Origin of the sequence: Proteus terrae, assembly GCF_003144325.1 — a bacterium.
GTDB lineage: Bacteria > Pseudomonadota > Gammaproteobacteria > Enterobacterales > Enterobacteriaceae > Proteus > Proteus terrae.
This window is the reverse complement of the sequence record NZ_PENS01000009.1, coordinates 57,672-115,342: the sequence shown is the minus strand read 5'-3', so window position 1 is coordinate 115,342 and position 57,671 is coordinate 57,672. Positions and strand designations below refer to the sequence as shown.

Below are 57,671 nucleotides of genomic sequence, written 5' to 3'. Positions count from 1 at the left end.
AGATTTTTTGGATCAGCAGAAAAAGAGCCACAAGACCATTCGTATTTTCCTTCATACTGATACCCTCGTGTAGATGGCACTACACAGTTCCTTCCAAATTGTCTATCTACTATCTTCAAGGCCTTTTCTGGTAAGTCATTACGTATGAGCTGTTTACTCATTGCCTTGGCAAGCGCCATTTTTATCGCTGACTTGCCACTTCCGTTGACCGAAATCCCGCTTGATATTTCATCCAGCGTTGCTTCTGCTACAAGTCCGTAGACTGCCCAGCAAACCCCTTCTTTTTTCAGTCGTTCAGATGGAACTCTTATGGATGAAGGCATGCCAGTGGTCGCCCAGTTGAAAGCTGCCTGCTGCAACTCAACTTGGCATTGTCCCAGTGTTTTTTCTTTGTTCCAGGCCATGCAGGCCTGCACGCTTGTAACTAGGGGTTTGGGTTCTAGCTCTGGAAATTGTGGCGCTTGTGGGTTTGTAATGAGCGAACAATTTCTGATGAGGTTTGCTGTTTTCCCTCTTATAGATTTGCCTTTTTCGACATAGGCAAATAGCTCTATGAGAATAGAAAGTGGTGCTGTTTTTACTGAAAGACGGCGAGCATTTTGATATTGCTGCCTAGATGATGCTTCGCTTGCATGTCGAGCTGACGTGGAAGTCGTGTCTCTTTTTTCCTCACCTTTTCTTGTTTCCTCTCCCTTTTGGCGTTGTAACTCCATGCTTGTCTCATCGTTCAACGTGGTTTCTTTTTGGGTGCGCTTTTCCTGTGAGGATTTTTGGCCCACAGTGGCGCTTTCTTGAGCAAGTGTAATGTTTGAGTATGCAATTAATGTAAAGGCCAGCAAACTCAATGACTTTTTAATCATGTTGAAAAGCCTCCTTGAGCAAGGTGATTTGTGAGATGCTATTGATGCTCGGCTCTACCAGCCAAGCGTATCTGTACCTTTGAATGCTTTTACAGAGCGCAACTATGTACTGATCTGCGTCCTGGGGTTCTGAATGGATTTCCCCATCTTCTTCTGCGGCCATAAAATCAGAAAAATCATCAAAGGCTGCTTTGCTTAAATACTCAGCCAAATGAGTAGCATCGTCAGAACTTTTGCACAGCAAAACCTCCGGCCAGAGCAGGTCACCATCTGGCCCCCGATTGCCGGGCTGATCGGGCGGATCTAACCTGACGACCCAAACTTCTTTTAACTCATGTGCTACAGCTAGGTTGAGTAGTTCAATACCATTTAGCTTCATAAAAATAACTCCGTGCTTAGTGAACGGAGTCATTATCCCGCTGATAATTGCCGAGATTGGCACGTCAAACTGCCCGATTTGGACAAATGTGTTGTCTGTAGAGTCAGAAGAAAATTTCCAAGTTTTGACCTAGATTGGTGTTGCTGGTTGAACGTATATAAATGAATTTAAAAAGATATTTATGTTTCGTTACATGTCACGAATGTAAAGTGTGACATGTAACACCGCTGCCAGTTGTGGGAGAGGAATAAAGTTTCACACTAAACAGCCAAGTAACCCGGATTGAACTGTTTGTGATTAAACGTGATCAAAAATAAAAATTCATACTACTTACTTCTACCCATTTCGAATCGAGCAACCACGAAGTATTAAAGTATCATACTCGTTGTACCTCACTTCGGGACATAAATGAGCTACGCTGACCTCCCTAATAATCGGAATTGACATGAGGAAATGTATGGCAAACCTTAGTTGTAGTTGGGGCGCTGAATATTTATCTAAGGCTGTTGGTGGAACGTTTTTCTCCATCGGTTAGGTGTCACCTCATAACGCTCTTTAAATTTATCTCTGAAAATGAGAACTGAGCTAAACCCTGTTTTTGCGACAATCTGTTCGATAGATAAGTCTGTAGACTCAAGTAGATCCTGAGCCAAGTTTAGTCGTTCAGCCGTCAGCCATTCTACAAATGACATACCTGTAGCTCTATTAAATTTTCTCGTAAAGGTTCGGCGGGTCATCATCACCGAATCTGCTAGCTCATCCAGTGAATATTTTTGATTGATATTACGCCTGATATCGTCCATTAATGCATTGATACGTGAATCAGATGTCGTCACGGGTATAGGTTGATCTATAAACTGAGCTTGTCCGCCATCTCTGTATGGAGGCACAACCATTCTTCTTGCTACTCGGTTCGCAATCGTGCTGCTGTAGTATTTTCGGAAAACATACAGACAGCAATCTATACCAGCGGCAGTACCTGCTGAGGTGATCACCCCACTATCTTCAACATATAAGGCATTCGTATCGAGCGAAACTTCTGGAAAGCGTCGACTAAAATCCTGTTCTAATTCCCAGTGTGTCGCAGCTCGTTTTCCCGCTAATAAGCCAGCATAAGCGAGAACATAACCACCAAGACATAAACCGACAACCAATGCGCCTCGGGCATGAGCGCGACAGAGAGCATTGAGCAGGTTTTCATTAGGGCGTTCATCAATTGTTCTCCAATAAGGGACAACGATAATGTCGCAAGACTCTAAGAAATCCAACTGTGTCTCGGTATGAATTTCCATACCGATATCAGATAAAATCGGTCCTTGCTCTCCTGCGACAAATTTAAGTTCGAAAAAAGTTTCATTTAGGGTATCTCGCCCAAACACAATGCTCGGAACAGAAATATGAAACGGACTAAAGTGATTAAAGACGACAACTGCAACTGAGGGAATTGTATGGTTTTCAGCGAGGTTCATTGGGCGTTTCCAAAGTAAAATGCACAGAGCAATATCAATCACTCTGTGCCGTTATCAACTCTAACTCTGTAGTTGCTTCATAATATCAACTTCATTGAAGTGCGCTCGTTTTTCGATTATTTTGCCGTCTTTAATCGTTAGCTGCATCATCAATGAAAAGCGAACCTTCTTACCTGTTGGCTGCAAATTATGCATAGGTGCCGAATGAACGCCTTCAAATATCATATAACAAGCAACTTTATCATCATGAGCGAAGATGTCATGTATACGGAAAATAAAACCAGGAAAGCCGTCCATATTTCCCTTTTCTTGAGCAAGGAACCCGTCGATATCTAATGGCGTATCTACCTGTGAGTAAAACGTGAATTGCTCATGGCACATTGAAGCCACAGCATCGTAATCATTATCCTCTATAGCCCTATAGAAAGACTTCACTAACTCAATATTTGTCTCAGACGTCATTACCAGCCTACTCCTAACATCTGACTAAAGTGTTACTGTTTCACCATCTTCTGGAACAAACACAAAATCGCTAATCATATTTGAAGCTGCGTATTCGCGCATTTCTTGAGTAGTCACCAATACATGGTTAACCGCGCCCATATGAGTCGCAACGATTTTCGCTGTGGGTAGTACTTGGTGTGTTTTTAGTACATCTTCTTTACCCATAATAATAGGACCAAAGCCCAGTACATGCGCCCAGCCCGTATTGAGAATAACGACACCAGGTTGTTCTTTTTTCATGGTTTCTTCTACACTTGGAATCCAAATCGTATCACCAACCACATATAACTTTTCTTCATCGGCATGGGAAAAAATCACGCCTGTCACTTCACCCAAAATTTCAGCCATTTGATCATGTTGGAACGCTGCATCAGAGCCATGCTGGCAGACGGTACGTGTAAATGAAATACCATGATAATCAGTTTCTTCAGAGAAGATTTTAACGTTGGTAAAACCTTGTGATAGAAGAATAGCTTCATCACCTTCGTGCTGTACAAAAATCAATTTATCTTTAGGGATCGCATTCACTGCTGTTTCATCCCAGTGGTCTGGATGAGTATGAGTTAGCAGAACTGCGTCCACATTGATGATGCTTTCAAGAGGCAGAGGCAATTCAACGGTTGGATTGCGTAAGTGTGAATTTGCGGTTCCTTCAAATCCTGGGTAAGTGCCTTTTGGCGCTAACATTGGGTCAATAAGGAATGTTTTACCTGCATAGTCAATGATTTGTGTTGCATTGCGAATTTGTGTGATTTTCATAATTGTGCTCCAGTATTGCTGTGTTTTGCTGTAATGGAGTCATTTTATGCAATAGCATAGACGCTCAAAAGTGGCTTAAAGGACATATAAGGATGCTATTGGGACAAAAATTATCCTTGGTATTCGTTGCTATTAGATAAATTGAGGGAAACTAATAGAAACCACTTTAATGATCGTTAACTTACTTAGCACACAAAGGGGCATTTTCGATTTAGGAATGGCAGCGAATCGACTGAGTACGCTGCCATTTTAGTATGAGACTCTATTACTCTCCCACACCAGTGACATATGTGGGAACGTTGCACGTTTAAGCCTTGGGTATATTGGTTGGCTGCACGATTAACGCTTAAACCTATGGGGCGGTTACAAGGATGAGCTATTTTTAACCGCTGTTTTCGGCTATTAGTGCGATTTTGATGGTGCTTTTCGGTTCGTTAGAACCTGTTCAACGTGATCTTTTAGTTATGTGGGATTGTTGCACGGATATTTCTCGAATATGTGGGGCGGCTGCACGTTTAGTCTGCGTAGAGCATTTTTGAAGTTTCCCAGCTAAAATCGGATGAAAATACTTGGAGATAATAAAAATATGCGTGATGTTCAAACCATCGAAGACCTCGAAATATTGGCATTTAGGCTTCTGCTGGAACAAGCTGAGCGAGATATAGCTTGTTCCAGGACTGTTTCTTCAAAGGAACTCAGGAAAAGTTTGTCCCAATTAGCCATAAATGATGGAGGGCCTATCAATCCAGTTGAATGAGAGGTGTAACTAGATCGGCAACTTTCTGGTGAGCAACTTTTCGTTCTTTGAAGTACTCATACCGATCGTATATACCGTCAACTCCTCCCTGCCTGTGATTGATGCACAACCGAGCGACGTGATTTGGTGTTCCTACTGATGCAGCGAGACTCCTGAATGTTCGCCGTAAGTCATGTACTGTAAAATGCTCGATATCACCCATTACGTTGGGGGGCTGAATCTTCCTCCCAGCTTCTCGTCCAAATAACTTTGAGATTGCGCTATTCAGGGTATCAGGTCCCATATGTAACAGATTGCTTCGGCGTCTGGCAGGAAAAACGTAATCAGAGCCCATCGATCTTACTTTGAGCTCACTAAGCCATGCCATTGCCTGAGTTGGTAAAGGGATAGAAATAGCTATTCCAGTTTTCACCCGCGATTCGGGGATGTGCCACACAGATTCTGTCATGTCAAATTCCCACCAAGGAGCTTCACATAGTTCACTCTTCCTGTTACCTAGTACCAAAAAGAGGCAGCACAGCAAATAGTTATCTCTACCAAAGCTATTTAGATGGCTTCGAAATACTTTAAAGACTTTCTCGATTTCATCCAGATCTAATGCCCGTTTACAACTGTTTTCAAGGCCTCCAGCATCGTTTATTGTGAAAGGTGCAGCGGGATTATTGGCGGTTAATCCAAGCTTTAAAGCGTGCTTGAAAAGCTGCTTCATATAACCCAGAGTGTCATTGGCAATGGTTAGACGGCCGCTATCCCTAACTCTTTGAATTATCTCTCGAACATCCAGAGCTGTGACGTCCTGAATTTTGAATTCGCCAATGACTGGCTTAATTTCCTTTCTATATATTCGAGCTGGAATGTTGGGATGCTTTAGCCTTGGCGCTAAATCGTTTTTATACCAATCCTCAAATAAATCATCGACCGATATGATACCAGTCCACTTTTGACGCTGTTTTGCAATGAGGGGATCTACGCCTTGCCTTAAGTCACGTTTAAACACTTCGGCTTCTGATCTTGCATCGGCCAACGACATATCAGGGTACTGACCCAGAGTCATTTGTTTTCGTTTGCCATTTCCACTATATCGAAGGGCCCAATAGGGCGCTCCCGAGTCTGGAACGACAAAGTAGAGTCCTTTTCCGTCGGATTTTCTTGTCGGCTCTCCTGATTTTGCAAGTGACGCCACCTGCTTTGCGGTCATTGATGCCATTGTGTCTCCTAATACTCACCATTTGATGCAAGTATAGCGAGGCATTACTCACCAGTTAACTCACCACTTAGATGAAACAGATTGAAACGTACAAGAACAGAGTGAAAATAAAAAGCCCTGATAAATCAGGGCTTTGATTAATATCGGAAAGCTTTGGAAAACAAGAGAAAATTATTCAATGTTCTGAATTTGCTCACGCATTTGTTCAATTAAAACTTTTAATTCAATGGCTGAATTAGTGACTTCAGTATTAATTGATTTCGATGCTAATGTGTTGGATTCACGGTTAAATTCTTGCATCATAAAATCAAGACGACGACCTACGGCTTCTTTTTTTACAAGAATTTTTCGTGTTTCTTTAACATGAGCTTCTAATCTATCAAGCTCTTCAGCAACATCTAAACGTTGTGCTAACATCACTAACTCTTGTTCTAAACGATTATTATCAATTTGAACTTGAGCTTCTTCTAATTTGCTTGTTAAACGTTCACGTTGCCATTGTAAAACTTCTGGCATCTGTGCTCTCACCTTAACAACTTCTTCGCAAACAGCATCTAAACGCTGTTCGATAAGAACTTTCAGTGATTGCCCTTCTGCTTCACGGCTTGCGATGAAGGCGTCGATCGCTAAATCTAATTCAGCTAAAAGCTCAGTACCAATGGCATCTAAATCTTGCTCTTGTGCGGAAATAACACCCGGCCAACGTAAAATATCAAATGGGCTGATAGTCCCTTCATGGCTGTGGCTTTTTACCCAGTTGGCAGAAACAATCAGTTGTTTTGCTAAATTCTCATCAATATTAAGTTCGCCTTGAAAGCGAGCATTAAGATCAAAACGTAAGTTACATTCAATTTTACCGCGCGTTAAGCGATTACGTAGACGTTCACGAATAACAGGCTCTAAACTACGTAATTGCTCAGGTAAACGAATATAAGTTTCAAGATAGCGTTGGTTGACGGAACGTAGTTCCCATGCAGCGCTACCCCAGTCTTTTTTGATGTCTCGGCGAGCAAAAGCGGTCATGCTACGGATCATAATAGGGTCTCAATAGTGTAAAAGATGATACGATTATAACCCCAGGTATCGATACAGGATAGGCATAAGCCATTTTAGGTCGTATAATGCGCCCCCAATATGTCAGAGAAAGCGGAGATAACACCATGCGTCCAGCAGACAGACAAGCAGACCAAGTACGTCCTATTACCATCACTCGCCATTATACAAAACACGCTGAGGGTTCTGTATTAGTCGAATTTGGTGATACTAAAGTCTTGTGTAACGCCACTGTAGAAGAGGGTGTACCACGTTTTCTTAAAGGGCAAGGGCAAGGTTGGGTAACCGCAGAATACGGTATGCTTCCTCGCGCAACAAATAGTCGTAATGCACGTGAAGCGGCTCGTGGTAAACAAACCGGCCGTACTATGGAAATTCAACGCTTAATTGCACGCTCATTACGTGCTGCTGTTGATTTAAAAGCGTTAGGTGAATTCACTATCACTGTTGATTGTGATGTTATTCAAGCTGATGGTGGTACACGTACGGCCTCTATCTCTGGTGCTTGCGTCGCATTAGTTGATGCTTTAAATAAAATGGTTGAAGAAGGTAAACTGAAAAAGAGCCCTCTTAAATCTATGGTCGCCGCTGTATCTGTGGGGATCGTTGATGGTGAACCATTATGCGATCTTGAATATGTTGAAGATTCTGCCGCAGAAACAGATATGAATGTGGTGATGATTGATGATGGTCGTATGATTGAAGTTCAAGGTACGGCAGAAGGCGCACCATTTAGTCACGAAGAATTACTTGCTTTACTCGCCCTTGCAAAGGGGGGATTAGAGAAAATATTTGAAGCGCAAAAAGAGGCGCTTAAGCAATAAATTATATTTTTAAGGCGACTGAGAAGTCGCCTTTTTTATGTCTAAAATTTGTCATCAAGTAACGTAGAGAGGAGAAAGAAATGAAAGCCTACCAACGCCGCTTTATAGAACTAGCATTAGCAAAAAATGTCCTGAAATTTGGTGAGTTCACACTGAAGTCAGGAAGGGTGAGTCCTTACTTTTTTAATGCCGGTTTATTTAATACAGGGCGTGATTTGGCTTTACTGGGGCAGTTCTATGCGCAAACATTATTAGATAATAATGTGTCTTGTGATGTGTTGTTTGGACCCGCTTATAAAGGGATACCTATTGCAACCACAACGGCAGTCGCATTGGTTGAGCATCATGATATCGATATCCCTTACTGTTTTAATCGCAAAGAGGCTAAAGATCATGGTGAAGGAGGAACATTAGTAGGAAGCCCATTGAAAGGTAATGTTGTGATTGTCGATGATGTCATTACAGCAGGTACTGCAATTCGTGAATCAATGGAAATTATAAAACAACATGATGCAATGCTTTCTGCCGTGTTATTAAGTTTGGATAGACAAGAGAAAGGGCGAGAAGAACTTTCTGCAATACAAGAGTTAAAACGTGATTATCAATGCCAAGTGTATTCGATTATTACCTTAGATGATTTAATTAGTTACCTAAGTGAGAATGAAACACTGTCTGAGCATTTACCTGCGGTTAAAGCTTATCGTGAGCGCTATGGCGTGAATTAATAAAGTCAATACGCGATAAACGAGTTGGTCGATTAGAGATAAAAAAAAGCCCTCGCCCAATTATGGGCGGGGTGAGTAGTACAATGAATCTTCTGTGGCAATTATCACAGATATTGAAATATAAAAAGGACTTTTACAGCAGGGGCAAAGCGAGTCGCTAATGCCACAATGTAGGAACTGCACGAGTGCCATTCCTGATAAATACATTAGGTAATTGTGTACCAGAGGACGCATGTTAACACAAATAAGAAAAAAACGGCATATCTGTAAATTTCAAATTGTTGAGTTAAATCACGAGTCCATCATTTCATTGTAACTGTGCCAAAATTAATGGCCAGCGAGCTTCAAATTCTTGAGTGGGTTGATAGCGAAATTCTGTGCGTACAAAGCGTGCTAACATACCCTCACAAAAAGCGAGTAGTTGTGAAGCAAGTAATGCTTCATCATGCAAGAAAGCACTACCTTCACGAATTTTACGCTCTTTAATGACTTGTCGTAATTGAACCTCAATACGCTCATAAAGCTGGTTTATTCGCCCTTGCAATCTGTCTTGTTCAAACATCAATGCATGACCAGTCAAAATACGAGATAGCCCCGGGTTTTTCTCAGCAAAACCGAGGATCAAGATAAGAATTAAGCGAATTCTTGCAACAGCCTCTTTTTCATCTTTTAAAATCAAATTAATACGGGAGACTAAGCTATCTTCGATAAACTCAATCAAGCTATCAAACATTTTGGTTTTACTGGGAAAATGTCGATAGAGCGCGGCTTCAGATACACCAACAGTGGCGGCAAGCTTTGCCGTTGTGATGCGCTGACTACCATCACTTGATTCCAACATTTGGGCAAGTGATTGTAAGATTTCATCCCGTCTATTTCTTTTCTTTTTGGTTTCTTTTTCTTCTGCCATGACTGATAAGGCCCCTGCTAAAAGCAAAACAAATCAGTAAACCTTTGCACTAAGGTTTTTAGTGCAAAGGGAGTGATATCGTCATTGATATAATTAATGCAAGACGTCGTTATTATTGGCGGCCGGAGTGACCAAAGCCACCGCTACCACGTTCCGTTGCGGTAAAATCTTCAACAATATTAAATTCAGCTTGAACTACGGGCACTATAATCATTTGAGCAATACGCTCACCCGGTTCGATGGTAAACGCTGTTTGACCACGATTCCAAACAGATACCATCAGTTGACCTTGGTAATCGGAATCAATCAGTCCAACTAAGTTACCTAATACAACACCGTGTTTATGGCCTAAACCTGAACGAGGAAGTACCATTGCTGCTAATCCTTCATCGGCAATATGTACAGCAAGACCTGTAGGTAATAATTCGGTTTGCCCTGGTTCAAGAACTAATGGTGCATCAAGGCAAGCGCGTAAATCTAAACCAGCAGAGCCTGTCGTGGCATAAGCAGGAAGTGGATATTCTTGACCAATACGTGCATCAAGGATTTTAACATCAATTTTTTTCATCATAATGTTTGGCTATCTCGTCAAGTAGGCGATGGCTAAGTTGTGCTTTACTACTGTGTGGTAAGCGCGCTTCTCCATTAGCCCAAATAAGGTGTAATGCATTGTTATCACTGTTAAAGCCTTGATTTTCTACTGAAACATCATTGGCACAGATTAAATCGAGTTGCTTTTGTTCTCGTTTTTTGCGGGCATATTCTTCCACATTCTGGGTTTCGGCTGCAAATCCAACAACAAAAGGACGGTGTTCAACCATTTTTCCGACACTCGCGACAATGTCGGGGTTTTTTACCATAGTGATGGTGACTTCATCACCTTGTTTTTTTATTTTTTCAGCCGCGATAAGTTTAGCGCGGTAATCTGCAACCGCCGCACAACCAATAAAAATATCTTGTGAAGGTGCGATTAGCATCACTTGTTCATACATTTCTTGTGCGCTTTCAACGTCAATACGTTTAACACAAGCGGGTGTCGGTAATGTGACAGGCCCTGCGATAAGTGTGACATCAGCTCCACGTAATGCGGCTGCTTGTGCAATCGCAAATCCCATTTTCCCGGAGCTATGATTACTGATAAAACGCACTGGATCTAAGGCTTCACGAGTCGGACCTGCGGTTATCGTAATTTTTTTACCTGCAAAATCTTGTGGCTGCAAAGCAAGTTGTTTTTCAGCTAATGCGACAAGTGTTAAAGGATCTAACATTCGTCCCGGCCCTACATCACCACAAGCTTGGCTACCAGAGTCAGGCCCCCAAATTAAGCAGCCACGTTGCTCTAAAGCTGATAAATTTTCTTGTGTAATCGTGGCTCTGTACATTTGCTGATTCATTGCTGGCGCAATAGCGATAGGTGCACTACTCGCTAAACAGAGTGTGGTAAGTAAATCATTTGCCATACCCACTCGTAAACGTGCAATAAGATCGGCAGTAGCAGGTACAAGTAGAATTAAATCAGCCCATTTACCTAATTCAATATGCCCCATAGCGGCTTCTGCTGCTGGATCAAGTAAATCATCCGCAACAGGAAAACCAGAAACAGCTTGTAGTGATAAAGGTGTCACAAATGCATGAGCTGCGGGTGTCATTACAACTCGCACAATTGCACCTTTCTCACGTAAACGGCGTACAAGTTCAGGTGCTTTATAGGCCGCAATACCACCACTGATACCAAGAATAATCTTTTTGTCGTGAAGTGTAGTCATGATGAAATGCCTAAGTACATAAATAATTGCCCGTAATTTTACCACAAGGTCATCGTGAATTCGGAATTCTATGTAACTTCATGTTTTATAGATTAAATTTTTGCGATTCATCTCGCATAAATTTGATGTGTGTCTTTTTTATACAAGATTAGTAGTTTATAGTAAATTAACTGTATAAAACAACAGTTGTTTTGCGAGTAGCATTTAATGATGTGTGATGCTTCATCTAAATCCTAATGCTTATATGAATAGATAAAATAGATCATTAATACCACTGCCTTTACTTATTAAGGAGTCCATGGATGGAAAATCAATCGGTTAGTGAACTTTTACCTAGAGAAAAATTATTACTTTATGGCGTTGAATCACTCACCGATATTGAGTTATTGGCGCTCTTTTTACGCACCGGTACTTATGAAAAATCTGTATTAGAATTGGCTGCTTTTTTACTTAAAGAGTGTGGTTCTCTTTATCATGTTATTAATGCTGATTATGAAACTTTAGGGCGTTTTAAAGGCGTTGGTGTGGGAAAGTTTACTCAGCTACAAGCGATTAATGAAATGGCACAGCGCTTTTCTGCAACACAATTTATGTATAAAAATGTATTATCTTCTTCAGAAGATACAAAGCATTACTTACAAAAATTATTGCATTGGCGAGACAGAGAAGTGTTTGTGGTACTGTTTCTCGATAATCAAAATCAATTGATTGCATTTGAAGAAATGTTTAAAGGAACAATTAACAGAGTAGAGGTTCATCCTAGAGAAATTGTCCGTCAATCAATAAAAAAGAATGCAACATCCATCATTCTTGCTCATAATCACCCTTCTGGTGTTTGCGAACCAAGTCTCGCAGATAAAGTAATAACAGAAAAAATTTTTACTGCTTGCCAATTAGTGGGTGTAAATGTACTCGATCACCTTGTGATAGGGCATGATAATTGTGTTTCTTTCGCAGAACGAGGTTGGTTGTAGCAAATATTTTTGTAATTATTGTCAATCTTTATTTGTACGGGTCTTGAGCGTTGAGGCCATTGGGCGTATACTACGCCACCTTTGAGGATCTTGGGTTTGGCGAGAAGAGCCTATCTCAGCAAGTTTTTTCTGAGGTGTTTACACAGTTTTTCAATCGTTAAAAGTTGCTGAGATGGGCTCCAAAGCCTGACGAGGCGGTCAAACCTGATATTAAAGCTCGAGCTGATTAGATTTTTGGAGAATAGACATGTCCCGAGTCTGCCAAGTTACCGGCAAGCGTCCTGTGAGTGGAAACAACCGCTCTCACGCATTAAACGCGACTAAACGCCGTTTTCTGCCAAACCTGCACTCTCACCGTTTCTGGGTTGAGTCTGAGAAACGTTTCGTAACTCTGCGTGTATCTGCTAAAGGTATGCGTGTGATTGATAAGAAAGGCATCGAATCTGTATTAGCAGATTTACGTGCCCGTGGTGAGAAGTTCTAAGGAGCTGAAAAATGGCTAAAGGTATTCGCGAGAAAATTAAACTCGTTTCTTCTGCTGGTACAGGTCACTTCTATACCACTACGAAGAACAAACGCACTATGCCAGAAAAACTGGAAATGAAAAAATTCGATCCAGTTGTTCGTCAACATGTGCTTTATAAAGAAGCTAAAATTAAATAATTTTAGTTTTCTTAAAAAACCCGACCTTAGTGTCGGGTTTTTTGTTATCTGGAGCCTGCTAAGTATAACAAAGTAAAGCTATTGTGATCTTAGCTTGCTCTTTAGTTATACTATGGCTCTTTTTAAATCATCAGATAAATGGATTGCGGATGAGTAAGTCAGTATTATCAATATTACATACAGAATCATCTTGTGGATGGGGTGGTCAGGAAATCCGTATACTGACGGAATCTCAAGGTATGATCCGCAGAGGGCACCGAGTTGCATTAGTGTGTTGTCCTACATCCAAAATTGCCAAGGCCGCGCCTGATTATGGTATTGAGGTTTTCACGTTACCCATTGAAAAAAAACGTGGGTCAGCGTTAAAAGCACTTCGCCAATGGCTGAAATTACATCGCCACCAATTTGATGTTATCAATACTCATAGCTCAACTGATGCATGGTTAGTCGCTGCTTCTTGTGCCACATTACGTCATTCTCCAGTGGTCATTCGAACTCGTCATGTTTCTACAGATGTTTCACGTTCATTACCAACTCGATGGCTTTATCTTTCATCCAGTGCCCATGTTGTGACAACAGGTGAAAAATTACGTCAGACTCTCCATCAGCATAATAAATTTCCATTAGAAAAAATGACATCAGTGCCTACGGGAATTGATCTGCAACGTTTTTATCCACAAAACAAACAACAAGCTAGAGAAAAAATTGGAATACCGAATAAACCGACATTAGGTATTGTTGCAACTATGCGAGTGTGGAAAGGACATAAATACTTAGTAGAAGCATGGAAATCATTACATCAGCAGTTTCCAGATTGGCAATTAATTTTTGTTGGTGATGGGCCTCAGCGTAAAAATTTAGAACCAATGGTGAAAGCGGCAGGATTAGAACAAAGCATCTTCTTCCTTGGTAATCGTAATGATGTGCCTGATTGTTTAAATGCAATGGATCTCTTTGCGTTACCTTCTTTTGGTAATGAAGGTGTGCCGCAAGGTATTATGCAGGCAATGGCGTGTGGTTTGCCTGTTGTATCGACTACGGTTGGCGCGATTAGCGAAGCCGTTATTGATGGTAAAACAGGATTTACATTAGTACCACAGGTACAAGAAACATTAACAAGTCATTTGGCTAAATTAATGAGCTCAGATGAATTACGTGAGCAGATGGGAAAAGCAGCACTTGAACACGCTGTTTCACGATTTGGTTTGGATAATATGTTAGATAAGATGGAAAGGATCTTTATTCAGGCAATCAACGATAAAAATAAGTCAGTATGATTAATGCTGATAATAAAGTTTTGAAACGATTATCTCTATTATCAACTTGGTGTATTCATCTTATTGATGAATATTTGTAATACTTTTTAGTGTATAGTCTGAGAAGTAAATGTATCATTTAAGCCAAATAAAAAGCACATGGATCCAAAAAATATATTGGTTATAGCGGTAGCGCGTTTTGGTGATACATTACTTATCACCCCCGTTATTCATGCCTTAAAACAGCGTTGGCCCAATGCTCATATTGATGTATTTGCACATAAGCGTAGTGCATGCATTCTTGAGCATAATCCTGATATTAATAGTATTAGAAATTTTTCTAAAAAACGCGCTGTTTGGTCAGGTTGGTTACCGAATAAACCGTATGATTTGGCTTTAGTATACGGTGATGATCGTGAATTAGTGAACTATGCTCGTCGCCAATCCCATCATACCGTTGCTTTTGCTGATATATCTGAGCAGCAAGGCGATACTACTTGGGTTGCGCGCCCCAAGTTGCCGATGGTTGCACAAAAAGAGCGTGCCTTATTAATTAATGCATTAGGGATTTATCCGAGTTGTTGGCAATTACGTTACTTTATCAGTGAGGAAGAAGTAATTTTTGCACAACAATTTTTGAAAGATAATTCATTAATTAATAAGAATATTATTGGTTTTCAGTTACAAAGCTTTCCCACTAAAGCCTATCGAGATTGGCCAGTGGAGAACTTTCTGCAATTAGCAAAGCAGATTATTTCCCATGACGCGAGTACGTATTTTTTGCTATTAGGTGGTAAGGAAAGTGCGCAATTATCTGTTGATTTAGCTAAAAAAATAGGTGAAGAGCGATGTTTAGCCTTAGCGGGGCGTGTTTCAATGCGTCAAAATGCGGCAATTATGGCAAATTTATCGCTTTATGTTGGTGTTGATACCGGTCCTACACATTTAGCCGGTGCTTTAGATATCCCGATGGTGGCGCTATATCATAGCTATCATCCTGGGTGCTATTTAGCCCCTATACAACATTCTTGTTGTCAGGTTATCCAACACCCTACACCATTAGAAAAAGCACGCCGTGAAGATAATATGGCTGAAATCTCAGTTGAGAATGTGTGGAATGCAGTGAGTAATATCATGAATGGAATGAAGGTGAAAAAGTAATCCATGAAGATCGGTATAATTGATGTCACAATCACCATGTCTTATGGCGGGATCCAAACAGCAGTTTGGGAACTGGCTAAGCAATTGCATGATGCTGGGCATGAAGTTCATCTTTATGGTGGCAATGGCGATATCCGACACAATCTGGCAGGACGCCAAATACAAATTCACACTTATCCGTATACACCAAGAGATAAAGTGATTGATCTCGGTGGGCGTTTTCGTCGTATTGTTGAGCGTTATACTTTTGCACGACACGCTAAAAAAGATGTTATCAGTCAAAATTTTGATTGGGTTATTTTAACGAAGCCTTTTGACTTTTTTTGGCCTTCTATGATGCCTAAATCATCCTCAACGCGTTTTTGCTATATGAGTGGGGGCACCAGCTTTTTCAAAGGTGATCGCTGGTTAGGTAAAAAGATTTCAGCATGGGTGGCATGTAGTCATTTTAATGCTTGGCAAATCCAACATCATTTTAAACAATTCCCTAGTGTAATTTATAATGGTGTGGATATTGAAAAATTTAGACCTATGACTACCTCGTTGCGTGAGCAATTAGGAATAGCCGAATCCACTTTTTTACTCTCATTTGCTGGGCGATTAGTGGGTTGGAAAGGCTTGAGTGTCGCAATTGATGCCATCGAGCAGTTAAAAGGTGAAGATGTTAAACTTCTGATTATCGGTGCGGGTGATGATCTTGAGCGATTAAAAAAGAAAGCGATTTCTAAAGGTGTTGCAGAGCAAGTCATTTTTCATCAGCCTGTTGAGCATAACGTATTACCGGAATTTTATGCGGCAAGTGACGTGGGTATTTTTCCAAGTACTGGAGATGAAGCCTTCGGTATTACGATTGCAGAAGCAATGGCATGCGCCAAACCAGTGATTGCGAGCCATATCGGTGGCATTCCTGAAGTTGTAGGCAATGAAGGTACCGCAGGGCTTTTAGTCGCACCAGGTAATGCAGATGAAATTGTGATAGCGATTAATCATTTTCGTGAGTTACCAGACAGAGGTAAGGCGATGGGAGAGCAGGCGCGTGTCCGTATAGAAACACGCTATACTTGGCAACATTCTGCGCAACGTTTATTACAGGTATTGGCGTCATAATTATGAAAATTGCCTATCTTGATCCTTACCCAGTGCCTGATTTACGTGTGGCTTCATTACAAATTTTGCAAAATGTGGATGCATTTGCTCGAGCAGGCGCTCAAGTAACATTAGTCACACCTAAAGGGCAATATCGAGATAGTGATATATTAGGTCGTTCAATTCATACTAATGCGAGTTTAGTTTCTTTAAGAGATATTCGCCGTAAATGGTATTTTCCATTTAATTCACAAAAGCTTTTCTCATTACAGATCGCTCGCTGGGTAAAGCAAAATAACGTTGATGCATTATTTACCCGTAATTTAAAACTAGCTTGTTATCTTTGTGAAAATTACCCAGAAATTCCTCTCTTTTTTGAAAGCCATGAAATTTTCGCTCAATCTTTTGCAGAGTCTCATTCCTTTGAGAAAAAAAAGAATCGTGCCAAATATCATAAACTATTAAAAATGGAGAAACTCGTTTACAGCAGAGCGACAGGCATATTTGTTCTTACTTCATTATTAAGAGATGATATTGTTTCGCAGTATCAAGTTACTACGCCAATAACAGTGGTTCCTGATGGCGTAGATTTACATGCTGTAGCAGATCATCAGATAGAGCCTTCTACAGTAAATAAAATTATTACGGAAGTGCTCTATTTAGGCAGTTTGCATAAATGGAAAGGGATCCCTACCATGATGCGAGCAATGAAATACCTTGATAATACAAGGCTTAATATTGCTGGGGGAACACCTGAACAGATTGAAGGGTTAACCTTATTAGCGCAAGAAATGGACGTAAAAGACAAGGTCAATTTTTTGGGATTTATTGATCCCAAAAAACGCTTTAATGCGATTGCTCAGCACGATATCTGTGTACTTCCGCTTACATTAACGAGTATTGGAAGTCGTTACACTTCACCTCTTAAATTATTTGAATATATGGCGATGGAAAAACCTGTGGTAATTTCAGACTTTCCTTCAATTCGTGATGTGGTAGATGAGAAAGCGGTAAGTTTTGCCGATAGTGGTGATGCGCAGAGTTTTGCAAAACAGATAATACAACTAAGAGAAAATCCACAACGAGCCAAAGAAAAAACAACCCATGCCCGCTCTCTGGTTGAAAACTATTACAACTGGGATAAGCGGGCAGAGATTATATTAAAAACAATAGAGAAGTTAATTAAGTAACCTATTGTTGTTTACCTGATGGTGTGACGGATTGATTATTGAGTAAAGCGTGGCGTAATGCCAACATTAGCCCCACCAAAATACCCACTTGATTGATATAGGCATTTTCAAATAATCCTCGCAGTACATAAACTCCTAAGAAGGACATCAGTAATACCAACGCAGCTTGACGAATAACCCCTTGGTTTTTTCTTATTAGTTGGATACCTTGGGCAATTATTGAAGAGCAAAAATAAAGAATACTGAATAGCCCCAAAATACCGCCAGCAAACCAAAAAGCTAAAAAGATATTATGAGGGCCAATGGATTTTTTAACTATCCAATTTTTATAGTCTTTTACTCGCTCATTATAAATATTATGATATAGCTGATTACCATAACCATAGCCTTTGATTGGTTGTTCTAAAATAAGATCTAACGCTGAGCCTTGGGTGCCATTATCAAACCTATTTCCACTATTAATTTGGGTTAATTTATGTTGTAGTATATTACTAATAAAAAAATCTGAAGGGGGTTTTATTGCTCCAATAAATAAGAAAATGCAAATAATTAAACTAATTATCATTAGGAGTAATTGACGATTAATAATAAAAATTAGAAAAGAAATTATTGCAAGTGTTAACCAAGTACCTCTTGATAAAGTACCTAATATTATATAAAGAAATAAAAAGCAAGTTATAACAAATAATAACCAGTTAATTATAGAATGGTTTTTTTTTAATTTCCAAGTGGTTAAAATAATAGGAAAGAAGAAAAGTAATTCATATGAAGCTTCTCGATGTAATTTCTGACTCCACCATGAAAAAGGTAAAACATTTCTCTGATACTCCAAATAATACTGCACCAGCTCCTTAGCCATAATTACCAACAACCCAATTGCAAAAGCGACCATCACCATCTTCGCTATATCAGCAGGTTTTTCTTTATACAGTACAATTGGAAAGGTAATAGCAAAAAGTAGTAATCCATTGAGTATCGGCTTATTAATCTCTTTTATACTGATACTGGGCTCGACAGAAATCACGATGGAATAACCAATCACCAGCAATAAAAACAGCAGTGAGAATGACAGATTATTTTTAAATATCTTACAGATAGTCTTAAAATCACGCACCAAATACCACAGCGCTGTTGCACCAATTAATCCCATCACAATATTTTTATAACGGGTGATATCCGGTAAGTAGATCAATATAATGTAAAGCCCGATAATGGATAAATTCCAAAGGGATTTTTTACTATAGTCTTTAAACAACATCATAATAATCTGCTATCGTCCTTTCTACTTTTAGGGAAACTGATCATACAATAAAAATGATGTTATCGCTGTATCTCTTATCTGATAATAATGGAGCCACCTGTGCCTGAATTGCCAGAAGTCGAAACCAGTCGCCGAGGTATTGAACCTCACATTGTGGGCAATGTATTGCACTATGCCATTGTGCGCAATAGTAAATTACGTTGGCCTGTGTCAGAGAAAATAAAGACTCTACTGGATGAACCGATTTTAAGTGTAAAGCGTCGCGCTAAATACCTATTAATAGAGCTTAATACAGGATGGATTATTATCCATTTAGGAATGTCAGGAAGTGTTCGCATTCTATTAGAAGAACAACCTGAAGAAAAACATGATCATATCGATTTGATTTTTCGTGATGGCAAAGTATTGCGTTATACCGATCCTCGACGCTTTGGTGCTTGGTTATGGTGTGAAGATTTAGCAACAAGCTCAGTATTAGCCCATTTAGGGCCAGAGCCACTTTCTGAAGAATTTAACGCCGAATACCTATATCAACAGTCGAAAAATAAAAAAACAGCTATCAAACCGTGGTTAATGGATAATAAATTAGTTGTTGGTGTCGGCAATATTTATGCTAACGAGGCGCTATTTTCATCGGGCATTATGCCTGATAGAAAAGCCAATAGCTTAACGCAAGAAGAGTGTGAGGTTCTTGTTACGGCGATCAAACGGGTATTAACGCGCTCCATTGAGCAAGGTGGCACAACACTAAAAGATTTTTTACAGTCTGATGGCAAGCCGGGATATTTTGCTCAAGAACTCTTTGTTTATGGGCGTAAAGACAAACCTTGTTTGATTTGTGGGCAACTGATTGAAAGTATTAAACAAGGGCAACGTAGCACATTTTTCTGCCGACATTGCCAACATGGTGAGAATGAGAGCTAAATTTTACCTAATTTTTTCAGCATTGCTACAGTCACGACTTCAGGTAAAAATGTAGAAACATCACCGTCATGGCGTGCCACATCTTTAATTAAAGATGAAGAGACAAAAGAAAGGTTTTGAGAGGGCAGTAAAAATACGCTATCAAGATCAGGTGCAAAATGACGGTTCATATTTGCCAGCTGCCATTCATATTCAAAGTCAGAAACGCTACGAACACCACGAATTAAAATCGTCGCTTGTTGCTGTTTGGCGAAATTTGCCATTAGCTCACTAAAACCCACCACTTCAACATTCGGTAAATGGCTCGTCACCTCTCTGGCTAAATTAACTCGTTCTTCTAAGGTAAACATTGGGTTTTTACGGGCACTATCAGCAATGGCTAATAAAACGGTATCAAACATACCTGCTGCACGAGTTAATATATCAATATGACCATAAGTGATAGGATCAAAGGTTCCGGGGTAGATAGCTTTATTTTTCATGATTTACCGTCTTCTGGCTGAGTTCCCATAAAGAAGCGTATTTATTAAAGGTATACTGTGCATTAACAAATGCCAGTACTAATCCCTGTTTCCCGTCTAAAAAACCCATTCTTAACAACCAAGTCTTAAAAAAGGCACCTAGCGTATGACTTAAGATGGAGCCATAACTGGTTTTTTTACCTTGTTGATGGCGCTCTTTAGCCCACTCGGTGGCATATTTTAGCTGTTTTTGCTGAAATTCCATTAAATCACGACAGGTAAGATGCAAGAGATCGCCCTGTAGTGTTTTGATGGTTGCGTCTTGAGTTTCTAACGATTCATGAACCAAGTTATTGTTATATTGATAACGTTCGCGGGTATATAAACGCGTGACTTTATCGGGATACCAACCACTGTGCTTCATAAATCGGCCCATAAACAAGTTACGGCGAGCACAGTTATAAACCACATTTTCTTCAGGTTGTTGCAATATCGCGAGGATACTGGTTTTGAGTTCAGGTGTGATACGTTCATCACTATCAATCATAAAAATATAATCACCCGTGGCATATTGCTGCGCCAATTGACGCTGTCTGCCAAAACCTGGCCACTCACTGTTTACAAAGACTTTTGCCCCTTTCTCTGTCGCGATACGACAGGTGTCATCTTGACTTCCCGAATCCAATACAATGATTTCATCAGCCCATTGTACGGAGTCTAAGCATTCACCAATGACATCAGCAACGTTTTTACTGATCATCACAACAGAAAGGCGCTTGCTTTGGCTCATCAGTGGCTCCGAGGGGGAAGATAAGGTGAAAGTAGGGTGAGTAAGCGCAATAATGCACCTTGGTTATCATGAAGCACTTCAACAGCATGACGACCATAATAACGACGATAATCTTCATCATTAAGCAATGAAGCAATAGCTGTCGCCATCGATTCACTGTCTGTAACAGTAATTAATCCTTCAGCTTGATCGAGTTTGGCACAGATATTTTTAAAATTAAACGTATGAGGTCCCATAATAACTGGGATAGCGTGTGCAGCTGCTTCTAAAGGATTATGACCACCACGCTCGACTAAACTCCCCCCTACAAAAGCCAGATCAGCAATACCATAGAGCAACATCAGTTCGCCCATGGTGTCGCCTATCACGACTTGGGTCTGTGCATCAGGAACAGCATCAGTGCTTCGTAACGTATACTTTAACCCTGCTTCGCGTGTTAATTGCTCCGCTTTAGGAAAACGCTCAGGGTGTCGAGGAACTAAGATTAACAAAAGCTGTGGAAATTGTGTCAGTAGCTTTTTATGTGTCTCTAAGATAATGGTTTCTTCACCTTCATGGGTACTCGTTGCAATCCAAACGGGGCGATGAGCAGCCCATTGGCGACGCAAAGCAACGGCTCTTGCTGCTAACTCAGGGGTGACAGAAATATCAAATTTTAGACTGCCTGTTACATGTAAATGTGAACGTTTAAGCCCTAATTCGATAAAACGCTCACCATCCTCTTGGTTTTGAGCCGCAATTAAGGTGATTTTTTGGAGCATCGTTTTGACGAAACTACCTAATTTCTGATAACCCGCCGCAGAGCGTTCTGATAAACGTGCATTGGCGATAATCAACGGGATTTTTCGTTGATGCAGTTTTGAAATCAGGTTAGGCCATAGTTCGGTTTCCATAATGATCACCAATTTCGGATCAACTGTTTTAAGAAAACGATTAACTGAACCCGGTAAATCATAAGGAAGATAGACATGGTAAACATCGTCACCAAATGCAGAACGCACACGTTCTGAGCCTGTTGGTGTCATGGTTGTGACCGTTATAGGCAAATCGGGATAGTGATGGCGAAGGGCACGAACAAGTGGCACGGCGGCGAGTGTTTCACCGACAGAAACGGAATGTAATAATATCCCTTGAGGCACGACTTTGCCTTTGCAAAAGCCATAGCGCTCTCCCCACCGTTTACGGTAGGCGGGGGCTTTACGGCTGCGTAATAAAAGACGCAACCAAATCAGAGGTTGAATAAGGTAAAGAAGTACCTGATATAAACGCAACAACATGCTATCAAATTCACTTATCTGGACGAACGCTTATAGTATCACACTGTGTAGTAGAAAGTGTGTAAAAACAAGTAGGCGCGGATTAAGGAATTAAAGCGATATACTGCTTTAAAATATGGTTTAGTTCAAATTTTGCATAGGATGATGGCAATATTTGAGGTGGTGAATAATACGCGAAACGAAGTTTCTCAGCGAGAGAATCACTATCCATAGTAGAAAGATAATCAGAAAGCGCGTCAGTCATAATTTCGCTGACTCCACCTGGACATCGAGTACTGACGATAGGCGTTCCACAAATTAAAGCTTCAATTAACACAGTAGGAAGCCCTTCGCTATCAGAACTTAATGCGACTACCTTCGCATCTTTGATGGCAGGGAGCGGATTAGAAATAAAGCCAGCAAGTACAACCTGTTGTGTTAGGTTGAGTCGGTTTATTTGAGCTTCTAATTTTTGTTTGATAGCAGGCGTTCCTTCACCTAAAAGGATTAATTGGCAAGGTAAATCCGCTTTCGCAAAGGCTTCAATTAACCTGTCTTGCCTTTTAACTTCATGTAATCGGCCAACATGTAAAATGTAATCTTGCTGAGTAAATACATTAGGAAGGGTGGCTTTTTGTTGTATTTCTTCAATATTAAAAGGGTTATAGATAGTTTTTAGTTGACGGGCATGGATGCCAATGGCGTTTATTAAATCATCTTTAACTGCGTTGGATACACAGACGAGATTTTTATCTTTATAAACGCGCTGAATTTTGGTTTTCTTCAACCAATATGAAAAGCCAGATTTATTACCAAGATAAGATTGAGAGTAAATACCATGAATGCAGTACCAAACATTACACATTTTTAGCTGTTTGGAGCGACAAACAATACGGTCTGTTTTGTGTAGATTAGAAAGAACAAGTGCAGGACGTCCTTTCTTAGCAAAAAGTTGTATAAGGACATTATCAAGAGATTTTGCTCTACGAGATATTTCGGTCAATTTTCTGAAGATACCACGATAGTCATCATGATCAACAATATAGTCAATAAAATCAGGTAGTTCATACGCTAATTTATTATGTAAGGATAACAGTGTGACTTGGTATCCATTCTGATGAAAACCGTTGGCTAGCCTGAGTGTAACATTTTCAGCGCCACCACCAGGTAATCCATCAATAATAAAAAGTATATGTTGTTGACTCACAAGGCTAATATCCGTTTATAAAGTGAAATAAGCTCGCCTGATAATCGTTGTGGCGTGTAAGGGAGAATAGTCTCTCTTGCCACTTGTGACATTTCAGTCCACGCTGCTTCTTTTGGGATCTGTGTAATTGCATTGATTAATGCTGAAATATCTAATGCATCACAAACAAATCCATTTTTACCATTTTGAATAAATTCTGCGCCACCACAAGTTGTTGAGGTGATCACTGGTAAACCGCATGATAATGCCTCAAGAATAACATTAGGGAAAGGATCGTAAAGAGTCGGGAGCAACAATGCATCCGCCATTTGATAAAAATCGAGTGTTTTTTTCTGCATACCTAAAAAGAAAATACGTTGCTCACAACCTAATTGTGTCGCGAATTGTTCGTATTTTCGCTGATTTTTATCACTTCCAACAACTAACAATATAGCTGATGTTTTTGCTATTGCTGAAATAGCAGCAGCTAATCCTTTACGTTCAAAGCCAGACCCAACATAAATAAAGCAAGGTACATCTTGTGGAATATTATATTGTGTCTTTAATGCATATTTTTGAGAATTTGTCGCAGGTATGAAAGCATTATGATCAATTGCGTTATAAATAACAGATATTTTATCGGCAGATACGCCAAAATCCTCAATAATTTCATTTTTAACCATCTGTGAGTTACAAATAACTTGTTTTAATGCAGGATCAGCATACATCTGCTTTTCTGCATTCATAACATAGCGATGGTATCTATCATAAAATAACCAGCGACCTTTCCAATTTGGCAATATTCGTTGGCGTTGTAATAACCATCGGCGATGCACACCATCACCTGCCCGAAAAATATCACAACCAGCGATACGTTCATGGCTTTGAACAATATCAAAATGATTTTCTTGCCAACACGCTCTCGCCGCCTTAGCGAAGCCAGACTCTCGACTAATTCTGCCTAACTTTCGTGGATTACATAAGTGAATATGCCAATCTGGATTGGTATCACCTTGCCATTCTCGAGTGATCACATTGAGTTCAAGATCATCGTTTGATAGTGCATCTAATGCACGAGCAATAAAACGTTCTGCGCCTCCATCAGGGCGATATTTTTGCCGAACGATAGCGAGTCGTAAAGGATGGTTCATTGGGGTAAATACCTCTTAGCTGAGCGGTAGACAACATCAACAGGAATAGCGGAGAGATAACGTTGTTGAGTATCTGTTTTAATATGATCAGGATGTGGAATATCTTCATAATCACCCGCCCAAATTGTTTCACCTACTGCTTGCCAAGGATGCCAATGTTCGAGTTTAGATGGACCAAAAAGTGCTATTAAAGGTGTTTTTAATGCAGCAGCCATATGCATTGCAACAGAATCAACGCCAATAAAAAGCCCTGCATTATCAATTAATACCGCTAATTGGGATAAAGAAGTTTGGCCAGCTAAGACTGTTATAGCTTCTTTATTTGGACATTGCGTCAAAATAGCTTCGATCATCTCCAATTCTTTTTTCTCTGGTCCTGAGGTTAAAACAACAGAATAATTACTATTCTGAAGTTGTGTAATCAAAGCCGCCATTTTATCTTCATCCCAGCATTTGAAAAACCAGCGAGAGGTCGGTTGGATCACGATGTAGTTTTCAGGAATATGATGCTTTTTAATAGTCTTCGCTAGCCACTGCTTATCTTCTTCACTATAAGACATCATAACATCAGAAATAATAGGAACATTAAGTGGAGTAAGGATACTTAGGTTTTGTTCAACAGTATGTAGTTGCCCATGATCTGAGGTGGAGATAATTATATTATGGCATTTTTGCCAAAACTTATTGCCTTTGCGTTTTTCAAATTCAAGTCCTAAACGAACTTGTGCTTTAGTCACTAAAGCAAAAATAGCGGCTTTCCATTGATCCGCTAAATTAACCACTAAATCATACTGTTGTTTTTGTAATTCTCGACCAAGTTGCCACTCTTTTTTCAATCGAGTGAATTTACCTTGATACTTCCAATTGCGATCAAGATAAAAAATTTTATTGATTAATGGGTTGTGCTCAAGCATCGGTAATGTTTCTTTATATAATAGAACATCAATCGTTGCATTAGGATAAGCTGATTTTAATGAGCATATAACGGGTGTCGTTAATAACATATCTCCATGATGTTGGAGTTTAATAACCAGTATTCTATTAAATGATCGATTTATATTAGTCATAATTACTTTAGCTTTAGTGAGATACTCTAATTGTAAACAAATCCACAGAATGCATCTACCATACTGTATTTATATTGATTGAATTGATGTTTTCTACTGCGTAACATAGAACAATTTATTCAATTATGAACTTATAATCCATTAGTTGGCGGGGAATGCATGACTAAACCAGCATTTATTATCACATTAGATACTGAAGGCGATAATCTTTGGGAAAATGAACGTGATATCACTACTCAAAATACGCACTTTCTTCCCCGTTTTCAGCAACTTTGTGAGCGCTTTAATTTTAAACCTGTTTGGCTAACAAACTATGAAATGGTTATGGATGAAGCTTATATTGAGTTTGCCCGTGATGTTATTGCGCGTAATACCGGTGAAATTGGTATGCACTTGCATGCATGGAATAGCCCACCATTAATACCTTTAACGGATGATGATTTACGTTATCAGCCTTATTTAATTGAATATCCCAAAGATCAAATGCGAGAAAAAATCGCATTAATGACGCACTTACTTGAAGATAAACTACAAACTAAAATGTTAAGCCATCGTGCGGGCCGTTGGGCTTTTAATGAGATTTATGCACAACTTTTAGTTGAGTTTGGTTACCAAGTCGATTGTTCTGTGACACCTAAAGTGGATTGGCGATTTACAAAAGGTGATCCCGCACAATCAGGGGGTACAAATTATACTGATTTTCCAAGTCATGCTTACTTTATGGACTTACAGAATATCACTAAAGCGGGAAACTCTTCGCTACTAGAAGTGCCAATGAGTATTCAATATAAGCACTCGCCTTTAATGAATAAAGTTAAGCAGGGTTACGATAAATTAAGAGGTAAGCAACGAGCGCCTTCTGTGAATTGGCTCCGCCCTAAAGGTGGCAATGCTCAACAGATGATTGATGTTGCTGAAAAATCTTTGGCTCAAGGCCACTCTCATATTGAATTTATGTTGCACTCCTCTGAATTTATGCCGGGTGGTAGCCCTACATTTCGTACTGAAAAAGATATTGAAGGGTTATATAACGATTTAGAAACGTTATTTAGTTTCTTATCAGACAAAGTGCAAGGAGTGACATTAGCTGAGTATTATCAAAGTAAGATGCAGGCAAAATAAGATGAAGTTAAAGAAATTAAAATGGGTACATAATTTTTTAAATATTTATAACCCACTTTTGGGCAGGATGAGAAAAACAGATACATTTTCATCTGAGATTCAATTTAACAGTATTCTTATTTTCTCCACGACAGCGCTGGGGGATTTTATGTTTAATACTCCCGCGATAAGAGCTATTCGTGCACATTACCCTGATGCACATATCACATTGGTTTCTAGTGAAAAAATAGATTATTAGTTGAAAACTATGAGCAAATAGATAGTGTGGTTTACTGGGATAATAAAATTAGGAACCTACTTCCTATCGCACTACATGCAAAAAAATATAAACCTGAATTAGCGGTTATATTACATTCACATCTTCCTTACGATGTGTTATTTGCTGTTATAGCTGGTTGCCAGTATATCTTGCGTAATACATTTCATATTATTCCAGAATGGTTTCAAAAATGGATTGTTGCTGAGCATCAGCCTCCTAATTGTCATATTGTTCAAAGTAAACTTAATATTATTCGTCATTTAGGAATAGATAGCTCTGATACAAGAATGGAAATTCCTTGTGAAATAGAACAACTAGATAAAGGAATTAATCATATTGTTGGATTTCAAATGGGAGCATCAACGCAAGAGCGCCGATGGGCAGTAAAATATTTTGTTGAGTTAGCTCAAAAGCTTATTGAGAGTAAACCATCAATACAGATTAAACTTATTGGTTCACCCAGAGAATTAGAATTACCAGAAGAGTTTTTTGTATTGTTGCCAAAAAAATATCATAACAATATTGAAAATCTAGTAGGTAAAACTTCATTACCTGGTTTGTTAAGTCAAATAAAAATAATGGATGTATTAGTCACAGGGGATACTGGGCCTTTGCATTTGGCGATCACACTACAACGCCCAACAGTAAGTTTATTTGCGACAGCAAACCCTAAATGGACAGGGCCTTATCAAGATCTTCATTTGCATACTATTATCAATAAGAGACCTAGCCCAGATGAGGGAATACAAGCATCAATGGATCTTATTACTGTTGATGAAGTCTTTAATGCCGTCAATAAAACCCTAAAAGGCTAATAACTTTTAGGGTTATAAGACTAAATATCGAGAATATTGATAACTTGTTGTGCACTTATCTCCCCAATATCCCCACCTTCTGCTTTTATAGAGGTTTGGGCTTTACCGTAACCGCCAATTAAGCCGGGATCGGTAGGGCCAAATAAGGTGATATTGGGTTTATCTAATGCTGCCGTTAAATGGCTTAATCCCGTATCCACAGAAACGACGCTTTTCGCACCAGCAATAACCTGAGCCACTTGGGCTAATGACATCTTCGGTAATACATCAACGTAGTCAAAATCTTTTGCTAGGCGTATTGCTCGTTGATGTTCATGCTCGGCACCCCAAGGTAATTTAATGCGTAGTCCAGAATCAGCAAGTAGTGCGATTAACTCTCTCCAATGAGATTCAGGCCAATGTTTCTCATCACGCGTAGTTGCGTGTAAAAAGACTAAATAAGGGCGCTCATCAAAGGTGGGAAGTGAGAGAAAATGCTGTGCAATTCCATAATCACCCTGAGACTGTGGAATAGGATAATTTAAGCTTAAAGCAAACAGTTGACGAATTCGCTTAACGGCGTGCATCTCTTTACTGACATTGTGGCGAATATCGTAAAAGAAACTCGCTAAAGGCTCTCGAGCGCATTGGCGAGAATAACCATGTTTAATGCCTTTGGCGTATCGAGTCACTAAGAATGCACTTTTTAGTAAACCTTGTGCATCAATAACCGCATCATAATGATGAGATTGAATAGCATGACGAAATTGTGCGCGTTCAGCACGAATAGTAGCACTAAACCAGTTTTTTCGCCAACGGCGTATTGCTACAGGAATAACTGTATCAACGGCTTGATGCCAGCTCGGGATCTGTGCAAAACCTTCTTCGACGGCCCAATCAAAACGAATATCAGGATAAACATTTATTGCATCAGTTAATGCTGGCAATGTATGTAACACATCGCCCATGGAAGAGGTTTTAACGATTAATACCCGCTTCACGCTGATGGCTCCGTTGACAGTAAATTTGCTAATTCAGCCAAAACCTTCTCTGGCTGAATATCGATTAAGCTTTGGTGATAGCCTTGTTCTGCATCCCCTTTACGCACTTTGTGATAACCAGTAATTAAACGGATCACGCGTGCTTTATGTGATAAAGGAGGGGTAAAGTCAGGGCTACTTGGGCCATAAAGCGCCACTAACGGACGCTCTAACGCGGCAGCAACATGCATTAAACCAGAGTCATTACTGACAATAGCTTTACAAGATGCAATTAAATTAACCGCCTGCTCAAGACTGGTTTCGCCAGCAAGATTAAAACACGCTTCACGTGCTTCTGGTGTTAAGGTTTGTTTTATCTCTTCGCCTGCTTCTTTATCTTTTTTAGAGCCAAACAAGAAGATCTGATAACCTTGCTCAATCAGCTTCTGTGCTAAAGCGGCGTAATGGTAATGAGGCCAACGTTTTGCAGGACCGAATTCAGCTCCAGGGCAAAAACCAATAGCAGGACGTTGAGTAGATAATGAAAATTGATGCAATGTGGTAGAGATATCACTCTCGGTTACGGATAACTTAGGCCATAACAAAGGTTGATGTAAATCAGTCGCTTTTTGGACTTTTTGCTTGTCATAAGCTAGCGCAACATAGCGTTCAACCATTAAAGGAAATGCATCTTTATTTAAAGGTCGCAAATCATTTAATAGACCATAACGCATCTCTCCACGCCAACCTGTGCGCTTGGGAATATCTGCAAAGAAAGGGACTAATGCAGACTTAAACGAGTTAGGTAATACATAAGCGTGAGTATAACCTTGCCCTTTTAATTGTTTTCCTAAGCGACGACGTTCACCAATGGCTAAAGCACCGTGCCCTAATGGCATTGGGATTGCATTATCAACTTCTGGCATCTTTTCTAATAATGGACGGCACCACGCAGGTGCCATCACATCAATCGTTGCCGCAGGATGTAATGCTTTCAATGTACGATAAAGACTTTGGGACATCATCATGTCCCCGACCCATGAAGGCCCTACCACAAAGATTTTCATAAACAGCGATTACTTACCTTGATTTAACCATTGCATATAAAGCTCTACGCCTTCAGCAACTGTTTTAAAAGGTGCGGTATAACCCGCTTTACGTAAATTTGTCAGATCAGCTTGAGTAAAGGCTTGGTAACGACCTTTCAATTTCTCTGGAAACTCAATATGTTCGATAGAGAGATCTTTATCTTTGTGATGAGCAATAACGGCATCTGCAACAGCTTGGAATGATTCAGCACGACCTGTACCACAGTTAAAAATACCGGATACATTATTGCGCCAGAACCATAAATTAACCGCAGCCACATCACCTACATAAATAAAGTCGCGTTGGAAGGTTTCACTACCTTCAAATAATTTTGGATTTTGACCCGCATTTACTTGGTTATTTAAATGGAATGCAACACTCGCCATGCCACCTTTATGTCCTTCACGAGGGCCATAAACATTAAAATAACGGAAGCCACAAATCATTGAATCTGCTTCAGGTAAAATCTGGCGTACATATTCATCGAATAAGAATTTTGAATAGCCATAGACATTTAAAGGCGCTTCATATTTTCTATCTTCGATAAAGTTATCTGTACGACCACCATAAGTTGCAGCAGAAGAGGCATATAAGAAAGGAATTTGGCGTTCAAGACAAAAATGAAGTAGCTCTTTAGAATATTGATAGTTGTTATCCATCATATATTTGCCATCCCACTCTGTCGTGGAAGAGCAAGCACCTTCATGGAAAACCGCATCAATATCACCGAAATCATCACCAGCAACAATGCTTGCAATAAAATCTTCTTTATCCATGTAATCAGTGATATTTAGATCAACCAAATTCACAAATTTGGTGCCATCTTTAAGGTTATCAACAACTAAGATATCAGTATAACCTTCATCATTTAATGCTTTAACAATATTGCTGCCGATAAAACCTGCACCGCCAGTGACGATAATCATGTGGCTACCCCTTCATATAAAATCTAAAAATTAGCTCTAGGTCTATAATAACACTGAACAGCTTTAACGGTAGCATTCATCATGGAACAACAGACTGAAATTCTCGAAAAAAGCAGAGCGTATTAGTGATCTTAATTACACAAATAACATTATTTATTTACATTTGTCGTTTTTAATAGAACAAAGGCATAAAATAAGAAACAATACTGACTATATTATAGTCAAACTATTTAAGTTGTCTCTTTTCGAATTGCTGTCTTAGGAGAAAGTATGTCTACTCCCACGTTTTACCAACAAATTAATCAACAACTAGAACAAACTCGTCAAGATGGCCTCTTTAAAAATGAGCGCATCATCACTTCTTCACAAAGCGCAGATATCGCAGTTGCTGATGGAAGCCATGTTATTAACTTCTGTGCTAATAACTATTTAGGCCTCGCTAATCATCCAAAATTAATTGAAGCTGCAAAAGCAGGTATGGACAGCCACGGATTTGGTATGGCTTCTGTACGTTTTATCTGTGGTACTCAAGATTCACATAAAACATTAGAAAATAAAATCGCTGAATTTTTAGGTATGGAAGATGCCATTCTGTATTCATCTTGTTTTGATGCCAATGGGGGATTATTTGAAACATTAATGGGCCCTGAAGATGCCATTATTTCTGATGCTTTAAACCATGCATCTATTATTGATGGTGTGCGTTTATGTAAAGCTAAACGTTATCGCTATTCCAATAACGATATGGCAGAGCTACGTGTTCAACTTGAAAAAGCCAAAGCAGATAATGCTCGCCACATTATGATCGCGACAGATGGTGTATTTTCAATGGATGGTGTGATTGCAGACCTAAAATCTATCTGTGATTTAGCCGATGAATTTGGTGCCCTTGTTATGGTCGATGATTCTCATGCTGTAGGCTTTGTGGGTGCACAAGGTCGCGGAACTCATGAGTATTGTGATGTGATGGGCAGAGTCGACATTATCACAGGCACTTTAGGTAAGGCGTTAGGTGGTGCTTCTGGTGGATATACCGCAGCGCGTAAAGAAGTTGTTGAGTGGTTGCGTCAGCGTTCTCGCCCTTATTTATTCTCTAATTCATTAGCTCCTGCGATTGTTGCGGCCTCTATTGCTGTTTTAGATATGCTGAAATCAGGGGATGAAATTCGTGCCCGTTTATGGCGTAACGCCTCACTTTTCCGTGAAAAAATGAGTGCCGCTGGTTTTACATTGGCTGGCGCAGATCATGCCATTATCCCCGTTATGTTAGGAGAGGCTAAATTAGCTCAAGAATTTGCAACGCGCTTACTTGATGAGGGAATTTATGTCACAGGATTCTTCTATCCTGTTGTACCTCAAGGGCAAGCACGTATTCGTACGCAAATGTCGGCAGCACACACTACTGAACAAATTGAGCGTGCAGTGGCGGCATTTATCAAAATTGGCAAAGAACTTAATGTGATTGCATAAGGTTACTCTATGAAAGCATTGTCAAAATTAAAAGCACAAGAAGGTATTTGGATGACCGATGTTCCAGTACCTGAACTTGGTCATAACGATGTGATGATCAAAATTCGTAAAACAGCAATTTGTGGCACTGACGTTCATATTTATAACTGGGATGAGTGGTCACAAAAAACAATTCCTGTTCCTATGGTTGTAGGCCATGAGTATATCGGCGAAATTGTTGCGATAGGGCAGGAAGTTAAAGGTTTTAATATTGGTGATCGTGTCTCCGGTGAAGGGCATATCACTTGTGGCCATTGCCGTAATTGTCGTGGCGGTCGTACTCATTTATGTCGCAATACCATTGGTGTAGGTGTAAATCGCTCAGGCTGTTTTGCTGAATATTTGGTTATCCCTGCCTTTAATGCGTTTAAAATCCCTGACAATATTCCTGATGAATTAGCCGCTATTTTTGATCCCTTTGGTAATGCTGTACATACCGCATTATCTTTTGATTTAGTGGGTGAAGATGTTCTGGTTTCAGGAGCTGGTCCTATTGGGATTATGGCGGCTGCAATTTGTAAGCATGTTGGGGCTCGTCATGTGGTGATCACTGATGTTAATGAATATCGCCTTGATCTCGCGAAAAAAATGGGTGTTACCAGAGCCGTGAATGTCAGCAAAGAAAACCTAATGGATGTTATGAAAGAATTGGGTATGACAGAAGGTTTTGATGTGGGATTAGAAATGTCGGGTGCGCCACCTGCGTTTCGTACCATGCTTAATACCATGAATCATGGCGGTCGTATTGCACTGTTGGGTATTCCGCCTTCTGATATGGCAATTGATTGGGGACAAGTTATCTTTAAAGGTTTGTTTATTAAAGGTATCTATGGGCGTGAGATGTTTGAAACATGGTATAAAATGGCTGCACTTATTCAGTCTGGCCTTGATCTCTCTCCAATTATTACTCATCAATTTCCAATCGATGAATTCCAAAAAGGTTTTGATATCATGCGTTCAGGTCAATCAGGTAAAGTTATTTTAGATTGGCAGTAATGAGTGTTCATTAAGCAAAAAAAGAGCCTTTTAAGGCTCTTTTTTATTGCATTATTTTTCAACTTCCTCAATTCCATTAGGATCAGGTATGTCAGGTAATTTCTTTTTTTCTGATGAGCTAAATCCACTGGATAATGTATTAATTAGCGTACTTTTTTTCATCGAAATAATCGCTTCTTGCGCTGGCTTTAACCAAGACGCAGGTTTTGGCTCTTTCGGTTGCTCTGTTGGCGGGACAACTTTTGGCGGCTCTGGTTGTATTGGTTTTTCTGTCTGTGGCTTTAATAGCGTACTTGGTGCGACTAGTTGAATATCAGCAGGTAGTAAAGGCAGTTGTTGTTGCAATGCTCTAACCGTTGAGGGATGAGGATGTCCGATAGCAATGGCAGAGCCATTTTTCCGTGCTAAAGCAATAGCGCGGGCAAGTTGTTGGCGAGTTTCTGCTTCAGTTTGTACGTTATCGAGAAAAACATGGCGACGCAAAGAAGGAACTCCTGCGGCTTTAGCGGCAATAGCAGCTTGTGTATTACCGATGGTCACGCTATCTAAAAAATAGAGATTAGAGTGATTAAGCGCTTTAATAACCCTATCCATTGCTTGTCTATCCGATGTCATCGCACTGCCCATATGGTTATTCATACCGACAGCGTAAGGAACATTACTAATAGCATGTTGAATAATACGATTAATTTCGTTCTGATCCATTGACGGTTTTAGGGTATCGCGCTCTAGAGGTTGTTTACTAATTGGCGCCATTGGCATATGGATCAGTATTTCACGCCCTTGTGCATGGGCTTTAGTCGCCACTTCTTTACCATGAGGAGAATCAGGTAAAATAGCGATAGAAACTGCAGTAGGAAGCTGTAAAACTTGGTTATCTTCTTTTTTACGATAACCAAAATCATCAATCACAATGGCTAATTTTGCTGCAAAGGCAGGTGTACTTACAACCAGGCTTAGCAACATTAAACTAAGTAGAAAAGAGCGCTTGCGTTGTAATGTGCCAAGTAATTTCAAACCTACCTCCCAAGCCAAGGAACAGGGTTCACTGCTTTTCCTTGACGTCTAATTTCAAAATAGAGTGCTGAACGTTCTTGTCCACCACTGTTACCAACTAAAGCGATAGATTGGCCTGCTTTAACCTGTTGACCAACATTCACTAAAGCGCTTTGGTTATAACCATAAAGGCTCATATCACCTTTACCATGTTCAACCACGACGACCAAACCATAACCTTGAAGCCAATCTGCTAATAATACACGTCCATCAGCAATGGCTTTTACTTCCGTACCTTGTGCTGCTGGTATCACAATTCCTTTCCAGCGTAATTCGCCAGAGCCAGAAATAGACTCACCAAAACGGTGTAATAAAGAGCCCCTGATAGGCCAAATAGCTTGTCCCGCAGGTTTACCTAAACCACCAGTACGTGACATTAATGATTGCTCTTCAGCTGTTGGTTTATAGGTTGAACCACGCTGTTGGGCTTCTCGTTGTTTGGCTACAATCCGTGCTGCTTCTCGGGCTTCACGTTCTGCTCGTGCTTTGGCTTCTCGTTCAGCTTGAGCAATTTTATTTCTTAATTGAGCTTCATTAGCTCGCATGGTGGCTAAGTTTTTCTGATCTGCTTTTAAAGTTGATTCAAGTTGGGTTAGCGTTTTTTGTCGAGCAGCTAATGCATTATCGAGTTTTTGTTTTTCTTGCTGTTGTTTAGTGAGAACCTGCTTTTGCTCATTCTGTTTTGCTTGCTGCGTTGCTTTTTCTGCTTCTAGCTCTTTTGATGTTTGAGCAAGCTCCGCCATTGTTTCTTTGCGAGCATCATTAATATAGCTGTAATACGCTAAGATACGCTCTTCACGCTGACCTTCTTCGCCACGAAATAAGAGCTCAATACCTTGGTGTTTACCTTGGCGATACGCAGCATCCATTTGACGCGCTAATAACTCTTGCTGTGACTGATACTGTTTTTGTAAGCGAGCAATATTTGAGGTAATGGTTTTTATCTCTTTACCCAATGTTTGTAGGCGATTTTGGGTTTCATGCACAGCTCGACCTGCACTAGAAATTTGAGTTTCTTGTGTTTTTAATTGACTAAGAAGGGCCGTGCGTTGTTTTTGTTGTTCTTGAACCTGTTTTTCTTTTTCTGCAATCGTGGTTTGTAGATCTTTTAGCTGATTGCGGTTATCCGTTAATGTGTTAGCAAAAACAGGAGGGGCAGAAAAAAGAGAGGTGCTAATAAGCAACGTGATTAACGGTAAAGAAAATACACGATAAGACGGATGTGTTTTTTTTTGAAGATCCATTTTCTTTGCCATCTGACCAACGTACCTTTCATAACAGTTTGTAAGATTATTCCATGCCACCAAACAACTGACCAGCTAACACGAAATAAAGCCGAAATTTCAGATAATACCTAACAGGTAATCTATTCAATTAATAAGAGATTATAAAGCAATAATAATAGGAGAGAGGAAAAAAGAGGGATCCTGTGTGACAGCGCAATAGAATATCACGCTGTCCACGAGAGAGATTATTCGACGATAGTACCCCAAAGATCATATTCGTCTGCATGTTCAATAAGAACACGAACGATTTGTCCCGGTTCTACATCAAATTGCTCATTGAGGTAAACGGCACCATCAATCTCAGGCGCATCGGCCATACTACGGCCAATTGCACCTTCCTCATCCACTTCATCAATCATAACAAGCAATACTTTGCCGATTTTCTCTTGCAGGCGTTCAGTCGAAATTTGCTGCTGTAATTGCATAAAGCGATGATAACGCTCTTCTTTCACTTCTTCAGGTACTTGATCGGCTAATTCATTTGCTTTCGCACCATCAACAGGGCTGTATTTAAAGCAACCTACGCGATCAAGGCGAGCTTCGCTGAGGAAATCCAATAGCATTTGGAAATCTTCTTCTGTTTCACCCGGGAAACCAACAATAAAGGTAGAACGTAAGGTTAATTCCGGGCAAATTTCACGCCAGCGTTTTACTCGCTCTAATGTACGCTCAACAGCACCTGGGCGTTTCATCAGTTTTAAAATTTTAGGGCTGGCATGCTGAAGTGGAATATCTAAATAAGGTAAAATTTTACCTTCTGCCATTAAAGGAATGACATCATCAACATGTGGATATGGATAAACATAATGTAAGCGCACCCAAATACCTAGTTTTGCCAGTTGCTCACATAAACTGACCATACTGGTTTTGACTGGCATTCCATCCCAAAAACCCGTTTGATGTTTAGTATCAACACCATAAGCAGAAGTATCTTGAGAGATAACAAGTAACTCTTTTACTCCTGCATTAACTAATCTTTTAGCTTCACCTAAGACTTCACCAATTGGACGACTGTCTAAATCACCTCGCATTGATGGGATGATGCAGAAAGTACAACGGTGATTACAACCTTCAGAGATTTTTAAATACGCGTAATGACGAGGCGTTAATTTTACACCCTGTTCAGGAACAAGGCTGAGAAAAGGGTTGTGATCAGGTTTTGGCACATAGTGATGAATATGAGATAAAACTTGTTCGTAACTATGAGGTCCCGTGATTTCAAGTACTTTAGGGTGCACTTCACGAATTTGGTTCTCTTTTGCACCTAAACAGCCAGTAACAATGACTTTACCGTTTTCATCGAGTGCTTCACCAATCGCTTCTAGCGATTCTTGTACTGCGCTGTCAATAAACCCACAGGTGTTGACGATGACTAAATCAGCATCATTATAGGTAGGAACAACTTGATAACCTTCTGTACGCAGTTCGGTTAGGATACGTTCAGAGTCCACTAAATTTTTAGGACAACCTAATGAAACGAATCCAATTTTAGGCACTTGATTTGTTTGCGACATGCTCGTGTTCTCAATACTTTTAAATAAATAACAGATAGTTGTTGTATCTCAGACAGGTATAAATCTTACGTAATATGGGAGATTTTATACGTAAGTAGCCACTATTAGGGATGCTGATTTATTAATAGCTTGCCTGAAGAGAGTTCCTGTAGAGTAAAAAGGTAAGGCCTTTTCAATTCATCATTTTTCACGGAACCGACGCTAATGGTACATAAATCCGTCAATAAAAAAAATGATTGTTGAGAAACTTTCCGCAAAAATAGAAAGAGAAAAGCAGGAATAGGCTGTAATTGCGCCATGACAAAGGTATACTTTGGCTCTTTGATACTATTTTTAACCAACGAGAGTGATTGCATCCTATGCTGCAAGAAGTAATGCAATTTTTCAACCGGCACACCCTGTTAAGCTTTGTTTGGGTAGCGTTGCTGGTGGCGGTCATTGTATTGACCTTTAAAGGGCTTTTTTCTAAGACGAAAAATATTTCCCGTACAGAAGCGATTTCTTTGATAAACAAAGAGAATGCGGTGTGTGTTGATATCCGTAGCCGTGATGAATTCCGTAAAGGACACATCATTGATTCTATCAATTTAACGCCTTCTGAAATCAAAAATAATAATATTGCTGAGCTGGAGAAATATAAATCACAGCCAGTTATTGTTGTGTCACCATCAGGTATTGAAGGTGCAAAACCTGCAGAAAGCCTAATTAAACTCGGTTTTGAAAAAGTCTTTATCTTAAAAGATGGTCTTTCAGGCTGGAGTGGTGAGAATTTACCACTGGCTAAAGGTAAAAAGTAACGAGCGGGCAGATTGAGTTCTATACTTACTGCTATTCAATTAATAAGGATATAAAAAGGTAAGATTATTATGTCAGAACAGCAAAACCAAGAGATGACTTTTCAAATTCAACGTATCTATACAAAAGATATCTCTTTTGAAGCGCCTAATGCCCCACAAGTTTTCCAAAAAGAGTGGCAACCAGAAGTTAAATTAGATCTGGATACTTCTTCTAATACTTTAGCTGAAAACGTATATGAAGTTATTTTGCGCGTTACTGTAACCGCAACAATGGATAACGAAACAGCATTCCTGTGTGAAGTTCAACAAGCAGGTATCTTTACCGTTGAAGGTATCGAAGGCACTCAACTGGCACATTGCTTAGGTGCATATTGCCCTAACGTTCTGTTCCCTTACGCTCGTGAATGTATCACTAACTTAGTTAGCCGTGGTACTTTCCCACAACTGAACTTAGCACCTGTTAACTTTGATGCGTTGTTTATGAACTATTTACAACAGCAACAAACTGATGGTGCTAATGAAGGGGCTGAAGAAGCTTAATGAACGCTTCTATGACAGTTATCGGTGCCGGTTCATACGGCACCGCTTTAGCGATTACCTTAGCGCGCAATGGTCATGATGTCGTACTTTGGGGTCATGATCCTGAGCATGTTGCTGCGTTAGAACAAGCTCGCTGTAATCAGGCATTTCTGCCCGATGTTTCCTTTCCTGATAGTTTATACATGGAAGCTTCTTTGCAAAAAGCCATTGAAGCCAGCCGTAATATTCTTGTTGTGATCCCAAGCCATGTTTTTGGTGATGTATTACAACAGATCAAACCCTTTTTACGTCAGGATGCACGTGTTGTTTGGGCGACAAAAGGACTTGAGGCACATACTGGTCGCTTGTTGCAAGATGTAGCGCGTGAAGTATTAGGTAATGAAATCCCGCTAGCAGTTTTATCAGGCCCTACTTTTGCTAAAGAGCTTGCCGCTGGTTTGCCTACTGCGATTTCTGTGGCATCAACGGATAATACGTTCTCTGAAGAGCTTCAACAGCTTTTCCATTGTGGCAAAAGTTTCCGTGTTTATAAAAACCCTGACTTTATCGGTGTGCAATTAGGTGGCGCAGTAAAAAACGTGATTGCGATTGGTGCGGGTATGTCTGATGGTATGGGTTTTGGTGCGAATGCGCGTACAGCGCTGATCACCCGTGGACTTGCCGAGATGAGCCGCTTGGGTAAAGCATTAGGCGCAGATGCAGCTACTTTTATGGGAATGGCGGGTTTAGGTGATTTAGTTTTAACTTGTACCGATAACCAATCTCGTAATCGTCGATTTGGCATGATGCTAGGTCAAGGCTTTGATGTTGATACTGCCCAAGAAAAAATAGGACAGGTCGTTGAAGGCTATCGCAATACCAAAGAAGTTCGTGCATTGGCCGAACAAGTCGGTGTTGAAATGCCTATCACAGAGCAGATCTACCAAATTTTATACCAGCATAAAGACGCCAAAGAAGCGGCATTATCTTTATTAGGCCGTGCAACGAAAGATGAGATAGACAGCAATCTTTTCTAAGTCTATTTTAGTTATTTATTTCTGTTTTAAACATAAGAAGCCTAAGTTTTTACTTAGGCTTCAATGTAAAAAGAATGAGAGTGAGTATGTCGCTAGAAGAACTAAAAAGAGTCTGGGATCATATTAAAGATGAAGCAAGATGTTTGGCAGATTGCGAGCCGATTTTGGCGAGTTTCTTCCATGCGACATTACTCAAGCATGAAAACTTAGGCAGTGCCTTAAGCTATATGCTGGCGAACAAGCTGGCAACCCAGACTATGCCTGCGATTGCTGTTCGTGAGATTGTTGAAGAAGCATATCGTAGTGATAATTCTATGATTGAATCAGCAGCTTATGATATTTCAGCCGTTCGTCTACGCGATCCCGCAGTTGATAAGTACTCCACACCTCTGCTTTATCTAAAAGGTTTTCATGCCTTACAAGCTTATCGCATAGCGCATTGGCTATGGGGGCAAGATCGTAAAGCACTTGCTATTTACCTACAAAACCAGATTTCTGTGACTTTTGGGGTTGATATTCATCCCGCCGCTCGCATTGGTCATGGCATTATGCTTGATCACGCAACAGGTATTGTGATTGGTGAAACCGCTATCGTAGAGAACGATGTTTCGATCTTACAATCCGTCACTTTAGGGGGAACAGGTAAAACCTGTGGCGATCGCCACCCTAAAGTACGCGAAGGTGTAATGATTGGCGCAGGTGCTAAAATACTCGGTAATATTGAGATTGGCCGTGGTGCCAAGATTGGTGCTGGCTCTGTGGTATTACATGAAGTTCCTGCTCATACCACGGTTGCCGGTGTTCCAGCCCGTATTGTCGGTAAGCCGACGAGTGACAAGCCTTCACTCGATATGGATCAACACTTTAATGGTGTGGTGCCTGGTTTTGAATGCGGTGATGGCATTTAATGGCATTAACTGAAGTTACACTCTCTGAGCTGAAGGCTTGTTTACATGCTGAATATATCGGTGATAACAAGCCTTTTAGTTGGATAAGACTTTTTCATCGCGTCTTTTTCTGCCAGCGTTCGCGTTATCTTTTTTGGTGGCGTGTCGCCCAATTCTTTTATTTCTCTAAAAATCGTTTTCTTAAAAAACTGGGTATTCGTATCGGTGCTAAAAATAATCGTAAATACTGCAACGATATCTCACTAAGAACACGCATAGGTAAAGGCCTTTCATTACCACATCCCATAGGGATCGTACTGACTAATTACTGTCAACTAGGTGAGAATGTGACGTTAATGCAAGGTGTCACCATTGGAGTAAAAGAAAAAGATGGCAAAGCAGATATTCGAGTTGGCAACCATGTTTATATTGGCTGTAATTCTTCGATTATCGGCGGAGAGATAGAAATAGGTGATAACGCTGTGATTGGTGCTCACGCATTGGTATTAAAGGATGTGGGGGAAGGGTGTAGGTATATTAATAAGATAGTAGTAAATATAAATTAAGGTACTTTAATAGTACCTATTCAAGTTAGATAGAAAATAGAGTATTTAAAATTAATCTATCAGGTTTTAAATAATTATTATAATAATTATAGTTTTTTTCCATCATTTCATACCTAAGTTCTTTATCATTCACGAGGTTATTAACAGATTGGTATAATTCTTCTACATTTTCAAATGGAAGATAATTATTAAAATCTCCTGGAACGATATATTCTAAAGGTTCCGATATTATAGCCCGTGAAGATGCAACAAACTCCCCAAATCGCCATCCCGTGGATTGATGTAAACCAGTTGATGTAATACATATTTCATGATTTTTCATCATATTAATAAAATGTCTGCGATGAGTTTGTGTTTTAGGTAAAATAAAATTAGGAGCAATTTTTCTAGAATACTCAATATCATTAATACCAATAGTAGATATTTCTTTAAAATTCTCATTTAACATATTTAAAGCATCAATTCTAAATCTATTGAGTTTTTTTATTTCATTATATTTTTCTATTTCTATACAGCTAGAGTCTTCAGAAATAACTTCTGGTTCCCATAATCGGGTTAAAAATAAAACTCTGGGATTGTTTGATACTTTTGGTATGGTTTCGAGGTCATAATGCCTTACAATTTCTTTACCCAATATTCTCCGAATGTTTCCCAATAAATTATCCACTACTCCATATACGGGTTTTATTTCATAGTTAAATCCAAGAGGCCTACATTTTGGAAATTTGTTAGCAAGTTTTTCAGAGTAACTTCTTTTAAAATATAAATCACACCAATCATAATCAGGAATAGAAAAAAAATTTCTTTCAATATGATCACCATCATTTGCGTCATAAACTATTTTTTTTCCATCAACATTGGCCCTTAATATATGCTGAGCACCAGTAATATTATTATTTATATTTGATATTTTTATAATGTTATACTTTTTTAAAAGCAAGAATCCATATATATACTGACTAATATGATGAGAATATTTAAATGATAAGGTTACATTATGCATTTTATAGCCTTTGGCCATTGTTTTTAGGTAAGTTAATCAAATTTTATGTAATAAAAAAGCGTTTATCTAGAGAAAGATAAAACGCTTTAAAAATTATTGACTAATAGTAAATCAATCTTTTAATAACGCACCAGGATAACCAAGTTGGCGCCATGCTTCAAAAACCACAACAGCCACAGTATTTGACAGGTTCATGCTACGGCTATCAGCAAGCATTGGAACTCTGATTTTCTGCTGTGTTGGCATATTATCCAACACATAGGGCGGTAAACCACGAGTTTCAGGTCCAAAAAGGAGATAATCTCCATCTTGATAGCTAACATTGCTATGTGCTGGTGTTCCTTTTGTCGTTAACGCAAATACTCGTGCACCTGTCGGTGATTGTGCATTATCAGGGTTTAAACCTTCACTTTCTAAAAAAGCGTAGTAATCGTGATGCTGCTTAATATCAGCAAACTCACGATAATCAAGCCCTGCACGACGTAGACGTTTATCATCCCAAGTAAAACCCAATGGTTGGATTAGATGAAGATGAAAGCCTGTATTAGCACACAGGCGGATAATATTACCCGTATTCGGTGGAATTTCGGGTTCAAATAAGACGATATTGAGCATATAAAATAGATTTAGTCGTTACCAAAGAGGTCACGAGTATAAACTTTTTCTTCAACGTCGTTTAGTACTGATGACATTCTATTGGTAATAATGACATCAGAGATTGATTTAAATTCATTTAAATCACGAACTAATTTTGAATTAAAGAAGGTTTCTTCTTTCATCTCTGGCTCATAAATTACCACTTCAATTCCTTTGGCTTTAATGCGTTTCATAATGCCTTGGATAGAAGAAGAACGGAAATTATCAGAACCAGACTTCATAATTAAACGATAAACACCCACGATTTTTGGTGATTTAGCGATAATTGAGTCTGCAATAAAGTCTTTACGTGTGCGGTTAGCTTCAACGATGGCACTAATAATATTATTAGGAACAGAATCATAGTTTGCTAATAGTTGTTTAGTGTCTTTTGGTAAGCAATAACCGCCATAACCGAATGATGGATTATTATAATGGTTACCAATACGCGGATCTAAACAGACGCCCTCGATGATTTGTTTTGAGTTCAAGCCGTAAGATTCTGCATAACTATCAAGCTCATTAAAGTAAGCAACACGTAGTGCCAAATAAGTATTCGCAAATAATTTGATGGCTTCTGCTTCTGTAGAGTCAGTGAACAGAACATCAATATTTTTTTTCAGTGCACCTTGTTGTAAAAGGTCAGAAAATTTTTGTGCTCTTTCTGATTGTTCACCAATCACAATACGAGATGGGTATAAGTTATCGTAAAGCGCACGACCTTCACGTAAGAATTCTGGTGAGAAAATAATATTATCCGTATTATATTTCTCTCTCATTTCTTTGGTAAAACCAACAGGAATGGTTGATTTAATAATCATTGTCGTGTTTGGATTATATGCTAAAACATCACGGATAACAGACTCTACAGAAGAGGTGTTAAAGTAATTTGTTTTAGGATCATAATCGGTTGGTGTTGCAATGATAACGAAATCAGCATCTTTGTAAGCGAATTCTTTATCTAAGGTTGCCGTAAAGTCGAGTTCTTTGGTTGCTAAAAACTCTTCAATTTCTTTATCGGTAATTGGAGAGATTTTTTTGTTAAGTAATTCAACTTTTTCTTTATTGATATCTAACGCAACGACTTTGTTGTTTTGGGAAAGAAGTATTCCGTTAGATAGACCGACATAGCCGGTACCGGAGATTGTGATTTTCATGGTTTCTCTTATCTAAAGTATATGTATTTATATAATTTTACTATACTAGGATAAAAATATATATTTTAGTGCTAATTTTCATCCTTTAGTAAAGATATAGTGCATTTAGCAATGCATAAGGACCATATACTTATTAAATTAATATAAAATTAATTTTTTATTAGAAAGTAAGTCGAGAAATGTAGGGTATATTTTAATTATTTGTTAATACATAGATCATTTAAAACTAATTTATTATAAAAATTCATTTTTCACTGTGTTAGCAATACCTTGCTCAAGGGTAACTGGAGCTTTAAAATCAGTATTAGCAATACTATTTGATTTAAATTGAGTTCGAGCACAGAATTTCTTAATACGAATACTACTAACAGGAAATTCTTTACCTGTCACTTTAGAAAGAATATCAAAGCAATATCCACCAAGTAATCCGATAGCATAAGGTACTTTAATATGACTATGACGTTTATCTAAAGCTGTATAGATAATGTCTGTGAGCTCATTCATTGTAAAGTCAGGTTTATCAATATAATTAAATATGTGGTGCCCAGATTCTAGTTGAGTAGAAAATTTTAAGAATGAAGCAATGTTTTCCACGTAAGCCATTGATTTCTGATTGTTACCAGAGCCAACCATTAGAAACTTACCGGATGCTATTTGACGGAATAAATTATAGACATTACCTCGGTTTCCTTCACCGAATACAACAGTTGGTCTGATAACAACTAGAGTATTTGTAATATCTTTTTTATACCAAGCTTCATATTTATGCTCAGCTTCAAGCTTTGACTTTCCATAATCGTTAAATGGATGGAATTCACCATCTTCGCCAGTTTCTTTTTCAACAAATCCATATACAGCAACAGATGAAGTAAATACGATATGTTTAATATTTAATTGTTCAGCTACATCACAGACATTTTTAGCGCCATCCACATTGACATCATAATATAGGCTAATGGGGTGAACATTATCTTTATGTTGTGCGGCTAAATTAATAATCACACTAGAGTTTTTTAATGGTTCTAATAATGACTCGGGTTTTGTGACATCACCAAATACCCATTTTTCAGGGTATTTTTCACTTTTAGCAATATCTACAATTTTAAATTCAATATTTTCTTTAGTTAGTTGATCTGAAAGGCGTGTGCCAATAAAACCTGAACCACCTATGATTGTTAGCATAATTTTACCTGATATAGTTATTTAGAAATTAAGTTAATATAATCTTGAATTATATTCTCGATATTATAATTAACTCTTATTTTTTGTGAGAAATGTAGATAGTCAGAGTAATTATTATTAATCGTATTAAGAGCATCTATTAAATCTTTTTCATTATTATTGATCAAGACTCCATTAGATATATTATTTTCAGTATATATTAATTCATGACAACCACCCACATTGCTTAATATCATAGGAAGACCAGCAGAACCAGATTCAATAGCTGACATTGGTAAACCTTCGCTATCAGAACATAAAACAAAAATATCGTATTCATGATGAGCTGAAAAGTTATTAATATTACCAAGAAAAAAAACATTAGCATAATTATTATAGTGTTGAGATACTTTTTCAAGTAATGGACCATCACCGATAAAAAAGAAATCCATATCTGGAAAATGGCTAGAAATAGATAAAAGTAAATCCGGTCTTTTAGGATATACCATACGGCCTATGAACAATATTTTTTTTCTTTTATTTACGACTAATTTTTGTTGCTTAGGAATGGTTCTATTTGAAATTACTGATATTTTTTTGGGGTTTATTCCTATCCTTTGTATTGCATTTTCTTTATCTTTATTTGATACACACAGGATAGTATCACAAAAATACGATAAAATTTTCTCTATAAAACAAAAAATATGGCTAAATTTTCCACCATTATATAAACATGACCAACCATGGCTAACATATATATGCTTATGTTTATATATAACTCTTGATAATCGAGAATAAATACCCGCACTAGCTGAATTAGATATAACTATATCTATTTTATTTTCTCTTAAAATATTAGCTATTTTTAAAATAGTAATAGGCTTTTTTAATGATAAAAGCTCAGGAATAAGGATGGTTTTTTTAGGTTGATTGATTCCTTCAGTCAACCAGCCTTTTTCTGATGTAATAAGATAAATATCAAAATATTGATTTAAATATTTATATAACTCTGAAACCCAAGTTTGAGCTCCACCCACTTCAGATTTTGTTATAATAAATGCTAGTTTTTTCATAATTATTAAAAAGTAAAATAATAGAAAGGAGATAAATCAATAATAGGATAACGAATCCAAAATTGATTAATGCCATTGTTTAAAATATTGGTTTTTTCTAAAATAAAAAATAAAATATAAATAATTAAGAAAAAGAAAGTTAATTCTTTATAATTTTTATAAAATAAAAAGTATACAAAAAGGCCATATAGATAAAGTAAAGAAAAATTTATTCGTTCAGGAAGTAAAGGAATACCTATAAAAGATATATATAAAAATGAATTAACAGCGATGAATTTATGAATATGATATGTTTCTTTCTCTTTTCGCAATAAGAATAATATAGATAGTAGTAAAGGAAATACAAGAATCATAAATCTATATGATGTTATTTTAAAATCATTAAATGTAATAATATAATAATTTAACTTTCCTAGCACTGGTAATATTTCTTTGAAAATAAAAAGATTTTCCAAAATGGATTGATAGAATAATCTAAAAATTATTATTATTATAAAAAAGGAGAGTAATTTTACTTGAGTTATATACCTACTAAGAGTTAATTTATATAGAATTACTAATGGAATTGCTGTTAAGTGAAATGAAGTTGCAAGTATAGTATAGACAAGAGACTTATATTTATTCGTAGATATTGCAAATAAAATAAATACAGTAGAAATAGCTTGTCTTTCTAAATAACCAAAGGTTTGAACACTCAAGAAAGTAAACACAAAGGCAGCTGCTATTGATTTATTTTTGCAGTGAAAAAAGGCATAGCCATATTTTTCAAGCCATATAAGAAATAAGATACAACATATACTAGAATTTATTATAGCTATTCCGATAGGTGTTAAATTAGGGAAAAAAAATGAGATGCTTCCATATAATATAGGCCAGCCAATTTCTAATCCATTACCAAAACCAAATAGCTCATTAATGTTTCCATCACCTAAATTTTTATATACTAAGTAATAGTGTGAAAGGTCATGTTCTAATTCATCTATATATGAACGAGAGGCAACAATGAATAATAAACTATATATACAGAATAAACTTAATATAATTCTTTCTTTATTATAGGTTAATTTTGATGAAAAAAGTAATAATATGATACTACTTAAAAATGTTAGTAATGGAGAGAAAGGCAAAAAAGAAAAAGGTATAAATAAAAAAATATTTTTAGTGTTCATAATAAGCATTATTCATTTTGTAATTTATTTCTAATATTAGCCAAAGAATTGATGATTTTTATTGGAAGTAATATTTCAATTCCCTTTAATATAAAAAATAGACATAAATTATGTTTTTTGATAATTTCACAATAACTTTTAAAAACATATTTATTTTTTTTAGATAATGAATATATTGCATTTACAAATAAATTTCGATACAAAAATTGTAGAAGTTGATTTCTCTTTTTTATATCTAATTTATTAATTATTTTTAATCCATCATTAGATAGATAATATTTAATATGATAAAGAACATCTAACGATGTATGCGTATTTGTTCTATTTTCTGCATCTCTATGAACTGTTGAGCATATGGTGGATGAAAAACTTACATCATTATTTTCAGCAAGTTTTAACCAAGTAAATATATCTTCACCTAATTTTATATTTTCAGGAAAATAACTAACTTTTTCCATTATTGATTTATTAATACAGACAGATGATGAGTGGATTAAAGAGCGGCTTCGAGCATAAGCCGCATAGAAGTTGTGTACAATACCAAAATGATTTTTTGCTAAGGATAACTTACCAATAAATTCTTTACCACAAGGATAAATTTCCTTGTAACGTGTACTATATAAACTACAATTAGGATCTTGATTTACTAGTTTTTTTATTTCATTGAGAAAGTTTGGTGACCATGTATCATCTGCATCCAATAAACATACATAATTATATTTTGATTTTTTTATACCGTTATTTCTAGTTATAGATACACCTGAATTAGATTGATCAAAAATTTTTACCCTTGAATCAGATACGTTATCATCAATAACCTTCTTACTATTATCTGTTGAGCCATCATTAATAATAATTAGCTCAAAATAAACATAGCTTTGTTTTAAAACAGAATCAATTGCTCTTAAAATAGACTCTTGTTTATTGTATAGAGGTATAACAACACTAAAATATATATTATTCATCATTCAATGCACTCAAAATAAAATTTTCTGATTTTATTTTTAGCTCTAGTAATTTATTGTTAATTACTTCATAATCTATAGGTTTTTCTATATTTTTAATTAGTTTTTCTTTATTTGATATAGTAGCTGAGTATATAATTCTATCCATCAGTCCTAATTCTTTCAGTAGAGATAAAAATCTATCAGCACCTCTCTTTTCATTAATAATGACAGTAAAATTTTTATTAAAAATAATAGAAAAAACCATACCATGAAAAGAATCAGTTATTATATATTTTGAATTATTAAATAAGCTTAACCATTCATTTATAGATAATAATTTTTTATTTTTATATATGTCAATAATATCAATGTTTTTAAATTCATTTATCAAATCATCCAATTGATCATTTTGGTCAAGAATATAACTTAATACAAAAGGTGTATCTATTTTTTTTATAAATTTATTATATATAGATTTATTAATTAACAATGTTGGATCTAAAGTATGAACAATAGGCATATTAAGATTGAATGTTTTTTGACATATTTTTATGCCTGATTTTTCTCTAACAGATATAGCTTTAAAATCAGCAAGAAAGCTACTAATTTCTAAAATATTATTATTATTTCCCCATTCTCCTTTTCCGAAAGATGCGGCATAAGATATTTTTTTTATTTTTTTCTTTGTTTTAAAGTTTAAAAAATAGGCTTTATATATGGGATTGTTTATATATTCCCAACGCCAAACTTGATCACTCCCGACAATTAACGCATCAAAATCATACTGTTCTATTATATTATTAATATCCTCTAATGTTCTTAATTCTTTACTTTTATCAGGAATGTTAGATTCAATCCAATTTGAATGAAATTTTTTTTGTAGTTTTATATTTTTTATGTTTTTTATATCAATAAATGGAAGGTTTTCAAGTAGGCTTATTATTATTTTTCTTGTTTTTTTTAATTCTGGAGTTATATTTAATAAAGTGACAGAGTGTCCTTGCTGTTTTAAATAACTATATAGTGCGAAACATTGTAATGTACCACCATAATTTATATTTGGAGTTAAAGTTACTAGACCAATATTCATGTTTAATAAATCCTATTTTTTAAAATTCTTATATTGTATATGAAATATTTAACTAATGTTTTTATTAATTGTTTATTCAGTTTCCTATATTTTAACTCTTGTCTTGTCATTTGGTATAAGAATTTAAATATATTTCCAGAGTCTAAATTATTTTTAAAAATCTCGTGAGAGGATTGGGATATTTTATATCTTTCTATATAGATTGCATATCTAATTTTTGTTAATGGAGGAGTTTCTTTAAATATTCTTTTTTGAGGGTGCCATAGGTTCTCATGAGCATAAAATTTATTTCTAGCTATAATTCCTTCTCTGCGATGTCTGTAATTACCAGATTGTGATTTAATGATGTCATTTTTATCTAACTTATTTAAAGTTATATTTTTTTGTTCTTTTCCAGTTTTTAATATTTCTAATAAAACTGGGTGTCTGACAACCAGAATGTTAGTACCAAGAGGGTCATTTACATATTCAGGCAACCAAGCATCACCGAATGCTATATCTGCTGTTTCAGCGGTGATATCATCACACCAATCACATGCTTTAGGTTTAAATAGACCAAGTCCCCAATCTGTTCCATATAGCTTATTGTTTAAGGATAATTTCTTTTTTGTAGATGAGGAGGCCTCTACACTATAATAACTAGCAGCGCCACTTTTGTTTTTTACACGAAAATCAATATCTATTAATTCATCAGGTGGAATATTTAATTGCCAACCCAATATTTTTGAAAATGCCTGAGACTTTAAATGTCCACAAAAAATACCGATAAGAAAAATAATAGAATTTTTTAATTCAGGATTTTTTTCCATTAATAGTCTAATTGCTTTTATATAACAAGGTATTCCAATAAAAGCATATCTTTTTTGGAAATCAATTTTTTCTAAAGCCAAATCAAAATGAGTTGGATAATAGCGAGATTTTCTATTTTCTCTCAATTCTTCAATGTTATTAGATATTTTATATCCAAAAGTATTATTCTTATCTTCAGATTTACCAACATGAATAACTCCATCAATTAAATCCTGTTCAAATAGTTTTTCTATTATCCAAGTTGTTAAACCACCTGAACTTGATTTTTCTCTTAATACGTCATTATTTATATAACCAGCAAAATTATCTAAATAATATCCTAATTTTTCATCATGCTTTATATTTTCTATATTTGAATGACGTTTTATCGCAAGAGCACTTTCATCTACATTAGAAATAATTGGACAGATATTATTTGATTCTAAATCAAAATGTATTTTGTCAGGAGTTAATAATAAGTTACTGTCAATTTTCATATTGCTGTTTTTTTTGTAACAGCAACTACCACATCCAATGCAAAAATTATTTTCAATAACTGTTTTTATTGATATTTTATCAGACATTTGGTTCCTTTAACATATGTTTATTATTCGCTACTATATATAAAAACATTAATAAAATATTGCTTGTTAGTGTGGATAAAACACCACCCAAAATCCCCATAGTATAAATAAAAATAATATTTGATATTACACTATATATAGCAGTTATTCCCATGCATTTTATTTTAATAGAAATAAGATTTCTTGTGTTTAGAATAGCACCTGCATTACTTGATATATAATAAAAAGGTATGCAGAAAGATAAGTATTTTAAAATAATTATTGACTCGTGATATCTTTCACCAAAGATATTGTTAATAATTAATGGGGCTAGAAAATATATACTTATAGCGATTACCATCCCTAATGTAAGCATTAGTATATTTCCTAGGAAATATACTTTTTTTAACTTTTCATATTCATGATAAGCCCATACATGTAACTTTGGTAATAAGAATTTCTGGTATATAATGTTTGGAATCAAAGTTGTCGCTGATATTATTATAAATGCAACACTATATATCCCTGCATCTAAAGAACTTGATATTAATTTTAATAAAAGAATATTTAGTTGAAAGTAGATTAAATAAAGAAAGCCAGACATTCCGAAGGGAATGGAATCAATTATTACATTCTTAATAGTTATGTTTTTTTGTGGAGGTAATGTGAAGTTATAGTTTTCTAAATTTATTCTTCCTAAGAAAAAACGTATTGTAGACGGATAAAGTAGTATTGATGCTATTATAGATGATATAAAAATACTAATAACCACAGTGTTTATATTCTTACTAAAAAAACATATACTAATTAATAGAATAATTGGTTTTATCCAATTTATAATCGATTGAGTTAACGCTAGTTTAATATAATTTCTTTCCAGTTGAAATAAACAACTTGTAACTTCAGTTAAAAGTATAGGAATGATCATAAATAACATTAATAAAGATAAAGTAAGATCAATTCCATTATGAAATAAAAAAAGATAAAGTATTATAGATGATATTACTAGTGCTGTGGTTTTAAATATAAATGATCTTATTATAGGTAAAAAATTTTTCGCATATATGCCATAATTTGCAAACGATTTTAAAATAAATTGAGCTACTCCAAAACCACAAAGTGGAGAAACAGTTAAAATCAAAGTATTAGTGGCAGAAAAAAAGCCAAATTCAGTTGGTGATAAATTTCTAGCTACAATAGTTTGAAAGATAAAACTCATAAATGCACCAGCAAATGTACTGAATGCTAATATGAATAGGATAAAAAAATTTTTCTTTACTGGCATAGTAGTATTTATTTTATTATGTACAAAGCTACCGCACTGGGTTTACGGCCCCCAGAGCGCCAAAATTCATTTTTATAAACCCTTATCTATCTGTAATATAAGGGTTTAATTATATAAGCATACTTTATCAATATGCTAAAAACCGCACTGAGAGTAGACTCTTCAAACCAGACGGTCAAGTAATAGCTGGGTATTTTACCATTGATTGAGGATATATAAATACTGGAATAGCGGTCGATTCAGACAGATCATTCTGAATTGCATCGTTAGGTGATAACAAAGAGAACATGCTGCCTCTTTTCTAATAAATAGTGCTATATATCAATGTAGAAGTTTTGTTACTCTATTTCTTGACAAATTGGTACTCGAAAATAGGTACCTCGAAGGGTAAGGTGAAAGGATAGTCTAGAAAAATAGGCTGCCATCTAAATATTACTATCAATAATATAAATACAGTGTAAGTAGATGGCAGTAGAGGTTGAATCAATAATATTTATTTCTTACGAAGCTCGTCGAATCTTTTTAGGTCCATTTCAGCTTTGTAAGCTTCAAATAGTTTTTTACAATCATATTGTGGCTCATAGCCTAGCTCTTCTTTAGCATTTGATACATCCATTAGAAAGCCGCCACCATATGGTTTATTTGGCATATAAATGATTTTTGATTTTTTTTCTGGAGGAGAAAAAACATCAATGATAGTTTCTATCTGTTTCTGGAGTGTAATAGGAATACCTGTACCTATATTATAAAAACCTTCGTTTCTATTCACTAATGTTGCTTTACATAGCATCTGGCTAAAGTCATCAACATAAACCATATCTTTAGCGTAATTTGGGTTTCCCCATAATTCGATATCTTCACCTTTTTCTGCTTTTTCTATCATTTGGTATAAAGGTCTTTTAGCTTTTTTTCCATTTGGAAAATAATAATGATATGGGCTGTAATTATATATAGTAGGTAACCTAAAAATAAATTTTTTAAGATTATATTCTTGATGATAATGCTCAATTAATTCTAAAGCAGTATTTTTTGAAATAACATAGACGGCATGATCACCTTTATAATCAAAATTCTTTTCTAAGTCAGGCGATAAAGTAATATTTTCTCCTGCATGTAATGATATGTCGAAAACAGTTTGAGTATAAAGAATTCTATCAGCTTTAACTTTTCTGCAATATTCTAATACGTTAAAAGCACCCATGATATTTACATTTAAATACTCATGAGGGTCATACTCATCCATATAAGATGGGATTTTTGCTGCTAAAAGCATAACAGCATGAATATTATCAGTAGGTAATTTTTCAAAATCAGCTGAGTTTGTAATATCAACACTAATATATTTTATATTATATGCATCAAAAGTATTAGTTTCACGACTACCAACCGCAATAATTTCAAAATTATTCTCGTTAAAAAAATCTGAACAATAACGGGTTAGGTAGGAGCCAACATTACCAGTAGCTCCAAATATTATTATTTTTTTCATTAGATTATACCTTATATTTAGTGATTACATCTATGATAATGTTCATATCGCTAATATCATATCGTTGGTCACAAGGGATCGGAAGTATGTTTTTAGTGTAGTTATATTCAATGCTACTTTTATCACATTCCTCTAATATATTAGGCCATATTGTGGGTATGTATATTTTATTTTTAATTAAGTGTTGTTTTAAATTATCTGAATCATTTATTAATAAAGGGTAGCAAAAAGGTGCATCAGGAATTGTGCTTTTTAATATTTCAAGGCTATTAATGCATGCTAAATTTTTGTATAAGTAAGAAAAATTAGTATTTCTTTTTATTATTGTTTTTTCATAATCGATTGCGCCAAGTATATTTTCTGAAAATTTAGACATAGACTGTATAGGAATGTTGGCAATTTTCACTTCACAATTAATATGCTGTTTATAATAATTACTTGCACATTCTTCGGCTCTTCCTATTAGTGGAATTAGATCATCCTTTATTTTGTTTTTATTAAAGGAATCACTAATCATTTTATTGCAAAATAAATAAGCACCATCAGGAATACCAAAGTATTTTCTACAAGAGTATAATGTAGGCACATTAGATATAGGCGGTTGAAAAAAAGCCTGTGTGTTATCAATTATAATATTATTATATTTGTTTTTATATTTTAATATGGTTTCATTAGAAATAAATCCATAGTAGTTTACAATATATAGAAATGAATTTTCTACTTTTTCAATAATAGGTAAGAAATTACTATCGATATGATAGTAGTTTATTTTTATATTTGGTATGTTTTTATGTAAATACTCTTTTACGCTATTACATAAAAAATAGGGTAAAAGTAGTTTTTTGATATTATATATATTAATTAATAATAATAAAGCTGACCTTCCGCTATTTAATCTTATATTATTTTTATACCAAGGTTTATTAACTAAAGGCTCTAATTCAAAATAGCCACCTATTTCTTTTTTCATAAAATAAGAGCCTTAATCTAATAAATATTTATTTAATAAAGTTTTAACTTCAAGTTTTGAATTATTCATTAATACATCTATTATAGATAAATTTTGTTGGTATGATTCACAATTATATTGTATATAGTGAACATTTTCTGGCATGATGAATTTAAGATTTATACCATTAGATAAAAATTCCTCTTTATTATAGAGTTTCTTTCCTCCTACACTATTTACATAGTTTCTACAATTATAAATTTTACAAAACTCTATCAATTTATCTTGAGCATTCATATTTTTATTGTTATTCATCAATGATGAATAGTTGTATTTAAAATCAATTTCTAAATACTTAAAAATTTCAATTATTGAACTTGATGCTATATGAGCAACATTTCTATTTTTATCTGTTAGTACTTTTTCAATTATAGGATATATGAAAGAAAAATAGGGAGCTTTAGAGTATGCTTGTGATATTGATGCTAATATTTTTCTAACATCTTCTTGAAAATATAATTCGTTGATTTTTTTGAAGCTGGATGCTTTTATTACAGGAAGCGTGAATAATTGAGGACCATTTTTTGTTAAAATATTATTTCTATTTATATAGCCACTCTTAATATAATTAACATCATCGTAAAATATAAATATATCACTATGATAAGCTAATTGGTAATATCCAATGTATGGAAATAAATATGGTTGCATTATAGCTAAAGTCATTGTGTATAACTTCCTTTTTATTGTTTATTTATAATTATCTTTGTTATCATCTTTATTTTCTCTCGGATATGTAAAATCCTTAAATGATTTCTATATTTATATAATTTTTGTTGAGTTCGATCGATGTTTTTATGAAGAATCCAAGATTTTTCTATAAGGAGTTTAGCGAGTTTCCATTTTTTTGCTATAAAAGATTCATTAGCGCTTACTCTATATATACTAGAGATTGCAAAATTTATATCTTCTCTATTTGCACCTAGTGTTATTAATTTTGTAAGGTATTTTTCGTGTTCAATTAGTTCTTTTTTTAATTTTTCTTCGTTGATTGTTAATTTTGAGAGAGACCATGATCCTAAAGCATTAATTCGATATACACATGTAGTATCTGGTAAGTAAAATGCTCCATTGTTGATACTACCTAATATTTGATAATAATAATCACCAACTGGTGCTTTCTCAAAATATTTTTTAAATTCTAATGCTACATTACGTCTAAATACAAGTGATGCTGTAGGCATATATGAGCCACCTTGTTTAATAACTTCAGATAAAGGTGTAATAAATGAAGTTTTACTATAATTAGCTATTACATTTATTTTTCCATCTTGTTCTAATGTGTGAGCAGAACTAAAGCAAATATTAATATCTTTGTTTTTTTCTAAAATATTTATTTGTTTTTCAAGCTTTTTATTATCTATCCAAAAATCATCTCCTTCACATAATGCTATATAACTCCCTTTAGAAAAGGATAGAGCATTAATTGAAGGTTTTAAACCTTGCGAATAAATATTTTTAGGTGGAATGATATGTTTGATGATATTAGGGTAGTTATCTGTATATTTTTTTATTATATTTGATGTTGAATCTGTAGAGCAATCATCATGTATAATAAATTCATATCTATAAGTTGTGTCTTGGCAAAGTACGCCAAGTATAGTATCTTCTATATACTTTTCTTGATTATATGTGCAACATATTACACTGACGATAACCTCTTCAGAGCTCCATTTATCGATTATCTCTTTTTCAGGGAGAGGTGATTTTAATTTATTTATTATCATTTTTAACTTTTAATAATTTTTATAATTCTATTTAAGTCGTCATCAATTAATAAGTGATGAATTGGTAGGCAAATAACATTTTCAGATATTTTTTTTGCTATTGGTGTTTCTACTTTATATTGTTTGTAAATATTAAAATCAGTGATTAATGGATAAAAATATCGACGGCTTATTATATTATTATCTTTTAATTTTAGATAAAGCTCATCTCTTGTTTTTCCATATTTATTTTTATCTATTATTATAGGATAGTAAGAATAATTCCATCTTAAGCTTGCTGGTATATTAGGTAGGGTAATGCCAGGCATATTACTTAAATGAGAGTGATAAAACTCAGAGACTTTTTTTCTTTTATCTATTGCTTCATCGATATAATTTAATGTAGCTAGGCCAAATGCTGCTTGTACTTCATTGAGTTTTGCATTGAAGCCTAATTCGTCAATTACTGTTTCATTTGTGTAACCAAAGTTTTTATATCTATCGAGTTTTTCTTTCATTTCTTTGGTGTGACAAATAATGGCTCCCCCTTCGATGGTAGAGTAAGTTTTAGTTGCGTGAAAACTTAAAATAGATAGATCACCTTTTTTTAATATTGATTGGTTATTCTCTTTAACACCAAAGGCATGAGCTGCATCATAAATGACAGGAATATTATACTTATCTGCAATTTTTTGTATTGCTTCATAATTACATGGTCGACCATAAACATGAACAGGTAAAATTGCACTTGTTTTATCTGTGATTGCGGCTTCTATTTTACTTGGATCAATATTATAGGTATCTGGTTCGATATCAACAAAGACAGGAGAGATATTACTGTGTAATAGAGAATGACTTGTTGCAACAAAACTATATGGTGTCGTTATCACCTCTCCTTTAAGTTCTAATACATTGATTGCAGCTATTAAGGCTAATGTTCCATTCGAGTATAAACTGATATAAGGGACATCTAGGTATTCACAAAGCGCGTTTTCAAGGCATTGATGGTAATACCCATTATTCGTTAGCCATTTTTTATCCCATATATCTTTTAAATAAGGTTCTAAAGTTTCTAATGGAGGGAACAATGGGCTTGTGACTGTTATCGTATTCATAAACATTTTCTCTAAAGGAAAAGTATAGCTACCGCACTGGGAAAGTACCCAGAGTTCATGATGTATATAGTTTTGTTATTATACACAATGTAAATATATTAGTCTTAAAGCGAGCTTTACGAAATGTGGTAATACATTGCTTATCCTAATTATTATTAGTATGTAGTATTAGATAGCCTGTTGATTTAGTGATAAAAGTGTAATAAACAATATATTTGGAAATGATAGTTATCTGATTATGTTCTTCAGTAAGAAACTATTGAAATGAAAAACTGTATTTACAGATAATATGAAAATAAAACCACTAATCATAAGATTTGAATGACCAGTGGTTTCTTATGTAATTTAATAAAATTCAATTGGTATTAGGATTATTTTCCTGCCCTCGGCAACCAAATCTCAACCCTTAACCCACCTAATGGGCTGTCATCGGCTTTAACATGGCCTCGATGTTGGCTTACGGCTGTTTCTACAATAGCTAACCCTAAGCCTGTACCACCTGA

Annotated in this window: 58 protein-coding genes (2 of these 58 cut by a window edge); 19 read left to right on the top strand and 39 right to left on the bottom strand. The window is 36.5% G+C overall.

What is annotated here, in order from left to right:
* The 7 genes from DK857_RS10570 to DK857_RS10540 all read right to left on the bottom strand — a co-directional run.
* On the bottom strand, positions 1-860 hold the 5' portion of the coding sequence (locus DK857_RS10570; protein ID WP_109402152.1) for a hypothetical protein. 304 nt of this gene lie to the left of the window's left edge; 860 of the gene's 1,164 nt are visible here — the first part of the coding sequence; the start codon lies at positions 858-860; the stop codon falls past the left edge of the window.
* Positions 853-1,239 (bottom strand): hypothetical protein, encoded by a 387-nt coding sequence (locus DK857_RS10565; RefSeq protein WP_099659513.1) that lies wholly within the window; start codon positions 1,237-1,239, stop codon positions 853-855. Before DK857_RS10565 ends, DK857_RS10570 begins: the two co-directional genes overlap by 8 nt.
* Before the next feature lie 497 nt (positions 1,240-1,736).
* Positions 1,737-2,708, bottom strand: a complete 972-nt coding sequence (locus DK857_RS10560) for a GlxA family transcriptional regulator (protein WP_099659512.1) — start codon at positions 2,706-2,708, stop codon at positions 1,737-1,739.
* Between the two features lie 60 nt (positions 2,709-2,768).
* Positions 2,769-3,170: an ester cyclase gene (locus tag DK857_RS10555; RefSeq protein ID WP_099659511.1), complete on the bottom strand. Its 402-nt coding sequence runs from the start codon at positions 3,168-3,170 to the stop codon at positions 2,769-2,771.
* A 24-nt stretch (positions 3,171-3,194) separates the two neighbouring features.
* Positions 3,195-3,971 (bottom strand): MBL fold metallo-hydrolase, encoded by a 777-nt coding sequence (locus DK857_RS10550; protein WP_099659565.1) that lies wholly within the window; start codon positions 3,969-3,971, stop codon positions 3,195-3,197.
* A gap of 740 nt (positions 3,972-4,711) precedes the next feature.
* Positions 4,712-5,935 carry a tyrosine-type recombinase/integrase gene (locus DK857_RS10545; RefSeq protein ID WP_109402151.1) on the bottom strand — a complete coding sequence of 408 codons (1,224 nt, stop codon included), beginning with the start codon at positions 5,933-5,935 and terminating at the stop codon, positions 4,712-4,714.
* 171 nt (positions 5,936-6,106) lie between these two features.
* The gene (locus DK857_RS10540; RefSeq protein ID WP_109394426.1) at positions 6,107-6,970 is read right to left on the bottom strand and encodes a YicC/YloC family endoribonuclease; all 864 of its coding nucleotides are present in this window, start codon (positions 6,968-6,970) and stop codon (positions 6,107-6,109) included.
* Positions 6,971-7,095: 125 nt separating this feature from the next.
* Here DK857_RS10540 and rph point away from each other — a divergent pair, with 125 nt between their 5' ends.
* Positions 7,096-7,812 carry a ribonuclease PH gene (rph, locus tag DK857_RS10535; protein ID WP_069366895.1) on the top strand — a complete coding sequence of 239 codons (717 nt, stop codon included), beginning with the start codon at positions 7,096-7,098 and terminating at the stop codon, positions 7,810-7,812.
* A gap of 80 nt (positions 7,813-7,892) precedes the next feature.
* Positions 7,893-8,537: an orotate phosphoribosyltransferase gene (gene pyrE / locus DK857_RS10530; RefSeq protein ID WP_109394424.1), complete on the top strand. Its 645-nt coding sequence runs from the start codon at positions 7,893-7,895 to the stop codon at positions 8,535-8,537.
* Between the two features lie 307 nt (positions 8,538-8,844).
* Here pyrE and slmA read toward each other — a convergent pair whose 3' ends face one another.
* From slmA to coaBC, 3 genes are all read right to left on the bottom strand, one after another.
* A complete protein-coding gene (slmA, locus tag DK857_RS10525) occupies positions 8,845-9,447 on the bottom strand; it encodes a nucleoid occlusion factor SlmA (RefSeq protein WP_075673256.1) in 603 nt (200 codons plus the stop codon).
* 112 nt (positions 9,448-9,559) lie between these two features.
* Positions 9,560-10,018: a dUTP diphosphatase gene (gene dut, locus DK857_RS10520; protein ID WP_006534255.1), complete on the bottom strand. Its 459-nt coding sequence runs from the start codon at positions 10,016-10,018 to the stop codon at positions 9,560-9,562.
* Positions 10,002-11,213 carry a bifunctional phosphopantothenoylcysteine decarboxylase/phosphopantothenate--cysteine ligase CoaBC gene (gene coaBC, locus DK857_RS10515; RefSeq protein WP_109402150.1) on the bottom strand — a complete coding sequence of 404 codons (1,212 nt, stop codon included), beginning with the start codon at positions 11,211-11,213 and terminating at the stop codon, positions 10,002-10,004. Before coaBC ends, dut begins: the two co-directional genes overlap by 17 nt.
* A gap of 302 nt (positions 11,214-11,515) precedes the next feature.
* Between coaBC and radC the strand changes: the two genes are divergently transcribed.
* From radC to DK857_RS10475, 7 genes are all read left to right on the top strand, one after another.
* On the top strand, positions 11,516-12,187 hold the full coding sequence (gene radC, locus DK857_RS10510) for a RadC family protein (RefSeq protein WP_109394420.1): 672 nt from the start codon (positions 11,516-11,518) through the stop codon (positions 12,185-12,187).
* A gap of 247 nt (positions 12,188-12,434) precedes the next feature.
* Complete coding sequence (gene rpmB, locus DK857_RS10500; protein WP_036914542.1) at positions 12,435-12,671, top strand: 50S ribosomal protein L28; 237 nt, start codon at positions 12,435-12,437, stop codon at positions 12,669-12,671.
* Between the two features lie 11 nt (positions 12,672-12,682).
* A complete protein-coding gene (gene rpmG, locus DK857_RS10495; protein WP_006534250.1) occupies positions 12,683-12,850 on the top strand; it encodes a 50S ribosomal protein L33 in 168 nt (55 codons plus the stop codon).
* Between the two features lie 149 nt (positions 12,851-12,999).
* Positions 13,000-14,127: a glycosyltransferase family 4 protein gene (locus DK857_RS10490; protein ID WP_109402149.1), complete on the top strand. Its 1,128-nt coding sequence runs from the start codon at positions 13,000-13,002 to the stop codon at positions 14,125-14,127.
* 138 nt (positions 14,128-14,265) lie between these two features.
* Positions 14,266-15,267: a glycosyltransferase family 9 protein gene (locus DK857_RS10485; RefSeq protein WP_109402148.1), complete on the top strand. Its 1,002-nt coding sequence runs from the start codon at positions 14,266-14,268 to the stop codon at positions 15,265-15,267.
* 3 nt (positions 15,268-15,270) lie between these two features.
* Positions 15,271-16,374 (top strand): glycosyltransferase family 4 protein, encoded by a 1,104-nt coding sequence (locus DK857_RS10480; RefSeq protein WP_109402147.1) that lies wholly within the window; start codon positions 15,271-15,273, stop codon positions 16,372-16,374.
* A complete protein-coding gene (locus tag DK857_RS10475) occupies positions 16,374-17,543 on the top strand; it encodes a glycosyltransferase family 4 protein (protein ID WP_109402195.1) in 1,170 nt (389 codons plus the stop codon). The genes DK857_RS10480 and DK857_RS10475 overlap by 1 nt, the downstream gene beginning before the upstream one ends.
* Before the next feature lies 1 nt (position 17,544).
* Here DK857_RS10475 and rfaL read toward each other — a convergent pair whose 3' ends face one another.
* On the bottom strand, positions 17,545-18,804 hold the full coding sequence (rfaL, locus tag DK857_RS10470) for an O-antigen ligase RfaL (RefSeq protein ID WP_109402146.1): 1,260 nt from the start codon (positions 18,802-18,804) through the stop codon (positions 17,545-17,547).
* Positions 18,805-18,903: 99 nt separating this feature from the next.
* On the opposite strand from rfaL, the gene mutM reads away from it, so the two are divergent.
* Complete coding sequence (gene mutM, locus DK857_RS10465) at positions 18,904-19,728, top strand: bifunctional DNA-formamidopyrimidine glycosylase/DNA-(apurinic or apyrimidinic site) lyase (RefSeq protein ID WP_109402194.1); 825 nt, start codon at positions 18,904-18,906, stop codon at positions 19,726-19,728.
* Here the strand turns inward: mutM and coaD are convergent.
* From coaD to rfaQ, 6 genes are all read right to left on the bottom strand, one after another.
* Positions 19,725-20,210, bottom strand: a complete 486-nt coding sequence (gene coaD / locus DK857_RS10460) for a pantetheine-phosphate adenylyltransferase (RefSeq protein WP_109402145.1) — start codon at positions 20,208-20,210, stop codon at positions 19,725-19,727. The genes mutM and coaD overlap by 4 nt on opposite strands.
* Positions 20,200-20,979 carry a glycosyltransferase family 2 protein gene (locus DK857_RS10455; RefSeq protein WP_109402144.1) on the bottom strand — a complete coding sequence of 260 codons (780 nt, stop codon included), beginning with the start codon at positions 20,977-20,979 and terminating at the stop codon, positions 20,200-20,202. The genes coaD and DK857_RS10455 overlap by 11 nt, the downstream gene beginning before the upstream one ends.
* Complete coding sequence (gene waaA, locus DK857_RS10450) at positions 20,979-22,256, bottom strand: lipid IV(A) 3-deoxy-D-manno-octulosonic acid transferase (protein ID WP_109402143.1); 1,278 nt, start codon at positions 22,254-22,256, stop codon at positions 20,979-20,981. Before waaA ends, DK857_RS10455 begins: the two co-directional genes overlap by 1 nt.
* 82 nt (positions 22,257-22,338) lie before the next feature.
* Entirely contained in the window at positions 22,339-23,442 is a 1,104-nt protein-coding gene (locus DK857_RS10445) for a glycosyltransferase (RefSeq protein ID WP_109402142.1), read from the bottom strand.
* On the bottom strand, positions 23,439-24,572 hold the full coding sequence (locus DK857_RS10440; protein ID WP_109402141.1) for a glycosyltransferase family 4 protein: 1,134 nt from the start codon (positions 24,570-24,572) through the stop codon (positions 23,439-23,441). Before DK857_RS10440 ends, DK857_RS10445 begins: the two co-directional genes overlap by 4 nt.
* Positions 24,569-25,639, bottom strand: a complete 1,071-nt coding sequence (gene rfaQ, locus DK857_RS10435) for a putative lipopolysaccharide heptosyltransferase III (RefSeq protein ID WP_109402140.1) — start codon at positions 25,637-25,639, stop codon at positions 24,569-24,571. The genes DK857_RS10440 and rfaQ overlap by 4 nt, the downstream gene beginning before the upstream one ends.
* Positions 25,640-25,798: 159 nt before the next feature.
* On the opposite strand from rfaQ, the gene DK857_RS10430 reads away from it, so the two are divergent.
* The gene (locus DK857_RS10430) at positions 25,799-26,761 is read left to right on the top strand and encodes a polysaccharide deacetylase family protein (RefSeq protein WP_109402139.1); all 963 of its coding nucleotides are present in this window, start codon (positions 25,799-25,801) and stop codon (positions 26,759-26,761) included.
* A 264-nt stretch (positions 26,762-27,025) separates the two neighbouring features.
* On the top strand, positions 27,026-27,835 hold the full coding sequence (locus tag DK857_RS10425) for a glycosyltransferase family 9 protein (RefSeq protein ID WP_227003153.1): 810 nt from the start codon (positions 27,026-27,028) through the stop codon (positions 27,833-27,835).
* 20 nt (positions 27,836-27,855) lie between these two features.
* Here the strand turns inward: DK857_RS10425 and rfaC are convergent, their stop codons facing one another.
* From rfaC to rfaD, 3 genes are read right to left on the bottom strand one after another with little or no spacing between them, the layout of a single operon-like run.
* Positions 27,856-28,815, bottom strand: a complete 960-nt coding sequence (gene rfaC, locus DK857_RS10420) for a lipopolysaccharide heptosyltransferase RfaC (protein WP_109402138.1) — start codon at positions 28,813-28,815, stop codon at positions 27,856-27,858.
* Positions 28,812-29,861 (bottom strand): ADP-heptose--LPS heptosyltransferase RfaF, encoded by a 1,050-nt coding sequence (gene rfaF / locus DK857_RS10415; RefSeq protein WP_109402137.1) that lies wholly within the window; start codon positions 29,859-29,861, stop codon positions 28,812-28,814. The genes rfaC and rfaF overlap by 4 nt, the downstream gene beginning before the upstream one ends.
* 9 nt (positions 29,862-29,870) lie before the next feature.
* The gene (rfaD, locus tag DK857_RS10410; RefSeq protein ID WP_109394394.1) at positions 29,871-30,809 is read right to left on the bottom strand and encodes an ADP-glyceromanno-heptose 6-epimerase; all 939 of its coding nucleotides are present in this window, start codon (positions 30,807-30,809) and stop codon (positions 29,871-29,873) included.
* Positions 30,810-31,079: 270 nt separating this feature from the next.
* Here rfaD and DK857_RS10405 point away from each other — a divergent pair, with 270 nt between their 5' ends.
* Together DK857_RS10405 and tdh are read left to right on the top strand one after the other, a co-directional pair.
* A complete protein-coding gene (locus DK857_RS10405; protein ID WP_109402136.1) occupies positions 31,080-32,279 on the top strand; it encodes a glycine C-acetyltransferase in 1,200 nt (399 codons plus the stop codon).
* Between the two features lie 9 nt (positions 32,280-32,288).
* Complete coding sequence (gene tdh / locus DK857_RS10400; protein ID WP_109402135.1) at positions 32,289-33,314, top strand: L-threonine 3-dehydrogenase; 1,026 nt, start codon at positions 32,289-32,291, stop codon at positions 33,312-33,314.
* Positions 33,315-33,365: 51 nt separating this feature from the next.
* Here the strand turns inward: tdh and DK857_RS10395 are convergent, their stop codons facing one another.
* The 3 genes from DK857_RS10395 to rimO all read right to left on the bottom strand — a co-directional run bounded on the left by DK857_RS10395 (position 33,366) and on the right by rimO (position 37,170).
* Positions 33,366-34,280: a divergent polysaccharide deacetylase family protein gene (locus DK857_RS10395; protein WP_227003159.1), complete on the bottom strand. Its 915-nt coding sequence runs from the start codon at positions 34,278-34,280 to the stop codon at positions 33,366-33,368.
* A gap of 53 nt (positions 34,281-34,333) precedes the next feature.
* Positions 34,334-35,626: a murein hydrolase activator EnvC gene (envC, locus tag DK857_RS10390; RefSeq protein ID WP_109402133.1), complete on the bottom strand. Its 1,293-nt coding sequence runs from the start codon at positions 35,624-35,626 to the stop codon at positions 34,334-34,336.
* Positions 35,627-35,841: 215 nt separating this feature from the next.
* Positions 35,842-37,170, bottom strand: a complete 1,329-nt coding sequence (gene rimO / locus DK857_RS10385; protein WP_099659486.1) for a 30S ribosomal protein S12 methylthiotransferase RimO — start codon at positions 37,168-37,170, stop codon at positions 35,842-35,844.
* A gap of 359 nt (positions 37,171-37,529) precedes the next feature.
* Here rimO and DK857_RS10375 point away from each other — a divergent pair, with 359 nt between their 5' ends.
* From DK857_RS10375 to DK857_RS10355, 5 genes are all read left to right on the top strand, one after another.
* Complete coding sequence (locus tag DK857_RS10375) at positions 37,530-37,967, top strand: rhodanese-like domain-containing protein (RefSeq protein ID WP_023583406.1); 438 nt, start codon at positions 37,530-37,532, stop codon at positions 37,965-37,967.
* 69 nt (positions 37,968-38,036) lie between these two features.
* Positions 38,037-38,507 (top strand): protein-export chaperone SecB, encoded by a 471-nt coding sequence (secB, locus tag DK857_RS10370; RefSeq protein ID WP_109402131.1) that lies wholly within the window; start codon positions 38,037-38,039, stop codon positions 38,505-38,507.
* Positions 38,507-39,523 (top strand): NAD(P)H-dependent glycerol-3-phosphate dehydrogenase, encoded by a 1,017-nt coding sequence (gene gpsA / locus DK857_RS10365; protein WP_088494106.1) that lies wholly within the window; start codon positions 38,507-38,509, stop codon positions 39,521-39,523. Before secB ends, gpsA begins: the two co-directional genes overlap by 1 nt.
* Before the next feature lie 86 nt (positions 39,524-39,609).
* Positions 39,610-40,431 (top strand): serine O-acetyltransferase, encoded by an 822-nt coding sequence (gene cysE / locus DK857_RS10360; RefSeq protein ID WP_088494105.1) that lies wholly within the window; start codon positions 39,610-39,612, stop codon positions 40,429-40,431.
* Positions 40,431-40,976 (top strand): serine acetyltransferase, encoded by a 546-nt coding sequence (locus DK857_RS10355; RefSeq protein ID WP_109402130.1) that lies wholly within the window; start codon positions 40,431-40,433, stop codon positions 40,974-40,976. Before cysE ends, DK857_RS10355 begins: the two co-directional genes overlap by 1 nt.
* 25 nt (positions 40,977-41,001) lie before the next feature.
* Here the strand turns inward: DK857_RS10355 and DK857_RS10350 are convergent, their stop codons facing one another.
* The 16 genes from DK857_RS10350 to cpxA all read right to left on the bottom strand — a co-directional run.
* A complete protein-coding gene (locus DK857_RS10350; protein ID WP_109402129.1) occupies positions 41,002-41,979 on the bottom strand; it encodes a hypothetical protein in 978 nt (325 codons plus the stop codon).
* Positions 41,980-42,090: 111 nt separating this feature from the next.
* Entirely contained in the window at positions 42,091-42,594 is a 504-nt protein-coding gene (gene trmL, locus DK857_RS10345; protein WP_069366867.1) for a tRNA (uridine(34)/cytosine(34)/5-carboxymethylaminomethyluridine(34)-2'-O)-methyltransferase TrmL, read from the bottom strand.
* A gap of 11 nt (positions 42,595-42,605) precedes the next feature.
* Positions 42,606-43,772 (bottom strand): nucleotide sugar dehydrogenase, encoded by a 1,167-nt coding sequence (locus DK857_RS10340; RefSeq protein WP_109402128.1) that lies wholly within the window; start codon positions 43,770-43,772, stop codon positions 42,606-42,608.
* A 234-nt stretch (positions 43,773-44,006) separates the two neighbouring features.
* A complete protein-coding gene (locus DK857_RS10335; protein ID WP_109402127.1) occupies positions 44,007-44,954 on the bottom strand; it encodes an NAD-dependent epimerase/dehydratase family protein in 948 nt (315 codons plus the stop codon).
* A 17-nt stretch (positions 44,955-44,971) separates the two neighbouring features.
* On the bottom strand, positions 44,972-46,006 hold the full coding sequence (locus DK857_RS10330; protein ID WP_109402126.1) for a glycosyltransferase: 1,035 nt from the start codon (positions 46,004-46,006) through the stop codon (positions 44,972-44,974).
* A gap of 5 nt (positions 46,007-46,011) precedes the next feature.
* Positions 46,012-47,175: an EpsG family protein gene (locus DK857_RS10325; protein ID WP_157957603.1), complete on the bottom strand. Its 1,164-nt coding sequence runs from the start codon at positions 47,173-47,175 to the stop codon at positions 46,012-46,014.
* 8 nt (positions 47,176-47,183) lie between these two features.
* A complete protein-coding gene (locus DK857_RS10320) occupies positions 47,184-48,143 on the bottom strand; it encodes a glycosyltransferase family 2 protein (RefSeq protein WP_109402124.1) in 960 nt (319 codons plus the stop codon).
* Positions 48,133-49,212 (bottom strand): polysaccharide pyruvyl transferase family protein, encoded by a 1,080-nt coding sequence (locus DK857_RS10315; RefSeq protein ID WP_109402123.1) that lies wholly within the window; start codon positions 49,210-49,212, stop codon positions 48,133-48,135. Before DK857_RS10315 ends, DK857_RS10320 begins: the two co-directional genes overlap by 11 nt.
* A gap of 2 nt (positions 49,213-49,214) precedes the next feature.
* The gene (locus DK857_RS10310) at positions 49,215-50,585 is read right to left on the bottom strand and encodes a Coenzyme F420 hydrogenase/dehydrogenase, beta subunit C-terminal domain (protein WP_109402122.1); all 1,371 of its coding nucleotides are present in this window, start codon (positions 50,583-50,585) and stop codon (positions 49,215-49,217) included.
* Positions 50,578-51,849, bottom strand: a complete 1,272-nt coding sequence (locus tag DK857_RS10305) for an oligosaccharide flippase family protein (RefSeq protein WP_109402121.1) — start codon at positions 51,847-51,849, stop codon at positions 50,578-50,580. The genes DK857_RS10310 and DK857_RS10305 overlap by 8 nt, the downstream gene beginning before the upstream one ends.
* Before the next feature lie 493 nt (positions 51,850-52,342).
* The gene (locus DK857_RS10300) at positions 52,343-53,338 is read right to left on the bottom strand and encodes an NAD-dependent epimerase/dehydratase family protein (RefSeq protein WP_109402120.1); all 996 of its coding nucleotides are present in this window, start codon (positions 53,336-53,338) and stop codon (positions 52,343-52,345) included.
* A gap of 4 nt (positions 53,339-53,342) precedes the next feature.
* A complete protein-coding gene (locus DK857_RS10295; protein ID WP_109402119.1) occupies positions 53,343-54,308 on the bottom strand; it encodes a hypothetical protein in 966 nt (321 codons plus the stop codon).
* 12 nt (positions 54,309-54,320) lie between these two features.
* Positions 54,321-55,013 (bottom strand): WbqC family protein, encoded by a 693-nt coding sequence (locus DK857_RS10290; RefSeq protein WP_109402118.1) that lies wholly within the window; start codon positions 55,011-55,013, stop codon positions 54,321-54,323.
* Positions 55,014-55,030: 17 nt separating this feature from the next.
* Positions 55,031-56,074 carry a glycosyltransferase gene (locus DK857_RS10285; protein ID WP_109402117.1) on the bottom strand — a complete coding sequence of 348 codons (1,044 nt, stop codon included), beginning with the start codon at positions 56,072-56,074 and terminating at the stop codon, positions 55,031-55,033.
* Between the two features lie 2 nt (positions 56,075-56,076).
* Complete coding sequence (locus DK857_RS10280) at positions 56,077-57,168, bottom strand: DegT/DnrJ/EryC1/StrS family aminotransferase (protein ID WP_109402116.1); 1,092 nt, start codon at positions 57,166-57,168, stop codon at positions 56,077-56,079.
* A gap of 371 nt (positions 57,169-57,539) precedes the next feature.
* Positions 57,540-57,671, bottom strand: partial view of an envelope stress sensor histidine kinase CpxA gene (gene cpxA / locus DK857_RS10275; RefSeq protein ID WP_109402115.1) — the final stretch only. Its footprint extends 1,239 nt past the window's final position; 132 of the gene's 1,371 nt are visible here — the last part of the coding sequence; its start codon lies beyond the right edge, outside the window; its stop codon occupies positions 57,540-57,542.

Coding starts and splice junctions, on each gene's coding strand:
- DK857_RS10565 (WP_099659513.1), bottom strand. CDS start 1,239: ATGAAGCTAAATGGTATTGAACTACTCAACCTAGCTGTAGCACATGAG.
- DK857_RS10560 (WP_099659512.1), bottom strand. CDS start 2,708: ATGAACCTCGCTGAAAACCATACAATTCCCTCAGTTGCAGTTGTCGTC.
- DK857_RS10555 (WP_099659511.1), bottom strand. CDS start 3,170: ATGACGTCTGAGACAAATATTGAGTTAGTGAAGTCTTTCTATAGGGCT.
- DK857_RS10550 (WP_099659565.1), bottom strand. CDS start 3,971: ATGAAAATCACACAAATTCGCAATGCAACACAAATCATTGACTATGCA.
- DK857_RS10545 (WP_109402151.1), bottom strand. CDS start 5,935: ATGGCATCAATGACCGCAAAGCAGGTGGCGTCACTTGCAAAATCAGGA.
- DK857_RS10540 (WP_109394426.1), bottom strand. CDS start 6,970: ATGATCCGTAGCATGACCGCTTTTGCTCGCCGAGACATCAAAAAAGAC.
- rph (WP_069366895.1), top strand. CDS start 7,096: ATGCGTCCAGCAGACAGACAAGCAGACCAAGTACGTCCTATTACCATC.
- pyrE (WP_109394424.1), top strand. CDS start 7,893: ATGAAAGCCTACCAACGCCGCTTTATAGAACTAGCATTAGCAAAAAAT.
- slmA (WP_075673256.1), bottom strand. CDS start 9,447: ATGGCAGAAGAAAAAGAAACCAAAAAGAAAAGAAATAGACGGGATGAA.
- dut (WP_006534255.1), bottom strand. CDS start 10,018: ATGATGAAAAAAATTGATGTTAAAATCCTTGATGCACGTATTGGTCAA.
- coaBC (WP_109402150.1), bottom strand. CDS start 11,213: ATGACTACACTTCACGACAAAAAGATTATTCTTGGTATCAGTGGTGGT.
- radC (WP_109394420.1), top strand. CDS start 11,516: ATGGAAAATCAATCGGTTAGTGAACTTTTACCTAGAGAAAAATTATTA.
- rpmB (WP_036914542.1), top strand. CDS start 12,435: ATGTCCCGAGTCTGCCAAGTTACCGGCAAGCGTCCTGTGAGTGGAAAC.
- rpmG (WP_006534250.1), top strand. CDS start 12,683: ATGGCTAAAGGTATTCGCGAGAAAATTAAACTCGTTTCTTCTGCTGGT.
- DK857_RS10490 (WP_109402149.1), top strand. CDS start 13,000: ATGAGTAAGTCAGTATTATCAATATTACATACAGAATCATCTTGTGGA.
- DK857_RS10485 (WP_109402148.1), top strand. CDS start 14,266: ATGGATCCAAAAAATATATTGGTTATAGCGGTAGCGCGTTTTGGTGAT.
- DK857_RS10480 (WP_109402147.1), top strand. CDS start 15,271: ATGAAGATCGGTATAATTGATGTCACAATCACCATGTCTTATGGCGGG.
- rfaL (WP_109402146.1), bottom strand. CDS start 18,804: ATGATGTTGTTTAAAGACTATAGTAAAAAATCCCTTTGGAATTTATCC.
- coaD (WP_109402145.1), bottom strand. CDS start 20,210: ATGAAAAATAAAGCTATCTACCCCGGAACCTTTGATCCTATCACTTAT.
- DK857_RS10455 (WP_109402144.1), bottom strand. CDS start 20,979: ATGAGCCAAAGCAAGCGCCTTTCTGTTGTGATGATCAGTAAAAACGTT.
- waaA (WP_109402143.1), bottom strand. CDS start 22,256: ATGTTGTTGCGTTTATATCAGGTACTTCTTTACCTTATTCAACCTCTG.
- DK857_RS10440 (WP_109402141.1), bottom strand. CDS start 24,572: ATGAACCATCCTTTACGACTCGCTATCGTTCGGCAAAAATATCGCCCT.
- rfaQ (WP_109402140.1), bottom strand. CDS start 25,639: ATGACTAATATAAATCGATCATTTAATAGAATACTGGTTATTAAACTC.
- DK857_RS10430 (WP_109402139.1), top strand. CDS start 25,799: ATGACTAAACCAGCATTTATTATCACATTAGATACTGAAGGCGATAAT.
- rfaF (WP_109402137.1), bottom strand. CDS start 29,861: ATGAAAATCTTTGTGGTAGGGCCTTCATGGGTCGGGGACATGATGATG.
- rfaD (WP_109394394.1), bottom strand. CDS start 30,809: ATGATTATCGTCACTGGCGGTGCAGGTTTTATCGGCAGCAATATTGTT.
- DK857_RS10405 (WP_109402136.1), top strand. CDS start 31,080: ATGTCTACTCCCACGTTTTACCAACAAATTAATCAACAACTAGAACAA.
- tdh (WP_109402135.1), top strand. CDS start 32,289: ATGAAAGCATTGTCAAAATTAAAAGCACAAGAAGGTATTTGGATGACC.
- DK857_RS10395 (WP_227003159.1), bottom strand. CDS start 34,280: ATGTTGCTAAGCCTGGTTGTAAGTACACCTGCCTTTGCAGCAAAATTA.
- envC (WP_109402133.1), bottom strand. CDS start 35,626: ATGGCAAAGAAAATGGATCTTCAAAAAAAAACACATCCGTCTTATCGT.
- rimO (WP_099659486.1), bottom strand. CDS start 37,170: ATGTCGCAAACAAATCAAGTGCCTAAAATTGGATTCGTTTCATTAGGT.
- DK857_RS10375 (WP_023583406.1), top strand. CDS start 37,530: ATGCTGCAAGAAGTAATGCAATTTTTCAACCGGCACACCCTGTTAAGC.
- secB (WP_109402131.1), top strand. CDS start 38,037: ATGTCAGAACAGCAAAACCAAGAGATGACTTTTCAAATTCAACGTATC.
- gpsA (WP_088494106.1), top strand. CDS start 38,507: ATGAACGCTTCTATGACAGTTATCGGTGCCGGTTCATACGGCACCGCT.
- cysE (WP_088494105.1), top strand. CDS start 39,610: ATGTCGCTAGAAGAACTAAAAAGAGTCTGGGATCATATTAAAGATGAA.
- DK857_RS10355 (WP_109402130.1), top strand. CDS start 40,431: ATGGCATTAACTGAAGTTACACTCTCTGAGCTGAAGGCTTGTTTACAT.
- DK857_RS10350 (WP_109402129.1), bottom strand. CDS start 41,979: ATGCATAATGTAACCTTATCATTTAAATATTCTCATCATATTAGTCAG.
- trmL (WP_069366867.1), bottom strand. CDS start 42,594: ATGCTCAATATCGTCTTATTTGAACCCGAAATTCCACCGAATACGGGT.
- DK857_RS10340 (WP_109402128.1), bottom strand. CDS start 43,772: ATGAAAATCACAATCTCCGGTACCGGCTATGTCGGTCTATCTAACGGA.
- DK857_RS10335 (WP_109402127.1), bottom strand. CDS start 44,954: ATGCTAACAATCATAGGTGGTTCAGGTTTTATTGGCACACGCCTTTCA.
- DK857_RS10330 (WP_109402126.1), bottom strand. CDS start 46,006: ATGAAAAAACTAGCATTTATTATAACAAAATCTGAAGTGGGTGGAGCT.
- DK857_RS10325 (WP_157957603.1), bottom strand. CDS start 47,175: ATGAACACTAAAAATATTTTTTTATTTATACCTTTTTCTTTTTTGCCT.
- DK857_RS10320 (WP_109402124.1), bottom strand. CDS start 48,143: ATGATGAATAATATATATTTTAGTGTTGTTATACCTCTATACAATAAA.
- DK857_RS10315 (WP_109402123.1), bottom strand. CDS start 49,212: ATGAATATTGGTCTAGTAACTTTAACTCCAAATATAAATTATGGTGGT.
- DK857_RS10310 (WP_109402122.1), bottom strand. CDS start 50,585: ATGTCTGATAAAATATCAATAAAAACAGTTATTGAAAATAATTTTTGC.
- DK857_RS10305 (WP_109402121.1), bottom strand. CDS start 51,849: ATGCCAGTAAAGAAAAATTTTTTTATCCTATTCATATTAGCATTCAGT.
- DK857_RS10300 (WP_109402120.1), bottom strand. CDS start 53,338: ATGAAAAAAATAATAATATTTGGAGCTACTGGTAATGTTGGCTCCTAC.
- DK857_RS10295 (WP_109402119.1), bottom strand. CDS start 54,308: ATGAAAAAAGAAATAGGTGGCTATTTTGAATTAGAGCCTTTAGTTAAT.
- DK857_RS10290 (WP_109402118.1), bottom strand. CDS start 55,013: ATGACTTTAGCTATAATGCAACCATATTTATTTCCATACATTGGATAT.
- DK857_RS10285 (WP_109402117.1), bottom strand. CDS start 56,074: ATGATAATAAATAAATTAAAATCACCTCTCCCTGAAAAAGAGATAATC.
- DK857_RS10280 (WP_109402116.1), bottom strand. CDS start 57,168: ATGAATACGATAACAGTCACAAGCCCATTGTTCCCTCCATTAGAAACT.